Source organism: Mycobacterium sp. SMC-18, from assembly GCF_045310895.1.
Classification (GTDB): Bacteria; Actinomycetota; Actinomycetes; order Mycobacteriales; family Mycobacteriaceae; genus Mycobacterium.
In genome coordinates this window covers 1-46136 of record NZ_JBJIAL010000044.1, presented here as the reverse complement: position 1 = coordinate 46136, position 46136 = coordinate 1, and the positions used below count along the sequence as shown (strand labels likewise).

50 protein-coding genes, 1 pseudogene and 1 riboswitch are annotated in these 46136 nt (G+C 67.6%); of the genes and pseudogenes, 31 read left to right on the top strand and 20 right to left on the bottom strand.

Annotation, left to right across the window (positions count from 1 at the left end; genetic code table 11):
- Positions 1-110: 110 nt before the first annotated feature.
- On the bottom strand, positions 111-1430 hold the full coding sequence (locus ACJH6J_RS25840; protein WP_073698465.1) for an ISL3 family transposase: 1320 nt from the start codon (positions 1428-1430) through the stop codon (positions 111-113).
- A gap of 422 nt (positions 1431-1852) precedes the next feature.
- Between ACJH6J_RS25840 and ACJH6J_RS25835 the strand changes: the two genes are divergently transcribed.
- The 6 genes from ACJH6J_RS25835 to ACJH6J_RS25810 all read left to right on the top strand — a co-directional run bounded on the left by ACJH6J_RS25835 (position 1853) and on the right by ACJH6J_RS25810 (position 5973).
- On the top strand, positions 1853-2380 hold the full coding sequence (locus tag ACJH6J_RS25835) for a hypothetical protein (RefSeq protein WP_244872674.1): 528 nt from the start codon (positions 1853-1855) through the stop codon (positions 2378-2380).
- A gap of 23 nt (positions 2381-2403) precedes the next feature.
- Positions 2404-3102 (top strand): sensor domain-containing protein, encoded by a 699-nt coding sequence (locus ACJH6J_RS25830; protein WP_244872673.1) that lies wholly within the window; start codon positions 2404-2406, stop codon positions 3100-3102.
- A 63-nt stretch (positions 3103-3165) separates the two neighbouring features.
- On the top strand, positions 3166-3606 hold the full coding sequence (locus ACJH6J_RS25825) for an SRPBCC family protein (protein ID WP_406804746.1): 441 nt from the start codon (positions 3166-3168) through the stop codon (positions 3604-3606).
- 47 nt (positions 3607-3653) lie between these two features.
- A complete protein-coding gene (locus ACJH6J_RS25820; protein WP_226520599.1) occupies positions 3654-4733 on the top strand; it encodes a CaiB/BaiF CoA-transferase family protein in 1080 nt (359 codons plus the stop codon).
- 64 nt (positions 4734-4797) lie between these two features.
- Positions 4798-5235 (top strand): SRPBCC family protein, encoded by a 438-nt coding sequence (locus tag ACJH6J_RS25815; RefSeq protein ID WP_064857835.1) that lies wholly within the window; start codon positions 4798-4800, stop codon positions 5233-5235.
- Between the two features lie 27 nt (positions 5236-5262).
- Positions 5263-5973 carry a GntR family transcriptional regulator gene (locus tag ACJH6J_RS25810; RefSeq protein WP_406804745.1) on the top strand — a complete coding sequence of 237 codons (711 nt, stop codon included), beginning with the start codon at positions 5263-5265 and terminating at the stop codon, positions 5971-5973.
- A 48-nt stretch (positions 5974-6021) separates the two neighbouring features.
- On the opposite strand, the gene ACJH6J_RS25805 is transcribed toward ACJH6J_RS25810, so the two are convergent.
- Positions 6022-7182 (bottom strand): pyridoxal phosphate-dependent aminotransferase, encoded by a 1161-nt coding sequence (locus ACJH6J_RS25805; protein WP_406804748.1) that lies wholly within the window; start codon positions 7180-7182, stop codon positions 6022-6024.
- A gap of 11 nt (positions 7183-7193) precedes the next feature.
- A complete protein-coding gene (locus ACJH6J_RS25800) occupies positions 7194-7694 on the bottom strand; it encodes a DUF2834 domain-containing protein (RefSeq protein WP_071286737.1) in 501 nt (166 codons plus the stop codon).
- A 70-nt stretch (positions 7695-7764) separates the two neighbouring features.
- On the opposite strand from ACJH6J_RS25800, the gene ACJH6J_RS25795 reads away from it, so the two are divergent.
- The 5 genes from ACJH6J_RS25795 to ACJH6J_RS25775 all read left to right on the top strand — a co-directional run bounded on the left by ACJH6J_RS25795 (position 7765) and on the right by ACJH6J_RS25775 (position 13100).
- Entirely contained in the window at positions 7765-8349 is a 585-nt protein-coding gene (locus ACJH6J_RS25795) for a TetR/AcrR family transcriptional regulator (protein ID WP_073697788.1), read from the top strand.
- 60 nt (positions 8350-8409) lie between these two features.
- On the top strand, positions 8410-9960 hold the full coding sequence (locus tag ACJH6J_RS25790) for an NAD(P)/FAD-dependent oxidoreductase (protein WP_071286735.1): 1551 nt from the start codon (positions 8410-8412) through the stop codon (positions 9958-9960).
- A 65-nt stretch (positions 9961-10025) separates the two neighbouring features.
- Positions 10026-10727 carry a GntR family transcriptional regulator gene (locus tag ACJH6J_RS25785; protein WP_071286734.1) on the top strand — a complete coding sequence of 234 codons (702 nt, stop codon included), beginning with the start codon at positions 10026-10028 and terminating at the stop codon, positions 10725-10727.
- Positions 10728-10810: 83 nt separating this feature from the next.
- Positions 10811-12358, top strand: a complete 1548-nt coding sequence (locus tag ACJH6J_RS25780) for an NCS1 family nucleobase:cation symporter-1 (RefSeq protein WP_406776041.1) — start codon at positions 10811-10813, stop codon at positions 12356-12358.
- 19 nt (positions 12359-12377) lie between these two features.
- The gene (locus tag ACJH6J_RS25775) at positions 12378-13100 is read left to right on the top strand and encodes an aspartate/glutamate racemase family protein (RefSeq protein ID WP_064857828.1); all 723 of its coding nucleotides are present in this window, start codon (positions 12378-12380) and stop codon (positions 13098-13100) included.
- Here the strand turns inward: ACJH6J_RS25775 and puuE are convergent.
- From puuE to ACJH6J_RS25760, 3 genes are read right to left on the bottom strand one after another with little or no spacing between them, the layout of a single operon-like run.
- Positions 13097-13999, bottom strand: coding sequence for an allantoinase PuuE (gene puuE, locus ACJH6J_RS25770; protein WP_406804744.1), 903 nt, complete (start codon positions 13997-13999; stop codon positions 13097-13099). The two genes, ACJH6J_RS25775 and puuE, sit on opposite strands and share 4 nt — an antisense overlap.
- Positions 13996-14958, bottom strand: a complete 963-nt coding sequence (gene alc, locus ACJH6J_RS25765) for an allantoicase (RefSeq protein WP_406804743.1) — start codon at positions 14956-14958, stop codon at positions 13996-13998. The genes puuE and alc overlap by 4 nt, the downstream gene beginning before the upstream one ends.
- A complete protein-coding gene (locus ACJH6J_RS25760) occupies positions 14955-16169 on the bottom strand; it encodes a DUF6986 family protein (protein ID WP_406804742.1) in 1215 nt (404 codons plus the stop codon). The genes alc and ACJH6J_RS25760 overlap by 4 nt, the downstream gene beginning before the upstream one ends.
- Positions 16170-16272: 103 nt before the next feature.
- On the opposite strand from ACJH6J_RS25760, the gene ACJH6J_RS25755 reads away from it, so the two are divergent.
- The 5 genes from ACJH6J_RS25755 to ACJH6J_RS25735 all read left to right on the top strand — a co-directional run bounded on the left by ACJH6J_RS25755 (position 16273) and on the right by ACJH6J_RS25735 (position 22657).
- A complete protein-coding gene (locus tag ACJH6J_RS25755; protein WP_406804741.1) occupies positions 16273-17295 on the top strand; it encodes an alpha/beta hydrolase in 1023 nt (340 codons plus the stop codon).
- 699 nt (positions 17296-17994) lie between these two features.
- Positions 17995-19206 carry an acetyl-CoA C-acetyltransferase gene (locus ACJH6J_RS25750; protein WP_064859744.1) on the top strand — a complete coding sequence of 404 codons (1212 nt, stop codon included), beginning with the start codon at positions 17995-17997 and terminating at the stop codon, positions 19204-19206.
- Positions 19207-19222: 16 nt separating this feature from the next.
- Positions 19223-21370, top strand: coding sequence for a 3-hydroxyacyl-CoA dehydrogenase NAD-binding domain-containing protein (locus ACJH6J_RS25745; protein WP_267324678.1), 2148 nt, complete (start codon positions 19223-19225; stop codon positions 21368-21370).
- A gap of 158 nt (positions 21371-21528) precedes the next feature.
- Positions 21529-21957 carry a VOC family protein gene (locus tag ACJH6J_RS25740; RefSeq protein ID WP_226520609.1) on the top strand — a complete coding sequence of 143 codons (429 nt, stop codon included), beginning with the start codon at positions 21529-21531 and terminating at the stop codon, positions 21955-21957.
- Positions 21958-22006: 49 nt separating this feature from the next.
- Positions 22007-22657, top strand: coding sequence for a flavin reductase family protein (locus ACJH6J_RS25735; protein WP_406804740.1), 651 nt, complete (start codon positions 22007-22009; stop codon positions 22655-22657).
- Here ACJH6J_RS25735 and ACJH6J_RS25730 read toward each other — a convergent pair.
- Positions 22624-23217 carry a MarR family winged helix-turn-helix transcriptional regulator gene (locus ACJH6J_RS25730; RefSeq protein ID WP_406804739.1) on the bottom strand — a complete coding sequence of 198 codons (594 nt, stop codon included), beginning with the start codon at positions 23215-23217 and terminating at the stop codon, positions 22624-22626. The two genes, ACJH6J_RS25735 and ACJH6J_RS25730, sit on opposite strands and share 34 nt — an antisense overlap.
- 86 nt (positions 23218-23303) lie before the next feature.
- On the opposite strand from ACJH6J_RS25730, the gene hpaH reads away from it, so the two are divergent.
- Both hpaH and ACJH6J_RS25720 read left to right on the top strand, forming a co-directional pair.
- Positions 23304-24200, top strand: a complete 897-nt coding sequence (hpaH, locus tag ACJH6J_RS25725; protein ID WP_406804738.1) for a 2-oxo-hept-4-ene-1,7-dioate hydratase — start codon at positions 23304-23306, stop codon at positions 24198-24200.
- Positions 24190-24981, top strand: coding sequence for an aldolase/citrate lyase family protein (locus tag ACJH6J_RS25720; RefSeq protein WP_406804737.1), 792 nt, complete (start codon positions 24190-24192; stop codon positions 24979-24981). The genes hpaH and ACJH6J_RS25720 overlap by 11 nt, the downstream gene beginning before the upstream one ends.
- A gap of 1 nt (position 24982) precedes the next feature.
- Here the strand turns inward: ACJH6J_RS25720 and ACJH6J_RS25715 are convergent, their stop codons facing one another.
- From ACJH6J_RS25715 to ACJH6J_RS25695, 5 genes are all read right to left on the bottom strand, one after another.
- The gene (locus ACJH6J_RS25715) at positions 24983-25420 is read right to left on the bottom strand and encodes a TIGR03618 family F420-dependent PPOX class oxidoreductase (RefSeq protein WP_406804736.1); all 438 of its coding nucleotides are present in this window, start codon (positions 25418-25420) and stop codon (positions 24983-24985) included.
- Between the two features lie 7 nt (positions 25421-25427).
- Entirely contained in the window at positions 25428-25850 is a 423-nt protein-coding gene (locus tag ACJH6J_RS25710) for a PPOX class F420-dependent oxidoreductase (RefSeq protein WP_406804735.1), read from the bottom strand.
- 231 nt (positions 25851-26081) lie between these two features.
- Entirely contained in the window at positions 26082-26693 is a 612-nt protein-coding gene (locus tag ACJH6J_RS25705) for a class I SAM-dependent methyltransferase (RefSeq protein WP_406804734.1), read from the bottom strand.
- A gap of 4 nt (positions 26694-26697) precedes the next feature.
- Positions 26698-27123, bottom strand: coding sequence for a pyridoxamine 5'-phosphate oxidase family protein (locus ACJH6J_RS25700; RefSeq protein WP_064859740.1), 426 nt, complete (start codon positions 27121-27123; stop codon positions 26698-26700).
- A gap of 58 nt (positions 27124-27181) precedes the next feature.
- Complete coding sequence (locus ACJH6J_RS25695; RefSeq protein WP_135357251.1) at positions 27182-28369, bottom strand: FAD-dependent monooxygenase; 1188 nt, start codon at positions 28367-28369, stop codon at positions 27182-27184.
- 80 nt (positions 28370-28449) lie between these two features.
- Between ACJH6J_RS25695 and ACJH6J_RS25690 the strand changes: the two genes are divergently transcribed.
- Positions 28450-29001, top strand: a complete 552-nt coding sequence (locus ACJH6J_RS25690; RefSeq protein WP_406804733.1) for a TetR/AcrR family transcriptional regulator — start codon at positions 28450-28452, stop codon at positions 28999-29001.
- A 121-nt stretch (positions 29002-29122) separates the two neighbouring features.
- Positions 29123-30139, top strand: coding sequence for a VWA domain-containing protein (locus ACJH6J_RS25685; RefSeq protein WP_406804732.1), 1017 nt, complete (start codon positions 29123-29125; stop codon positions 30137-30139).
- On the opposite strand, the gene ACJH6J_RS25680 is transcribed toward ACJH6J_RS25685, so the two are convergent.
- Positions 30140-30445, bottom strand: a complete 306-nt coding sequence (locus ACJH6J_RS25680) for a type VII secretion target (protein ID WP_406776054.1) — start codon at positions 30443-30445, stop codon at positions 30140-30142.
- 83 nt (positions 30446-30528) lie between these two features.
- On the opposite strand from ACJH6J_RS25680, the gene ACJH6J_RS25675 reads away from it, so the two are divergent.
- The 4 genes from ACJH6J_RS25675 to ACJH6J_RS25660 all read left to right on the top strand — a co-directional run bounded on the left by ACJH6J_RS25675 (position 30529) and on the right by ACJH6J_RS25660 (position 33105).
- On the top strand, positions 30529-31521 hold the full coding sequence (locus tag ACJH6J_RS25675; protein ID WP_406776055.1) for an LLM class F420-dependent oxidoreductase: 993 nt from the start codon (positions 30529-30531) through the stop codon (positions 31519-31521).
- A gap of 5 nt (positions 31522-31526) precedes the next feature.
- Positions 31527-32249 (top strand): YqjF family protein, encoded by a 723-nt coding sequence (locus ACJH6J_RS25670; protein WP_406802197.1) that lies wholly within the window; start codon positions 31527-31529, stop codon positions 32247-32249.
- An 83-nt stretch (positions 32250-32332) separates the two neighbouring features.
- Positions 32333-32719: a hypothetical protein gene (locus ACJH6J_RS25665; protein WP_346416333.1), complete on the top strand. Its 387-nt coding sequence runs from the start codon at positions 32333-32335 to the stop codon at positions 32717-32719.
- Between the two features lie 47 nt (positions 32720-32766).
- Positions 32767-33105 (top strand): cupin domain-containing protein, encoded by a 339-nt coding sequence (locus ACJH6J_RS25660; RefSeq protein ID WP_346416334.1) that lies wholly within the window; start codon positions 32767-32769, stop codon positions 33103-33105.
- Here the strand turns inward: ACJH6J_RS25660 and ACJH6J_RS25655 are convergent.
- The 3 genes from ACJH6J_RS25655 to ACJH6J_RS25645 form a co-directional block, all read right to left on the bottom strand.
- Positions 33086-34681 carry a GMC family oxidoreductase gene (locus ACJH6J_RS25655; protein WP_346416335.1) on the bottom strand — a complete coding sequence of 532 codons (1596 nt, stop codon included), beginning with the start codon at positions 34679-34681 and terminating at the stop codon, positions 33086-33088. The two genes, ACJH6J_RS25660 and ACJH6J_RS25655, sit on opposite strands and share 20 nt — an antisense overlap.
- Before the next feature lie 79 nt (positions 34682-34760).
- On the bottom strand, positions 34761-36410 hold the full coding sequence (locus ACJH6J_RS25650) for a DNA repair helicase XPB (protein ID WP_020098878.1): 1650 nt from the start codon (positions 36408-36410) through the stop codon (positions 34761-34763).
- A 122-nt stretch (positions 36411-36532) separates the two neighbouring features.
- Complete coding sequence (locus tag ACJH6J_RS25645) at positions 36533-38767, bottom strand: helicase-associated domain-containing protein (RefSeq protein WP_406804731.1); 2235 nt, start codon at positions 38765-38767, stop codon at positions 36533-36535.
- A 92-nt stretch (positions 38768-38859) separates the two neighbouring features.
- On the opposite strand from ACJH6J_RS25645, the gene ACJH6J_RS25640 reads away from it, so the two are divergent.
- Genes ACJH6J_RS25640 through ACJH6J_RS25625 form a run of 4 tightly spaced genes read left to right on the top strand, consistent with a single transcriptional unit; the run spans position 38860 to position 40416 of the window.
- Complete coding sequence (locus ACJH6J_RS25640; protein ID WP_061006992.1) at positions 38860-39045, top strand: hypothetical protein; 186 nt, start codon at positions 38860-38862, stop codon at positions 39043-39045.
- 41 nt (positions 39046-39086) lie between these two features.
- Positions 39087-39521: a cyclic pyranopterin monophosphate synthase MoaC gene (gene moaC / locus ACJH6J_RS25635; RefSeq protein ID WP_406804747.1), complete on the top strand. Its 435-nt coding sequence runs from the start codon at positions 39087-39089 to the stop codon at positions 39519-39521.
- Positions 39518-39997, top strand: a complete 480-nt coding sequence (locus ACJH6J_RS25630) for a molybdenum cofactor biosynthesis protein B (RefSeq protein ID WP_406804730.1) — start codon at positions 39518-39520, stop codon at positions 39995-39997. Before moaC ends, ACJH6J_RS25630 begins: the two co-directional genes overlap by 4 nt.
- Positions 39994-40416, top strand: coding sequence for a molybdenum cofactor biosynthesis protein MoaE (locus tag ACJH6J_RS25625; protein ID WP_406804729.1), 423 nt, complete (start codon positions 39994-39996; stop codon positions 40414-40416). The genes ACJH6J_RS25630 and ACJH6J_RS25625 overlap by 4 nt, the downstream gene beginning before the upstream one ends.
- Positions 40417-40665: 249 nt before the next feature.
- Here the strand turns inward: ACJH6J_RS25625 and ACJH6J_RS25620 are convergent, their stop codons facing one another.
- From ACJH6J_RS25620 to ACJH6J_RS25605, 4 genes are all read right to left on the bottom strand, one after another.
- Positions 40666-41808 carry a transglycosylase family protein gene (locus tag ACJH6J_RS25620; protein WP_133426536.1) on the bottom strand — a complete coding sequence of 381 codons (1143 nt, stop codon included), beginning with the start codon at positions 41806-41808 and terminating at the stop codon, positions 40666-40668.
- An 8-nt stretch (positions 41809-41816) separates the two neighbouring features.
- A riboswitch (cyclic di-AMP (ydaO/yuaA leader) is annotated at positions 41817-42013 on the bottom strand.
- A gap of 210 nt (positions 42014-42223) precedes the next feature.
- A complete protein-coding gene (locus ACJH6J_RS25615) occupies positions 42224-42481 on the bottom strand; it encodes a MoaD/ThiS family protein (RefSeq protein ID WP_082934726.1) in 258 nt (85 codons plus the stop codon).
- A 2-nt stretch (positions 42482-42483) separates the two neighbouring features.
- A complete protein-coding gene (moaA, locus tag ACJH6J_RS25610; protein WP_406804728.1) occupies positions 42484-43545 on the bottom strand; it encodes a GTP 3',8-cyclase MoaA in 1062 nt (353 codons plus the stop codon).
- Positions 43542-43976, bottom strand: a complete 435-nt coding sequence (locus ACJH6J_RS25605) for a YccF domain-containing protein (RefSeq protein ID WP_406804727.1) — start codon at positions 43974-43976, stop codon at positions 43542-43544. Before ACJH6J_RS25605 ends, moaA begins: the two co-directional genes overlap by 4 nt.
- Positions 43977-44125: 149 nt before the next feature.
- Here ACJH6J_RS25605 and ACJH6J_RS25600 point away from each other — a divergent pair, with 149 nt between their 5' ends.
- The 3 genes and pseudogenes from ACJH6J_RS25600 to ACJH6J_RS25590 all read left to right on the top strand — a co-directional run bounded on the left by ACJH6J_RS25600 (position 44126) and on the right by ACJH6J_RS25590 (position 46068).
- On the top strand, positions 44126-44536 hold the full coding sequence (locus ACJH6J_RS25600; RefSeq protein WP_053854517.1) for a cold-shock protein: 411 nt from the start codon (positions 44126-44128) through the stop codon (positions 44534-44536).
- Between the two features lie 83 nt (positions 44537-44619).
- Positions 44620-45147, top strand: a pseudogene (locus ACJH6J_RS25595) (glutathione S-transferase family protein); the annotation flags it as partial.
- Between the two features lie 36 nt (positions 45148-45183).
- Positions 45184-46068, top strand: coding sequence for a hypothetical protein (locus ACJH6J_RS25590; RefSeq protein WP_406804726.1), 885 nt, complete (start codon positions 45184-45186; stop codon positions 46066-46068).
- The last annotated feature ends 68 nt before the right edge of the window (positions 46069-46136 follow it).

Here is a 46136-nt window from a genome sequence, read left to right as displayed (position 1 = left end):
ACGAGCACGCCCACTACAGCGCCCTCGACCGAGAGCGTCAACCCGTATAGCAGCGGCGGAAAACCTGGGGCGGTTCAACTGGCTGGGTTGCCAGACGGTTAACGGGCTCTTCATGATTGACGGTGTAGTTGGGGTCTGAATCCGCCGGTTTCGAGTAGGGATCGGGCGATGTAGTGGGTGAGGTTGCGAAAGCCCAGGGCGGAGCCACGGAGGTGTTCGAGACGGCCGTTGATCGCTTCGGTCGGTCCGTTGCTGGTGCCGGGCCGGTCGAAATAGGCCAGCACATCGACAGCCCGCTTGGTCAGTGTGCGTCCGAGGGTGATCAGCTCGGTCAGCGGTTTGGGAACGCCGGCGCTCAGCGTGTCGATCAGCGCCGCCATCATGGCTCGGCCTTTCGTGCGGTCGGGTTCGCGGTAGGCGGCCACGGCGCGTTGGTACATGTGCCAGGTCGCTTCGACCTCCACATGAATGTCGCCGGTGAACAAGGCTGCCAGCCGGGCTTTCTGGCGGTCGGTGAGCAGATCGACGCCGGTGTGCAGGGTGCGTCGGCAGGCATAGAGCGGGTCGGTCTTGCGGCCGCGGTGCCCACACGTGGCCACCTGGATACGGCGGCGGCAGTCGTCGAGAGCGTTGCCGGACAACCTCACCACGTGGAAGGGATCCATCACCGTGGCTGCCTCAGGAAGTTCTTCGGTGGTGGCGGTCTTGAACCCGGAGAAGCCGTCCATGGCAACAACTTCGACACCGTCGCGCCAGGGCTGGGGTCGCTCGGACAGCCAGTCGGCGAACGCCTTCTTGGAGCGGCCTTCGACCATGTCGAGCAGCCGGGCAGGGCCGGTCTGGTCGTGGACCGGGGTGAGGTCGATGATCACGGTGACGTACTTGTCGCCGCGACGGGTGTGCCGCCACACGTGCTCATCGACGCCGATCACCCGCACGCCGTTGAAGCGGGCCGGATCGGCGATCAGCACTCGCTGCCCTTCGGCCAGGACGGCGTTGTTGGCGGTGTTCCACGACACCGCCAGCGCTTCGGCGACGCGAGCCACGGTCAGGTGTTGGCAGACAATCGCTTTCAAGGCCCACTGCAACGCACGCCGGGACAGCTTGGCGCGTGGTTCGGCGGCGTTGCCGAGGTCTTGGCGCCACACATGGGCACAGCCGGCGCAGCGGTAGCGGCGGAGGGTGACCAGCAAGGTGGTGGGCCGCCACCCGAATGGTTCGTGGGCAAGCTCGCGTGTCACGCTGTCGCGGCTGACGCCTCGCTCGCCGCAGCGGCGGCACCACGAGTCGTCGTCGCTGACCCGGCATGCCAATACCGCACGATCGGGGTGCAGTTGCTGGCCGGTCACCTCCAACCCGAGGTCGTCGAGGCGGCAGAAAGTAGTCAGGTCAGCGCGGGCGAAGCCCGCCCGACCGGTAGCGTCAGGCACGTCGAGGTCTTTCGGATGAGGCGTGTAGGAACCTTCATCTTCGAGAGACCTCGACCCCTATCCCGGCAACGACGCGCCGATGACCTCTACACCCTCAACTGCGAAGAGCCGGTTAACGGACTGCAAAAACTTGCCCTTGCGTTATCAACCAGTGGGCAACACCGGAATATGCGTGTATTGCTGGAGTCATTTGTCGTGGTAGCCGGCTATTGAATGCCCAGTTCGGCGAGTGTGATCTGGGTCATTGGTCCAGTAGTGAAATACAACCGACGGAGATTGGAAATCGCCGGTTCGTCTTGTGTTAACCAACTGGCCATGTACACGTCTGACCGTGAGAGGGTCGAACGCCGAGCGTCCGTCATTGCCGGGTGACTCATGTCCGGTGGACGCGGCAATCGCACCGAATGACTTGGAGGAAAACGGTGAAGTCTTCACGCACCTGGGTACGTCTGGTTGTCGCATCTGCTGCCGTCTTCGGCGCAGGGGCGATGTACCTGCCCACCGCTGCGGCCGACGATGAAGCCGGGCCGGTCGGCCCGATCGATGCCGGCGCCGGGGTGCAGTCGACGGGCGTGACGTCGTCGAACGCCGACCCGGCCGCGGTCGCCGCGTGCTCGCAGTTCGCGACCGCGCTCGACAGTGCGGCCTCGGGCTACGAGGGCTTCGCCGACAGCCTCGACGCCAACGACCCCTACGTCCACCAGAGCAATGTGGCCGGCCGGACCACTCTGCGGCAGTCCTCGGCGGTCGCGATGGATGCCGCGAACACCCCGGGCCTGAACCCGGCAATCGCCGACCCCATGCGGTCCTGGTCGTACGGCGCCGCCAAGCTGCTCGTGAAGATGGGCATCGGCATGACGGGCGGCAGCCTCGACGACACGGCAACCCAGGTCAACACCAACGCCGAGGCCGTCCAGCGCGAGTGCGCCGCGGCCGGTACCCACGCCTGAGCGCGCCGGTATATAAGGAATACGTGAAGCGACACGCCTTCGGCGTCGCCGTGCTGTGCCTGGCGCTGGCCGCCTGCGGTGGCAAGACCGGTACGCCGACACCCGCGACCCCGTCCGTCGTTGCCGAGTCCAGCATGGACAGCCTGCTGCTGACGCCGGACGAGATGAACAAGACGATGGGCACGACCGGGATGGTGGGCCGTCCGCCGAAAGACGGGATGGACGACCACCGCAACCTGCTGCCGAACCTGAACTGCCTCGGCGTCTGGCAGATCGACGAGTCCGTCATCTACTCCAAGGACGGCAAGGATCTCAAGAGCGGCCAGGACTGGAAGGCCGTGCGGCAGCAGACGTTGCAGGTCCCTGACAGTGACCAATGGGACTACCTGGCAGCGCAGTCGGTCGTCTACTACCCGACATCCGACGCGGCCCGAAACTTCTTCAACCTGTCGGCCGCGCGGTGGGCCAAGTGCACCAACCACCATGTCAACATCCGGCTCAACGACAAGCCGTTGCCGAAGTGGCTGTCGGGCGACCTGGAGCGCACCGACACCAAACTGGCGATGCCCATCACGCGTGGCACCGGGCCCGAAACCCGTTGGTGCCAACACGTTCTCCAGCGCGTCGAGAACCTGATCATCGATGTCGAAGCATGCACGCCCAAGGCGCCGGTGACGGCGGCCGCCGACATCGCCACGAAGATCCAGTCGAACATCCACTGACGGTCGTCCCGCTGGTTGCACCATCTGGTCACGGCGCGTGGTCCCGTGGTCTATGGTCGCGCCATGGCAGTCAGCGCGTCGCACGAAGTGACCATCGAGGCAACCCCTGAAGAGATCATGGATGTCATCGCAGATCTTGCGCAGACACCCGTGTGGTCGCCGCAGTACACCAAGGCCGAGGTCCTGGACACCTACGAGAACGGCCGGCCGAAGCAGGCCAAGATGACCATCAAGGCCGCCGGCATGGCCGACGACCAGATCCTCGAATACACCTGGACCGACCTGACGGGCAGCTGGGTGCTGATCAGGTCGTCGTCGCTGAAGAAGCAGGAAGCCAAGTACACGCTGACCCCCGCCGGCAACAAGACCAAGGTGAAGTTCGAGATCACCGTCGACCCGGTGGTGCCGATCCCCGGCTTCCTGCTCAAGCGCAGCGTCAGCGGGGGCGCCGAGACCGCCACCGAGGGACTGAAAAAGTTCATGGCGAAGAACAAGAAGAGCTGACGCACACCGGGATTCAGCCTCGTCGACCCATGGGCTAACGTCGCGGGATGACGAATGCGGGGCCACTGGCCGGAGTCAAGGTGATCGAACTCGGCGGGATCGGCCCCGGGCCGCACACCGCCATGATGCTGGCCGACCTCGGCGCCGACGTGGTGCGGGTCCGTCGTCCCGGCGGGCTGACCATGCCTGCCGAGAACGTCGACCTGCTGCACCGCGGCAAGCGGATCGTCGACCTGGACGTCAAGTCCGACCCGGCCGCGCTGCTCGCGCTGGCCGCGAAAGCCGATGTGCTGCTTGACTGTTTCCGCCCCGGGACCTGCGAGCGGCTCGGTATCGGGCCGGCCGAGTGCGAGGCCGTCAACCCGCGCCTGATCTTCGCCCGCATCACCGGCTGGGGCCAGGACGGGCCGCTCGCGCAGACCGCGGGTCACGACATCAACTACCTGTCGCAGACCGGCGCGCTGTCGGCCATCGGTTACCGCGACCGGCCGCCGGTGGCACCCCTGAACCTGGTCGCCGACTTCGGCGGCGGCTCGATGCTGGTGCTGATCGGCATCGTGACGGCGCTGTACGAACGCGAACAGTCCGGCCGCGGCCAGGTGGTTGACGCCGCGATGGTCGACGGTGTCAGCATGCTCGCCCAGATGATGTGGACCATGAAGTCCACCGGCGTGATGAAGGACCAGCGTGAGTCGTTCCTGCTGGACGGCGGCGCCCCGTACTACCGCGTGTACGAGACTTCGGACGGCGGCTACATGGCGGTCGGTTCGATCGAGCCGCAGTTCTTCGCCCAGCTACTTGTGGGGCTCGGCCTCGACCCCGCCGAGGTGCCCAATCAGTTCGATCTCGCGCGCTACGACGAGATGCGCGACATCTTTGCTGCCCGGTTCGCGAGCCGGACCCGCGCGCAGTGGTCCGAGACGTTCGCCGGGACCGACGCGTGCGTCACGCCCGTGCTCAGTTGGACCGAGGCCGCGGCCGGCGACCACCTCCGAGCGAGGTCGACGATCGTCACCGTCGGCGGTGTCGATCAGGCCGCCCCGGCGCCCCGCTTCTCCCGGACCCCGTCGGGCCCGGTCGGCGCCCCGCCGCAGCAGACCACCCCGATCGACGAAGTCGGTTGGTAACAGTTGCGAAGTTAGCTGGCGCATTCTCTACCCGAGGCCGGTGGAGAGGACTAAATTTGCCCTTATGGCAGTTATGGCGTCCCGAGAGCTGGTGATCGACGCCTCGCCCGAAGCCATCATGGATGCGCTGGCCGACATGGACGAGGCGTCGCAATGGCGCAGCTTGCACCGGGAACTACAGGTAATGGATCGGTATCCCGACGGTCGTCCTCACCACGTCAAAGCGACCGTCAAGATCATGGGCATCACCGACAAGGAGCTCCTGGAGTACCACTGGGGTGATGACTGGATGGTGTGGGACGCGGCCGACACCTTCCAGCAGCGCGGGCAGCATGCCGAGTACAAATTGACTCGCGAGGGCGACCGGACGCGGGTGCGGTTCGACATCATCGTGGACGTCGTCGCCCCGATTCCCGAGTTCTTGTTGCGCCGTGCCCGCAAACTGGTGCTCGATGCTGCAGTCGACCGATTGCGGGCCCGCGTGACCCGTCTCTACGGCTAGTCCACACTCTGTCGATAGGGAGCTCGTATGGCAGACCGACCACCTTCTCCGCTGTTGGAGAAGCTGGTGGTGGTGCGGCATGGGGGGCCGCAGCAGACCGTGGTGACAGAGCTGCGCCGGGTGATCCTGCGTGGTGACGCGCCGCCCGGAACCCCGGTGCCGCTGACCGACGTCGCCGAGCTGTTCGGCGTGAGCCACATCCCCGTGCGCGAGGCGCTCAAGACGCTGATCAGCGAGGGTCTGGTGACGCACCGGCCCAACTCGGGGTACGCCGTCGCCCGGATGACGAAGCAGGAGCTGCACGAGATGTACCTCGTGCGTGCGGCGCTGGAGGGCGCGGCGCTGGCGATCGCCGCGGAGAAGGCCACCGACTACGAGCGGGCCGTCGCTATCGAAGTCAATGACCGGATGGCGCAGGCGATCACGGACGGCGACGGCGCGGCGTTCCAGCGGGAGAGCCGCAACTTCCACATGGCGCTGGTGCGCCCGTCCGGCATGCATCGGCTGCTGCACATTCTCGAGATGTCCTGGAACATGATCGAACCCGTGCAGGCGATGATGCATGTGACGCCGGACGACCGGGCCAAGCTCAACGGCGATCACGAGGAGATGCTCGAGGCCTTCCTGGCGCGGGATACCGAGCGGCTCAGTGCAATCGCGCAGCGCCACAACGACAGCGTCGACGTCGCGATCGGGACCCTGCCCACCGACACCGGGCTGCTCACGCAGGATTCCTAGCGATTTGTGCACGATTTTCCGCGGTGGGCGCGGATTTTCGTGCACAAATCACAGGGTGCGGAGGCGGCTGATGGCCTCGTCGAGGGTGTCGTCGCGCTTGCAGAAGGCGAACCGCACCAGGTGGTTCCAGCCGGCCGAGTCGGGGGAGTCCGGATCGAGGAACGCCGACATCGGGATGGCGGCGACGCCGACCCGCTCGGGCAGCCCGGCGCAGAACGCGGTGCTGTCGTCATATCCCAGCGGGCGGGGATCGGCGCACAGGAAGTAGGTGCCGAAGCTGTCGTGCACGTCGAAGCCGATGTCGGTCAGGGCGCCGGCCAACCGATCCCGCTTGCCGCGGTAGGACTTTCGTAGCGCCGCGACCCAGGCGTCCTCGTGGTCCAGCGCGTGCGCGACGGCCGGCTGGAACGGCGCGCCACCGACGTACGTCAGGTACTGCTTGGCGGCGCGCACCCCGGCGATCAGGTCAGCCGGCCCACATGCCCAACCGATCTTCCAGCCGGTGCAGTTGAACATCTTGGCGGCGCTGGAGATGGTGACGGTGCGCTCGGCCATGCCGGGGTACCCGGCGAGCGGCCGGTGCTGATGACCGTCGAACGTCAGCTGCTCGTAGACCTCGTCGGTGATGACCAGCAGGTCATGCTCGATGGCGAGGGCGGCGATGGCCGTCAGCTCGTCGTGGCTCGCGACCATGCCGGTCGGGTTCTGCGGCGAGTTGAGGATCAGCGCACGGGTCTGCGGCGTGATGGCGGCACGGAGCCGGTCGATGTCGATGGCGAAGCCGTGGTTGTCGGGTGCCAATGGAACGACGACGCGCCGGCAGCCGGCCATGGCGATCACCGGGGAGTAGGAGTCGTAGAACGGCGCGATGATCAGGACGTCGGATCCTGGCTCGACCAGGCCGATCACGGCCGCGGCGATGGCCTCGGTGCCGCCGACGGTGACGAGCACCTCGGTGTCCGGGTCGTAGTCGATGCCGTAGTGCCGTGTGCGCTGGGCCGCGATGGCCTGGCGCAGCGCGGGGATGCCCGGGCCGGGCGGGTACTGGTTCACGCCGTCCGCGATGGCCTGCTGCGCCACCGCCAGCATCGGTGCCGGGCCGTCCTCGTCGGGAAAGCCCTGGCCGAGGTTGACGGCGCCGACCCGTGCGGCCAGCGCCGACATCTCGGCGAAGATGGTGGAGGCGTAGGGCCGCAGGCGGGCGACCATCCCCGGTGGCGTCACCCCTGGATTGTCGCAGAACTCCTGACGTGGTCGACGGCGCGCTCGTGCCGCTGCTGCCGGGCGACGACGGCGAAGTAGAACGCCAGCGCGAAAGCACAACTGGTGAACAGGCTGCTGACGAAGAACAGCCAGGGGTGCCGGATGCCGCGTCGCAGCCCGTCGGCGATGCTGAACAGCGGTAGCAGGATGACGTTGATGATGGTGTAGTCCTGGCCCGCCGACGACGCCGCGGGGTTGACGAACATCAGGCGGATGTAGTCCGACCAGCTGCCCGGCCCGGTGATCGGATTGCCGCCCGGCGGTTGGTAATCCATGACGAATTTGGTGTTGAAGTAGTAGCCCAGCGCTATCGAGGCGATGCCGATCACGTAGTACGCCGACTCGAGTGCCGAGAACGCGGGTCCGTCGGCCGGCTTGCGGAAGACCGCGGGATTGAGCTTGACGATGAACGCAATGGTGATCAGTCCGAGGAGCGCGTGGACGATGAGCGAGACCATGTCAGCGGAGTCTGCTCGCCGCAGAATGTTTTGTCAATCATGACAAAACATTCTGCGGTACCGTACTGGGATGCCCCGGCCGCCGCAGACCGTACGTAGTGAGCGCACGCGCGAGGCGCTGCAACAGGCGGCGTTGGTCCGTTTCCTGGCGCAGGGTGTCGAGGGCACCACGGCCGAGGAGATCGCCGCCGACGCAGGTGTTTCGCTGCGCACGTTCTACCGGCACTTCACGTCCAAGCACGAGCTGCTGTTCGCCGACTACGACGCGGGTCTGCACTGGTTCCGCACCGCGCTGGCCGGACGGCCCGCCGACGAACCGGTGCTGGCGGCGGTGCAGGCCGCGATCTTCGCCTTCCCGTACGACTTTGGCGCCGTCACCAAGATCGCCGCGTTGCGCGAACAGGAACTCGACGCCGACCGGATCGTCAGCCACATCCGGCAGGTGGAGGCTGATTTCGCCGAAGCCATCGCCGAACACCTGGCGCGGTGTGGCAGGTCCGATGACCGGCTGCGCATCGCGGTGAGCTCGCGGACCATCGCTGCCGCGGTGTTCGGCGCGATGGAGGTGTGGATGTCGGGCGCGGAACGGTCACTGGCTGATCTGGCGCGCATGTGCCACCAGGCACTCGACCAGCTGGCGGCCGGGCCGGTCTGACCATCGCCGACAAGTTTTGTCATTGTTGCCAAAACTTTGTACGAGTGCGACTCTGCGGACATGGCGCAATTCGACGCGATCGTGGTGGGAGCGGGGCACAACGGGCTGGCTTCGGCGGTGATGCTGCAGAAGGCGGGCCTGCGCACGCTGTGTCTGGAAGCCAAGCTCTACTCCGGCGGCATGGCCTCCACCGTCGAACTGTTCGACGGGTTCAAGTTCGAGATCGCCGGGTCCGAGCAGTTCCCGACGGCGCTCAAGGTGAGTCAGGAGCTGGGCCTCGACGAGGTGCCGAGCGTCGAGCAGGAAGTCATGTCGGTCAACATGCGGGGGATCGGCGACGAGCCGTTGCTCTTCTACTCGGACCCCATGAAGCTGCTCACCCACATGAACGAGGTGCACGGCGCCGAAGCCGTCAACGGCATGGCCGGGCTGATGGCCTGGAGCATGGCGCCGGCGCGGGCCCTCGGCCGGTTCGATGCCGGGCTGCCGCCCAAGACCTACGACGAGATGTATGCCTGCGCCACAAACGAATTCGAGCGGTCGGCCATCACCGACATGCTCTTCGGCTCGGTGACCGACGTCCTCGACCGCTACCTGCCGGACAAGGACAAGCACGGCGCCATCCGCGGCATGCTGTCGGTGCTGGCGTGCAACTCCACCTACCGCGGCCCCGCCACCCCGGGCAGCGCCGCCGCGCTGGCCTTCGGCCTCGCCGTCCCGACCGATGGGGCGTCGTTGATGCGAAAGCTCAAGGGCGGCATCGGCGCACTGGGCAAGCACCTCGAGGACACTTTCGTCGCTCATGGCGGTGAGGTCCGGTTGCGCAGTGCGGTCGCGGCCATCACGGTCGCCGACGGCCGGGTCACCGGCGTACGCCTGGACGACGGCACCGAAATCGCTGCACCCGTGGTGGTTTCGTCACTCGCACCGTCATTGACCGTGGACCGGCTGCTCGGCGCCGCCGTGCCCGACGACGTCCGGTCCCGCTACACCCGCGTCGACCACCGCGGCAGCTACCTGCAGATGCACTTCGCGCTCGACGGCACCCCGGAGTTCGCCGAACCCTACGAAATCCTGAACAACCCCGAATTACAGGGAACCATCGGTCTTTTCAGTACGCCCGAGGAATTGCAGCAGCAGTGGGAGGACAGCCGCCGGGGCATCGTGCCGGCCGATCCGTCCATCGCCTGGCAGATTCCGTCGGTGCTGGATCCCGAGCTGGCACCGCCCGGCAAGCACGCGTCGTCGGCGTTCGCGCTGTGGTTCCCGGTCGAAGGCGGCGGTGACTATGGCTCGATGAAACGCGAGATGGGACAACGCGTCATCGACAAGATCACCCGCGTGGCACCCAACTTCGAGAAGCTCATCCTGCGGCACACGACGTTCACGCCGCGGCACATGGACCGGATGTTCGGTGCTCCCGGCGGCGACTACTGCCACGGCCTGATCCACCCCGAGCAGATGGGGCCCAACCGGCCCGGCCCGCGCGGGTATCTCGACCAGGAGCTGCCGGTCGAAGGCGTCTACCTGGGCGGCGCCGGCTGCCACGGCGGCCCGGCCGTCAACTTCATCCCGGGCTACAACGCCGCCCACGCCGTGCTTAACACGTGATTCGCTAACCAGGCCGAAACGTCACCGAAACCGGTTCGGCAACAACGCCGACCTACTGTGCGGATATGCGGCCCCACCGGCGTTCCGTCCTGCTCGGACAGCTGGTGGCGGATCGGGCCGCGCCGTCACAGCAAGGGGTGCTCAATGAACTGCGCCGTGCTGTCCTCGACGGCGGCGTGCCGCCCGGTACGCCGATCCCCTTGGCCGACGTGGCGGACGTGTTCGGCGTCAGCCAGATTCCGGTACGGGAGGCGCTGAAGACGCTCATCGGGGAGGGGCTGGTGGAGCACCGGCTCAACTTCGGTTACACCGTGGCCCTGCTGACGCCGCAGGAGCTCCGCGAAATGTACATCGTGCGTGAGGCTTTGGAGTCGGCGTCGCTGGGCGTCGCCGTGGCCAACGCCACCGATGCCGACCGCGCGGCCGCGGTCGCGGTCAATGTCAGGCTGCAGCAGGCGATTCGCGACGATGACGCGGGCGCTTACCACCGGCAGAGCCGGGAACTGCATGCCGCGCTCACCCGACCGTCGCGCATGTATCGGCTGCTGCACATGCTGGAGGCGGCGTGGAATGTCACCGAACCCGTGCAGTCGATGCTGCATGTCAGCCGTGACGACCGGGCGGACCTGCATGCGGATCATTGCGCGATGGTCGACGCGTTCGTCGCCGGTGACGCCGAGCGCCTGATCGCCGTCGCGGAAAACCATGCCGTCCGGCTCAACGCGGTGATCGCCAAACTGCCCACGGACACCGGGCTGCTGGCGTAGCGGCGAACATATATCTTTTCCGCAATTGCGGCATATCTCAGGGGAAACAGCAGGGAAACGTTGCTTTTTTAGCGTTTTCGAGCATGACTGACACCCTCGTTCCCAAGGACCTGACCCCACCGGGCGCGGTGATCGGCGCAGGTGACATCGTCGAGGCCGCCGGCCACCCCGTCGGCGGCGGCGTCATCAAACCGGATTACGACCCCAGACTGACCAATGAGGACCTGGCCCCGCTGGGCAAGCAGAGCTGGGGCTCGTACAACATCTTCGCGTTCTGGATGTCCGACGTGCACAGCGTCGGTGGCTATGTGACCGCGGGCAGCCTGTTCGCCCTCGGCCTGGCCAGTTGGCAGGTGCTTGTGGCACTGCTGATCGGCATCACCCTCGTCTACTTCCTGTGCAACCTGGTCGCCAAGCCCAGCCAGGTTGCCGGCGTGCCGTATCCGGTGATCTGTCGTACCGCATTCGGTGTGCTGGGGGCGAACATCCCGGCCGTCATCCGTGGACTGATCGCGGTGGCCTGGTACGGCATCCAGACCTACCTGGCGTCGGCCGCCCTGGATGTCGTGCTGCTCAAGCTGTTTCCGGGACTGGCCCCGTACGCCGACCTCGCCACCCACGGCTTCCTCGGTCTGCCGGTGCTGGGCTGGGCCAGCTTCCTGCTGCTGTGGGTGTTGCAGGCCTGCGTCTTCTGGCGCGGTATGGAGGCGATCCGCAGGTTCATCGACTTCTGCGGACCCGCCGTCTACGTCGTCATGTTCGTCCTGTGCGGTTACCTCATCTACAAAGCCGGCTGGGGCGCAATCGATCTCAACCTCGGCGAGGTCAAGTACACCGGCCTGGATTCGATTCCGGTGATGCTCGGCGCCATCGCGCTGGTGGTGTCCTACTTCTCCGGTCCGATGCTGAACTTCGGCGACTTCTCCCGCTACGGCAAGTCGTTCGCCGCGGTCAAGAAGGGCAACTTCCTCGGGCTGCCGGTCAACTTCCTGGTGTTCTCCGTGCTGGTGGTGGTCACCGCATCGCTGACGCTGCCGGTGTTCGGCGAACTGCTCACCGACCCCGTGCAGACCGTGGCCCGCATCGACAGCACCTTCGCAATAGTGCTGGGCGCGTTGACCTTCACCATCGCCACCATCGGCATCAACATCGTCGCCAACTTCATCAGCCCGGCGTTCGACTTCTCCAACGTCAGCCCGCAGCGCATCAGCTGGCGCGCCGGCGGCATGATCGCCGCGGTGGGCTCGGTTCTGATCACGCCGTGGAACCTCTACAACAACCCGGAGGTGATCCACTACACGCTGGAGACCCTGGGCGCCTTCATCGGACCGCTGTTCGGTGTGCTGCTCGCCGACTTCTACCTGGTGCGTAAGCAGAAGGTGGTCATCGACGACCTGTTCACCATGGCCGAGTCCGGAAAGTACTGGTACACCAAGGGCTACAACAAGGTCGCGGTCATCGCGACCGTGGCCGGCGCGGTGCTCGCGGCACTGCCGGTACTACTGGCGGGCAGTGTGTACGGCATGCACACCGCGGCCCAGTACAGCTGGTTCATCGGCTGTGGCGTCGCACTCGGTATCTACCGGTTACTGGCCGTCCGCGACCGGTTCGTCGCCGAGTCGGTGGCGTGACCGCACGGGAGTCCTTGGGATGAGCCAGATCTGGGTCATCAATCCCAACACCACAGAATCGATGACCGCTGGGATCGGCCGCTGCGCACAGGCAGTGGCCGGTCCCGGCGTCGATGTCGTCGCCGTGACGTCCGACTACGGCCCGCCCTCGATCGAAAGCCACTACGACGAGGCCATGAGCGTGCCGGGTCTGCTCGAGGCGATCCGGCGCGGCGAACAGGCCGGGGTCGACGGATATGTGATCGCGTGCTTCGGCGATCCGGGACTGGACGCGGCGCGGGAGGTCGCGGCCGGGCCCGTCATCGGCATCGCCGAGGCCGCCATGCAGACGGCCAGCCACCTCGGCCGGGGTTTCTCGGTGGTGACGACGTTGTCGCGCACCATGGGCCGCGCCGCCGATCTGGCGGAACGCTATGGGATGCAACGGTTCTGCCTGGGTATCCATGCCTGCGACATTCCGGTGCTCGACCTCGAGGCAGACCCGACGGCACGCAAGGTCATCACCGAGGCATGCCGCGATGCGTTGGAGTCCGACGGCTCCGACGCCATCGTCCTGGGGTGCGCGGGCATGGCCGAGATGTGCGCGGCCATCACGGCAGAACTCGGGGTGCCGGTGGTCGACGGGGTGAGCGCGGCGACGTTGACGGTGCAGGCATTGGTGCGGATGGGTCTGCGCACCGGCAAACGTGGCGAGTTCGCGACGCCGCCCGCCAAGCAGTACACCGCGCGGCGCGACGGCTAACCGGCCGGGTGCACGGCGCGCCAATGCTCGGCGATGTCGATGCGCCGGGCCAGCCACACCCGGTCATGACGCTGCACGTGGTCGAGGAATCGTTCCAGCGCCGCACTGCGGGCCGGGCGACCGACCAGGCGGCAGTGCAACCCGACCGAGAGCATCTTCGGGCTGCCGCCCAGACCCTCGGCATAGAGGACGTCGAACGCGTCACGCAGATGGGCGAAGAACTCCTCGCCGTTGGAAAAGCCTGCGGGAGAAGCGAAGCGCATGTCGTTGGTGTCGAGCGTGTACGGCACCACCAGATGGTCGGTCTCGGCCACCCGCACCCAGTACGGCAGATCGTCGGCGTAGGAGTCCGAGTCGTACACGAACCCGCCGTGCTGCACCACCAGCTCCCGCGTGTGCGGTGAGTCCCGGCCGGTGTACCAGCCCAGCGGCGCGGCGCCGGTGAGCTCGGTCAGGATGCGTACCGCCTCGGCCATGTGTGCACGTTCGGTGTCGCGGTCGGTCAGCTGGTAGGACTTCCACCGCAGGCCGTGGCAGGCGATCTCGTGCCCGAGTTCACCGAACGCGGCCAGCGCCTCCGGGTTGCGCTGCAAGGCCCGCGCCACCGCGAAGATGGTCAGCGGGACACCCCGTCGCTCGAAAATCCTGAGTATCCGCCACAATCCGGCGCGCGAGCCGTACTCGTAGAGCGACTCCATGCTCATGTGCCGGTTGGGGAACGCCTCGGCGGGCGTCATCTCGGACAGGAAGGTCTCCGACGCCGGATCCCCGTCGAGCACGTTGTTCTCGCCGCCCTCTTCGTAATTGAGGACGAACTGCACGGCGATGACGGCGCCGCCCGGCCACTGCGGGTCCGGCGGGGTGCGGCCATAGCCCACCAGGTCGCGTGGGTAACTCACGCGAGGTCCCCGAACAGCCGCAGCCGGGCCAGCCCGCCGTCCGGGTAGATGTCCAGTCGTGCCTCGGACACCACGTCAGCGGTGTCGATGAGGAAACGGTGCCGCGTGTCGGGCAGCAGGTCGGTGCGGGGCAGCAGATCGATCCACTGCCCGTCGGCGCGCAATCCGGTCAGCGCCGCGGCCCCGGGGCTGTTGCCGATGAAGTACGACGTGTCGATCTCGGCGAGCCGCACCCAGCCCGGTCCGGCCAGCCGGATGCGTACCCAGTCGTTGGCGTCGTCGCGACGGCGGGCGGTCTCCCAGCCGTCGCCCATCACCTGTGGTTGTCCGGGGAAGATGAGATTCTGCGGTGAGCTGTAGAAGCGATTCGAGGCGTCGAGCACCAGACCGCCGTTCTCCAGCGCCGCCAGGTCGACGGGGCCGACGCCGAGGAATCGCTTGTCCGGGCGGCCTTCCCCGTGCACGCGGAGTCGCGCCACCCCGCCGTCGGGAAAGATGTTGAGCCGCACATGCGTCCAGCGCTGTTCCGAGGACACCTCGAAATTGTTGCGGGTGTCGCCATACACGCGCGAGCGCTCGATGAGTGGAACCCAGCCGGGGTCCGCGGCCAGTTGTTCGGCTGTGGGGTAGCCGTCGACCTCGATGGCGTCGACCGAGACGGCCGGCGGGTAGTTGCCCTTGAACCATGCGGTGTCGACGACGACGCCGCGGATGACACCCGGCACCCCGAGCCGCACGATGGCCGTGTCGTGGCCGGCGTCGCGGCGTCGCCGGGTCTCCCACCCGTCGTAGATCTGGCCCTTGTGTCCGAACGATGCCGGCCGATATTGCGAGGGGCCGGGGGAGATGAGGTTCTCCTTCTCGGCGAACACTTCGTCGTTCGCCCAGATGACCGCGCCGCCGAGGCTCCGCAGCGCGAGGTCCGGCAACCAGGTGAAATCGGGCAGTGATTCAGTCATGACAGCTTTCGGTTCTTGAGGTTTCGTAGTACGTCGATGGTGGCACCAGGCGCGCCGTCAAGGACGTCGTCGGCGCCGAACGCGCCGCAGTCCAGCCCACGCAGCACCACGGCTGCCAACGCCTCTGCGGTCGCGGGTTCGTCGACGATCGGACCGCCGGTGCGGTCGAGGTAGGCCTGCAGCCGTGGCGCCGCGGCGGCCATGGCGGCACGGAAGAAGGTGAATGTGGCCAGCCAGCGCGTCACGAGATGGCCGGGGTGCATGTCCCAACCCTGGTAGAAACCGCGCTGGAGGGACCGGGTGACGAGCCGGTGATGGCGCCGGATCGCCTGCACCACTTGATCTTCGGTGCCGATCGGGGCCACCTGCGTCGAGCCGTCGGCGATCCAGACGCCGGTTTGCGCGGCGGCTGCCTGCATCACCGACTTGGCGTGGTCGGCCACCGGGTGATCGAGTGCCTGATGCTGCGGCGCGATACCGCAGGCGGCGCTGTAATCGTAGGTACCGTAATGCAATCCGCTGCATCGACCGTCGGCCAGGTGGATCGCGCGGGCGAGGGTCGCCGTGCCGTCGGGGCCCAGTACCGCCTGCGGGCTCTCGATCTGCAGCTCGAAGCGCAGTGCGTGATCGGCCAGGCCGTGTGCGGCCTCCAACGCCTCGCACAGCCAGACCGCCGCCGTGACCTGTTCTGCCGCACGCAGTTTGGGCACGGTGAAGACGAATCCGTCGATGGCGCCGGCGTCGAGTACCAATTCGAGGGTGCGCAGGGCGCGACGGCGCTCGGCGGTGGTCAGCCCCTTGATCCGAATCCCACTGTGGCTCAACCCGAGTGCGGGCAGTGTCACCGCGGCCCGCGCTGCGTCGTCGTCCTCCACGTCGTCACCGCGGTGGCCGTAGCCGTCCTCGAAATCCAGCCGCAGGTCGGCTATCGGAGCGGCGGTGAGCTGGTCGCGCACCAACGCCACCGTGGTCGGGTCGCCCAGTTCGGCGAAGACCTCCGGGTGCCGGTCCAGCAGTTCGAGCGCCGCCTGCCCCCACTGTGCAGGAGTATCGGGCGTCGCGTCGGCGGCGCTGACATAGACGGTGTGGATCGGCTGGGCGGCTGGGCCGACCCCAGGAAACCGTGCCGCGAGGTCGGCTTCGGCGCGGGACAACAGGGTGTCGATGCGCTCGAGGGCATCTGCCGGGATGCGATGGTGGGGGTCCGACACCTGCCTATCGTGCCGTGCTGACTCGATCTCAGCACGTCGAGCCTGAGCCGGTTTTGGTTAGCTGATCTAGTGTTGGCACTGCAACGTCGCAAAAGGAGTCCCGATGACCAGTGCCGAACGGATCGACGATCCCACCGAGAGCTCTGTGCCCGAGCCCGTCACCTACGCGGGTCCGGAATGGATGGGTAAGGCCAACTGGCACTCGGTCGCCGAGTCCTACCTGCTGCGGGCCGTGAAGCCTCTGCTGTACCTGCTGACCAAGCTCATGCTGGCCATCAACACGCGATTCCCGCAGGTCCTGCTGGGCCGCGCGTACGACGGTTCCGAGCGGGTGACGAACTGGATGCCCGCGGTGCGGGGATCGCGCACCGAGAAGATCGAGCTGCCCAATTGCCCGGCGGAATGGGTCTGGAACGAGACCACCCCGCCGGTCGACGGTCGCGTCATCATCTACTTCCACGGTTCGGCGTTCATCGCGCTCGGCATCAACAGCCACCGGCCGCTGGTGAGCCACATCGCCCGGGACAGCCGCGCGCGGGCCCTGAGCGTGGGCTACCGGCTCTGCCCGCGCAACCTCGTCGAGGACGCGGTCGAGGACGGCGTCGACGCCTACCGCCACGTGCTGGCGCAGGGCGTGAAGCCCGAGAACATCGTCCTGGCCGGTGACTCGGCCGGCGGCTTCATCGCGGCGATGACGGCCGTGACGGTGCGCGACCTCGGCATGGCGCCGCCCGCCGGGTGCGTGCTCCTCTCGGCTGCCACCGACAGCGACATGACGCCGAAATACGAAGCCGCGGCCCGTGTTCCGGACGCGATGTTCCCGGTCGACTTCCTCCGGATGATCAATGAGGTCTTCCTGCTGCGCAACGGCGGGCGCGAAGCGACCCCGTCCCCGGTCGATGCCGACCTGCGCGGCCTCGGCCCGTTCCTGCTGCAGGTGGGTTCGGAAGAGGCGCTGCGCCCCGACTCGGAGCTGCTGGCCGAGCGCCTCGCGGCGGCGGGAGTGCCGGTGCGGCTGCAGATCTTCGACCGCGCCGTCCACGTCTTTCAGGCTTTCGCGTTCTCCAACCCCGACGCCCGTCGTGCGGTCGGTGAGGTCGCGGAGTTCGTGAAGGCCGTCGCCTGACTCAGGCGTTGACTCCGGTGTTGATCAGTCGCCGGCGTTGACGTGTCGGCGCCTTTGACTCTGTGGCGAGGGCGCTCTCTACTCGCGAAAGTTCGCCGTGGGTTCAGGATGAACGGGATTCGGGTCGCGGGTGGCGTTGAGCCTGTGGTGAGGGCGCTGTCCTCTCGCACAAATGCGCCCTGGTTTCAGGGTGAACGAGTTCCCGGTTGGCGGTGGCGTTGACTCTGCAATCTGGGCGGTACCTAGTCGCGAAAGTTCGCCCTGGTTTCAGGATGAACGGGCCAAGGGTGTTGAGCCTGTGGTGAGGGCGCTGTCCTCTCGCACAAATGCGCCCTGGTTTCAGGGTCAACGGGTTCCCGGTCGGCGCCGGCGTTGACTCTGCCCTGAGGGCGCTGTTCGGACGCTGGTTTGCGTCGACACTCGGCGACAGACCTGGCGCTGAACTGGCGCGGGCGTACCGGTCGACGCCGGCCGAAACGGAAGAAATAGCAGCTCAACGCACCTTCGCGGCCGGCGAGAGTGCGCGTTCTGCACGCCTCAGACGGCGTGTTGCCGTACAGACACGCACGCTCGCGAGTGATGGGCCGCACCCTCCCAACCACCTGGTTGGGAGGGCCTGTTACGCTTCCGGGCAGGGGACCGTCTACCTGCCGGTGGATGCACCCACAACCCCATCTCAATAGGACCTGGAGCAAACACATGTCCGAAGAAGCCTTCATCTATGAGGCCATTCGCACGCCCCGTGGCAAGCAGCGCAACGGTGCACTGAACGAGGTCAAGCCGGTCAACCTGATCGTCGGCCTGATCGACGAAATGCGTCGTCGCAATCCCGATCTGGACGAGAACCTGATCAGCGACGTCATCATGGGCGTCGTCTCGCCCGTCGGTGACCAGGGCGGCGACATCGCCCGCACCGCCGCGCTCGTGGCCAAGCTGCCCGAGACCACCGGTGGTTTCCAGCTCAACCGTTTCTGCGCTTCCGGCCTGGAGGCCGTGAACCTGGCCGCCCAGAAGGTCCGTTCCGGCTGGGACGACCTGGTGTACGCCGGTGGTGTCGAGTCCATGAGCCGCGTCCCGATGGGTTCGGACGGCGGCGCGTGGGCCGGTGACCCCGAGACCAACTACCGCATCGGCTTCGTCCCGCAGGGCATCGGCGCCGACCTGATCGCCACCATCGAGGGCTTCTCGCGCGAGGACGTCGACGCCTACGCCGTGCGCTCGCAGGAGAAGGCCGCCGCAGCGTGGTCGGGCGGCTACTTCGCCAAGTCGGTCATCCCGGTCAAGGACCAGAACGGCCTGACCATCCTGGACCACGACGAGCACATGCGTCCGGGCACCACCCTGGAGAGCCTGGGCAAGCTGAACTCCGCGTTCGCGGGCCTGGGCGCCATGGGCGGCTTCGACGACGTGGCGCTGCAGAAGTACCACTACGTCGAGAAGATCGACCACGTCCACCACGGTGGCAACAGCTCGGGCATCGTCGACGGCGCCGCCCTGGTGCTGATCGGTTCCGAGGCTGCCGGCAAGTCGCAGGGCCTGACCCCGCGCGCCCGCATCGTGGCCACCGCCACCAGCGGTGCCGACCCGGTCATCATGCTGACCGGCCCGACCCCGGCCACCAAGAAGGTGCTGGACCGTGCCGGCCTGACGGTCGATGACATCGACCTGTTCGAGATCAACGAGGCCTTCGCCTCGGTCGTCCTGAAGTTCCAGAAGGACCTGAACATCCCGGACGAGAAGCTGAACGTCAACGGTGGCGCCATCGCGATGGGCCACCCGCTGGGCGCCACCGGCGCCATGATCACCGGAACCATGGTCGACGAGCTCGAGCGCCGCGGTGCCAAGCGTGCGCTGGTCACGCTGTGTATCGGCGGCGGCATGGGCGTGGCCACCATCATCGAGCGCGTCTAGGGAGAATCGAAAAACAATGGCTGAGAAGACAATTCAGTGGGACAAGGATGCCGACGGCATCGTCACCCTGACCATGGACGACCCGACCGGTTCGGCCAACGTCATGAACGAGCACTACAAGGAGTCGATGCACTACGCGGTGCAGAGCCTGCTTGCCGAGAAGGACTCCATCACCGGTGTCGTAATCACCAGCGCGAAGAAGACCTTCTTCGCCGGCGGTGACCTCAAGGGCATGATGCAGATCGGCCCGGACGACGCCGGCGAGGCGTTCTCCATGGTCGAGGACATCAAGGCCGACCTGCGCGCCCTGGAGACCCTGGGCAAGCCCGTCGTCGCCGCCATCAACGGCGCCGCTCTCGGTGGTGGCCTGGAGATCGCCCTCGCGTGCCACCACCGCATCGCGGCCGACGTCCGCGGCAGCCAGATCGGCCTGCCCGAGGTCACCCTGGGCCTGCTGCCCGGCGGTGGCGGCGTCGCCCGCACCGTGCGCATGTTTGGCATCCAGAAGGCCTTCATGGAGGTCCTGAGCCAGGGCACCCGCTTCACCCCGGCCAAGGCGCAGGCCACCGGCCTGGTCGACGAGCTCGTCGACACCGTCGAGGAACTGATCCCGGCCGCCAAGGCTTGGATCAAGGCCAACCCCGAGGGTGGCGTGCAGCCGTGGGACGTCAAGGGCTACAAGATGCCCGGTGGCACCCCGTCGAGCCCGGGCCTGGCCGGCATCCTGCCGTCGTTCCCGGCGCTGCTGAAGAAGCAGCTCAAGGGCGCCCCGATGCCCGCGCCGCGCGCCATCCTGGATGCCGCTGTCGAGGGTGCGCAGGTCGACTTCGACACCGCGTCGCGCATCGAGAGCCGCTACTTCACCAGCCTGGTCACCGGCCAGACCGCGAAGAACATGATCCAGGCGTTCTTCCTGGACCTGCAGGCCATCAACGGTGGCGCCTCGCGTCCCGAGGGCATCGCCAAGCAGGACATCAAGAAGATCGGTGTGCTGGGCGCGGGCATGATGGGCGCCGGTATCGCCTACGTCTCGGCCAAGGCCGGCTACGAGGTCGTCCTCAAGGACGTCACGCAGGAAGCCGCCGACAAGGGCAAGAACTACTCCGAGAAGATCGAGGCCAAGGCCCTCGAGCGTGGCAAGACCACGCAGGAGAAGTCCGACGCGCTGCTGGCCCGGATCACCCCGACGGCCGATCCGCAGGACCTCAAGGGCGTCGACTTCGTCATCGAGGCCGTGTTCGAGAACCAGGAACTCAAGCACAAGGTGTTCCAGGAGATCGAGGACATCGTCGAACCCAACGCGCTGCTCGGCTCGAACACCTCCACACTGCCGATCACCGGTCTGGCGACCGGCGTGAAGCGCCAGGAGGACTTCATCGGTATCCACTTCTTCTCGCCTGTCGACAAGATGCCGCTGGTGGAGATCATCAAGGGCGAGAAGACCTCTGACGAGGCGCTGGCCCGGGTGTTCGACTACACCCTGGCCATCAAGAAGACCCCGATCGTTGTCAACGACAGCCGTGGCTTCTTCACCTCGCGCGTGATCGGCACCTTCGTCAACGAGGCGCTGGCCATGCTGGGCGAGGGCGTTGCGCCCGCGTCCATCGAGCAGGCCGGTTCGCAGGCCGGTTACCCGGCTGCGCCGCTGCAGCTTTCGGATGAGCTCAACCTCGAGCTCATGCACAAGATCGCTGTCGCCACCAAGGAAGGCGTCGAGGCTGCCGGTGGCACCCACGTCGCGCACCCGGCCGAGGCTGTCGTCGAGAAGATGATCGAGCTCGGTCGCCCGTCGCGTCTGAAGGGCGCGGGCTTCTACGAGTACGTCGACGGCAAGCGCACCCAGCTGTGGCCGGGGCTGAAGGAAGCCTTCAACTCGGGTACGACCGAACTGCCGCTGCAGGACATGATCGACCGCATGCTGTTCGCTGAGGCGCTCGAGACGCAGAAGTGCCTCGACGAGGGCGTGCTGACCTCGACCGCGGACGCGAACATCGGCTCGATCATGGGTATCGGCTTCCCGCCGTACACCGGTGGTTCGGCGCAGTTCATCGTCGGTTACCAGGGCGAGCTCGGCGTCGGCAAGGAGGCCTTCGTGGCCCGTGCCAAGGAACTGGCCGCCAAGTACGGCGACCGCTTCCTGCCGCCGGCCTCGCTGGAGAGCTGACCTTCTAGCGTCAACAAAAACCCCCAAATCCCAAGGGATTTGGGGGTTTTTGCGTTGGTGGGTGACGTCCGACCTTGACACCGTGCCTTCAGTCGGGGCATAGTTACGCCTGCCTGATAGTATGGTAGGCATACTAAAACTGATTGAGGAGTGACCCGATGGCTGTCCAGATCCGCGAACTGCACCACATCGGCCTCGGCATGGGTAGTGCCAAGGCCGACGAGGCCAAGGACTACTACCGCGATGTGCTCAACCTGACCCAGGACGGCGGCCGGTGGCACATCCCGGGCATCCACGGCTACTTCCTGGATATCCCGAGCGACGTCCAGATTCACCTGCTGGGGAGCGACGGGCCGTCGCCCTACAGCCAGGGGCCCGGAAAGGATCCCGTCGAGAACCACATCGCCCTCGCGGTGGACGACGTCGCCGAAGCCGAGGCGGAGCTGAACCGTTTGGGCGTGGACTATTTCGTGCTCGACAACGTCGCGGCCCCTGAGCTCAAGCAGCTCTTCCTGCGCGACCCGGCGAACAACCTGGTGGAGATCCATCAGATCGGCCACTGCCGGTGCCGTAAGAGTCAGCGGTAGCAAGTCCGGTTGGGCGCCAAGGGATTACGACACAGATCAGGAGACCGACATGTTGTTCGACATCGACGCCATGGACGTGAAGCCGCGGTACAATCTACTGTCGTCGCTGATCGTCCCGCGTCCGATCGCCTGGGTCACCACTGTCGACGCCGCCGGCCGCGTCAACGCCGCGCCGTTCTCGTTCTTCAATCTCATGGCCGGAACGCCGCCGGTGGTGGTACTCGGCATCGGCAATAGGGACGGCGCACCGAAGGACACCGCCCGGAACATCGTCGACGCAGGTGAATTCGTGATCAATCTCGTGACCGCGGGACTGCTCGATGCCATGAACGTCACCGCCGTCGACTTCGACGCCGACGTCGACGAAATCGGCGAGGCCGGTCTGGAAACGGTGGCGTCGCATGCTGTGGTGCCACCCCGGATCGCGGCGAGCCCGGTTGCGTTGGAGTGCACCTTCACTCAGACGGTGGCCCTGGGGCGGGGTCGAAATATGGTGGTCGGCGCCGTTTCCCACGCGCACGTCCGCGACGACATCGTCATCGACGAACGCCGCGGGCATGTCGACGCGAGCCGGCTGGACGTCGTCGCACGCATGCACGGCGGTGGCTGGTACACCACGGTCTCCCCGTTCCGTCTCGACCGGATCACCTTGGCGGACAGCAAGTCTCAGTCTTCGGATGCCTCGGGCGCCTTCACGTGAATCCAGAGTTTGTCGAGGATGCGCTGAAGGTCCCGGCGGTCACGCTCGCTGAGCACGTCGACCAGCTCGCCGCACGCCTGCTCGAAAACCGGGACCGCCTCGGCCACCAGCTTTTCGCCCTCGGGGGTGATCCGCACCGGCGTGCTGCGGCGGTCTGTGGCATGGCGGGTCCGGGTGGCGAGCTTCCGGTTCTCCAGCCAGTCGATGAGACCGGTGGCGCTGGCCTTCGTGATGCCGAAGTACTCGGAAAGTCCGCTGGGAGTTTGACGGACACTCCATTCCTCTTCGGGCCGGCCGAGCTGCGCCGCGAAGATCATCAGGACATCGAGTTTGGCTTCCGAGATGTTGACACGCTCGAGCTTGCGATTCACCGCGGCGATGACGTCGTCGGCCAACCACAGCAGCGACAGTCCCAGGCGTGCCGCACTGACGTCCTTCGACGGATCGCCACCCTTCATGAGTCCGAGCACGGGCCGCATGGCCTCGGGCGCAGTGAGTTTGACGCGGGCCGCAGAGAGGGTGCGACGAACGTTGGACGTGCTGATCTGCGGCCGGCTCATGACGACAGTCTAGGAGCCTGACAGTAAGGCAGACGAACCGAATCGCCGGACCGTCACCCCGACTACCGACCAGAGGAATTCCACACATGACGTACATCGCACAACGGCAACATGTTTGGCCGTCCGTGCTCAGCGGGGACCGGAGCCGGGCCGTGCTGAGCGCGGACACAGTGGCGGCCGTGGCCGCGCAGCTCGAGGCCGCGCAGCGGAACCGCCGGCAGATGCCGCAGGTGTCGCGCGCCTATCCGCAGATGACCATCGACGACGCCTATGCGGTGCAACAAGAATGGGTGCGGCACCTGATCGCCGACGGGCGCCGGGTGCGCGGGCACAAGATCGGTCTGACCTCGCGGGCCATGCAACGCGCGTCGAATATCGACGAGCCCGACTATGGTGTGCTGCTCGACGACATGTTCTTCGGCGACGGCTCCGAGCTGCCGGCCGACCGCTTCATCGTCCTCCGCGTCGAGGTGGAGCTCGCCTTCATCCTCGACCGCGCGCTCTCCGGGCCGGACTGCACCGTCGTCGACGTGCTGGACGCCACCCGCTACGTCGTGCCGGCGCTGGAGATCATCGACGCCCGCATCGAACAGGTCGACCGGACAACCGGCGGCACCCGGACCGTCCTCGACACCATCTCAGACAACGCCGCCAATGCGGCCGTCGTCCTCGGCGGAAAGCCGGTGCGCCCCAACGCCATCGACCTGCGCTGGGTCAGCGCCCTGTGCTACCGCAACGCGGTCATCGAAGAGAGCGGTGTCGCGGCGGCCGTCCTGAACCACCCGGCCGTGGGGGTGGCGTGGCTGGCCAACCGACTGGGTGCCCGCGGTGTCACGCTCCAGCCCGGCGATGTCATCCTGTCGGGCTCATTCACCCGTCCGGTGCAGGCCCGTCCCGGCGACACCTTCCACGTCGACTATGGGCCGCTCGGATCGATCTCTTGCCGCTTCAGCGATGGCGAAAGTGCAAGCCATGCCTGCTGATTGGTTCACTGGAGGCGCTGACGGGAGCCCGGCCGTCGGGTTGTGGCTGGGGCTGGCCGACGCGTACAGCGCCGAGCTGTGCGCAACCCTCGGTTTCGACTGGCTGCTCATCGACGCGGAGCACGCGCCCAACACCGTGCGGACCGTCCTGCACCAGTTGCAGGCGATCTCCGGTACCGCAAGCACCGCCGTGGTGCGTCCACCGACCACCGACGCCGACACCATCAAGCGCTACCTCGACATCGGCGCGCGGCACCTGCTGCTGCCGATGATCGACAGCGCCCAGCAGGCGCGGGACGCCGTCGCCGCCTCGCGGTACCCGCCGCACGGAATACGTGGTGTCGGAAGCGCTCTCGCCCGTGCATCTGAATGGGGCGGGCAGACCGACTATCTCGCGACGGCGAACACTCGCATGCGCCTCATCGCGCAGATCGAGACGCCCGCCGCGGTCGCGGCCGTCGATGACATCGCCGGGACCGACGGCATCGACGCGGTCTTCGTCGGCCTGTCGGACCTCGCGGCCACCATGGGGCATCTCGGTCAGCCCGCGCATCCCGAGGTGGAGAGTGCGTTCGCCCACGTGGTGACGCGCGCTCGCCGTGCGGGCAAACCCATTGGGACACTTGCCGCGAATCCGGCGCTCGCCCGGTCCGCCGAGGACTACGGTTGCCGTTTCATCGCCGTCGGTACCGATGTCGGACTGCTTGCCGGGGGCGGTCGGCGGCTGCTGGCGCAGGCGCGGGGCATGGCCGACGGGCCGGTTCCGGCGAGCGGGTATTGATTCAGCGCGCGGGGTTCGAGTACACGCGCTTCGGTGAGATGAGCACCGCCGCACGACCTTCTTCGCGCATGACGCGGTCGTAGGTGTCCCAGTCGTCGTGGGTCCCGCCGGCGGCGGTGAAGACGTTGCGCAGCAACACCCGCAGCGTCTCGGGATCGGTGTCGTCCGGGCCGATGATCTCGGCTGCGCCCTCGACCGTCAGCCACTGCCAGCCCGCATGTGCGACGACTGAGGTGCGCGGGTCGGCTCGCAGATTGCGCAGCTTGCGGGCGGAGCCGATGGCGACGAGCGCGACGACCGGGTCCCCGGTTGTCGGGTGCGGCATCACGCCGGCGTTGACCACCGAGGACTGGATGCTGCCGTCACCGCGCAGGGTGTTCAGCACGACCAGCCCGTGATCGCGGGCGGACAACTCGGCGAATGCGGAAAGGTCGGTCATGCTGTCCTCACTCCGCCACATCAAATGCGGCAATGACTTTCGTCGGTTTCACCCGGACCACGAGTTCGCCGGGAACGCCGTTGCGGCGACCGTATTCCTCGGCGCGGTCGGCGCCCATGTAGCGGCCGCCGGTGCGGGTGGCGATGTCGAGAACCTCGTCGGGATCCTCGCTGATGGCCGCGAGCCCCTGAACCTGGACGAAGGCATAGGGCGGGGACGTGTCGTCGACGCACAACACCACCCGCGGGTCGCGGGCCAGCGCGCGTCCCTTGGCCGTGTCCTTGCCGGTGTTGAACACCAGCGCGCCGTCATCAACCACGAACCAGATGGGGGCGGCCAGCGGTCGCCCATCGGTGGCGACCCAGCCCAGCACCGCGGTACGCGTGCCCTCGGACAGAAACGCGATCACATCGTCGGAAAGTTCGGCCATGTGGCCACGCTACGCCCGGCGGCGTGGACCTTGCCCGCCATTGACCCTGCGCCTACACACACGTGTACTCGGGTTTTGTGTGCGTAGCCGCACGATCGATGTGCGGCCCTCGTTGACTGTGCAACCACGCACTTGTCTACTCGCACTTTGTGTGGGCAGATGCAATGTCAACGCGCGCAAGGTGATTGCTTGTCAAGTGCCCAGCAGATGACGGTCAGTGACCGCGACGCCTCAGGTACGCCGCCGCGCGAACAGGTAGTACCGCGCCGGGTTCTTGCCATTGTGGTCGAGGCCCGGTTCGTCGCCGCTGTCGAGCAGCGTCCACCCGAGTGCGAAGCGACGTTCCACCTCGGCCGGGTCGATCCCGGGCACCCCGAACGACGCACCCGGCACGAACGCGACGATCAGCAGGCGCGCGTCCGCGGCCGCGACCGCCGTCACCTCGCCCACGTAGGCGTCGCGGTCGTCGGCGCTCATGCCGTGCAGGCACCCGTTGTCGACGATCAGCGCGAAATCCGCGCCGATGCCCTGGCCGGTGAGCCGGGTGGCGTCGGCCTGGTCGAACCGCACCGAGCCCGGCGCCGCGGCATCCCGCTTGGCGGCTTTGGCCCGCGCCTTCTCGACCGCCTTCGCGACGTAGTCGATGCCGGTGACGTCCCAGCCGAGCCCGGCCAGGTACAACGCGTTGTCGCCGGTGCCGCAACCGATGTCGAGCGCGGTGCCCGGGGTCAGGGCACCGTCACCCTCGACCAGTCCGCGCAGGCTGGTCGCTAGTGGATGCCCGTCCCACGGGGTGAAGCCGAGCCGGTAGAAGACCCGGAACAGGCGTTGTCGGGACGACATGGCATCACAGCGCCCCGAGGTCGGCCGACAGCCAGTGCTTCGGGTCGACGGTGACGGTCACGCTGGGGCCGTGCTCGCGCCGGGCCATCTCGAGATAGGCCGGGGCCTTCTCTTTACCGAGGTACCGTTCGGCCATCTCGACCAGCTGCTCGTCGGTGCCCGTCTCGATGCTGAGCACCGGACCGTCGACCGCGACGTAGCGGACCGACGGCTCCAGCCGCTCGGCCATCAACGACAGGTGTCCGGCCGCCTCGATCAGCTTGTGTTTACGGGAGCCGAGACCGGTCAGCAGCCACAGTTTGCCGCCGGGGGTGTACTGGTACCAGATCGGCACCGTCAGGGGACCGCGGTCCGCGCCGGCGTTGACGGACAGTGCCCCGATGTGTGGTTCGGCCAGAAATTGTTCGCGTTCATCCTTGGAAAGGGCCATGAACCCAACGTAGCGAAAAAGGGTGACACCGCAGCGGCTTCGGCCACACGCGCAGACGTCAGTCGGGCAGCGGCATGGTGTCGTACAGCCGGATGCCCTTCGCGTTGAGCCGGGCCAGCCGCCCGGTCAGGGTATGCGGCAACACCGATATGGCCCGTCCGACACCGAGGAGTGTTCTTGCGCCCCAAGCAGACTCGGGCACGATGGTCTTGGCGTTGACCCGTGCCATGGTGCGGCTGCCGGCCACCGGCGCGGCCATGGTCCGCTCGTAGGCGGCGAACGCGGCGGTGTGATCGCCGCGGGCCGCCGCCAGGGAATGCGCCAGGACGTACGCCCCGTACACCGCCAAACTGGTGCTGCCGCCGACCCCCGGCCCCGGGCAGTACCCGGCATCGCCGACCAGCGTCACCCGGCCCCGGGACCAGGTGCTCATCTCCAACTGGGTGATGGCGTCGAAGTAGAACGCCGGGGTGGTGTCGAGCTCGCCCAGCCAGTGGTCGACCTCGTGGCTCACGCCCTCGAACGCCGCGCGCAGGTGCCGCTTTTGCGCGGCGATATCGCGGTAGTGGTAGTCCAGCGGCTCATCGGTCCGGAACATGAACACCGCCCGGGCATCGTCGAGGTGGTCGGCGCTGTACACCATGGCGATCTTTCGCGGCGCCAGGTATCCGCTCATCTCACCTTTGGGCGCAAGCATTTTCGGCACCGACACCACTGCCAGATAGCCACCGAGAAACACCTCCCGGGCCTGGTCGCCGAAGGTCAGCTGCCGGACGCCGGAGTGCAGACCGTCGGCGCCGATCACCAGGTCATAGCGCTCTGGCGCGCCGTTCTCGAACGTCACCTCCCCGGCGTCGGTGATCGACGTGAGCTGGTCCCCGAAGCGGAACTCGGCGTCGTCGCGGACGGCGTCGTAGTACGCCTGGCTGAGGTCGTCACGCATGATCTCGACGTGCCGGTCGGACATGGCCCCGATGAGCTTGACGTAGTCGATGTGGGTCCACCGGGTGCGGGGTGGACGGTTGAGCGTGAGGGCGGTCGTGCCGGTGGCCCGCGCCTCGATGCGGTCCAACACGCCCATGCGTTCGGCGATTTCCATGGCCGGGCGGAACAGGTCGACGGCATGGCCGCCGGTCTTGCGCAGGGCCGGCGCGCGTTCGACCACCGTCACGTCGAATCCGTTCCGGGACAGCCAGTAGGCCAGGACCGGGCCGGCGATGCTGGCGCCGGAGATGAGCACCTTCATGGAGTCCTCCGCATTTACTTAACGGTCGGTAAGTGATGTGCGGACAGCTTACCGCCCGTTAAGTAAGTTAGGGTGGCTACGTGGCGAGAACCCCGTCCGAGACTCGGTCGCGCATCCAGAATGTGGCGCGCGAGCTGTTCAGTCAGAAGGGCGTGCAGCGCACCAGCCTGCAGGACATCGCCGACCGGCTGGGCATCAGTAAACCTGCGCTGTACTACCACTTCACCTCGCGTGAGGACCTCGTGCGCAGCATCCTGCAGCCGTTGATCGATGAGGGCGAGGAATTCGTGGCCGCCCAGGAACGGTTGCGCGGCGCGGCCCGGGCGACGCCGCGCCAGCTGCTGCAGGGCTACTTCGACTTCCACTACCGGCACCGGGCCGACCTGCTGATGATCGTCACCGACCTGACCACGCTCGCCGATCTGGGGCTGATCGACAGCATGCTGGCCTGGCGTGAGCGGCTGGGGAAGCTGGTCTTCGGGCGCCGGCCCACCCTGGAACAGTCGACCCGCGCCGTCATCGCGTTCGGCGGCCTCCAGGACTGCTGCCTGCAGTTCCCGGACGTTCCGGCCGACGAGCTGAGGCGGGCGGCGGTCGAGGGCGCCATGGCCGCGCTCGGGCTGCCGGACTGAGGGCATTCGCGCCGACCACACCTGGTCGGGATGTCGCGTTCAGTGCCCCACAAGGCGGCGTCGGTACGATTGCCGCATATCGGTCTGAGCGATCGACGCCGAACGCAACGGAGAGTGCCTGTTGGAGATCCCCTTTATCGGGCCACTGACGCTGTCCGGGTTCTCGAGCGGTTGGTTCTTCCTGTACCTGATCGCCGTCGTCGGCGCCGTCGCGATCTATCTGCTGCTGCGCAAGGCCCGTCGCAAGCGGGTGCTGCGGTTCGCCAACACCGAGCTCCTGGAGCAGGTCGTCGCGGCACGGCCGAAGACCCGGTCGCGGTGGCGGCACCTGCCGGCGGTGCTGCTGGTGGTCTCGCTGGTCTTTCTCACCACCGCCATGGCCGGACCGACCCACGACATCCGGATTCCGCGTAACCGCGCCGTCGTCATGCTCGTCATCGACGTCTCCGAATCGATGATCGCCACCGACGTCAAACCCAGCCGCATCGAGGCGGCGAAGAGCGCCGGCAAGACGTTCGTCAAAGGCCTGACCAACGGGATCAGCGTCGGCCTCGTCCAATTCTCTTCCAGCGCAACGATGCTGGTGGCACCTACCAGCGACCACGACGTCGTCGCGCGGACCATCGACACGCTGGAGCCGTCCCCGCGCACCGCGACCGGCGAAGGCATCTTCACGGCGTTGCAGGCCATCGCCACCCTCGACGCCGTCATGGGCGGCGGCGACGGTCCGCCGCCCGCGCACATCGTGCTGATGTCGGACGGCAAGGAAACCGTGCCGGCGGACCCGAACGACCCGCGCGGCGCACTGACGGCGGCCCGCGCGGCCAAGGACCAGGACGTCGTGATCTCGACCATCTCGTTCGGTACACCGTCGGGTGTCATCACCTACGAGGGGCAGGAAGTGCCGGTCCCGACCGATGACCTGTCGCTGCAGAAGATCGCGAAGGTCACCGGCGGCGAGTCGTTCCGCGCCGAGACCCTCGATCAGTTGACCCGTGTGTATGCCAATCTGCAGGAGCAGATCGGCTACCAGACCATCCGCGGCGACGCCAGCGGCAGTTGGACGCGCGTCGGGTTCTTCGTGCTGGTGCTCGCGCTGTTCGCGGGCCTGCGGATCAACAACCGCCTGCCGGGCTGATCAGCGTCCCGGCATCGTCGTGCCGATGGCGTTGCCCGCCGCGGCGTCGGTGCTCTGGTAGTTGGCGGCCGCGGTGCGCAGCGAGTCGGCGAAGCCGGTGACGGCCTTGCCGAGGTTCTCGCAATCGGTGTTCAGCACCGGGCCGACACGCTGACAGGCGGCGCCGGAGGCGAGCCCGGACATGCCGGCCGCGGCCGAATTCAGCGATTCTCCCGGCTTGGCTCCGCCGACCGCGGAGCCGCACGACGCCATGGTGCTCGCCGCGGCCGTCAGAACCTGCGGATCGACGCGCAATTCGGGTGCCATGGTCTTCAGCCTAAGCCCGGGCCGTGAGGGTTCCCGACGCCGTTTCGTGGAGCGGCCCGCACGTATTGCATAAAGTCGGGACCATGCGCTTCGGATTGTTCATCCCGCAAGGTTGGCGACTCGATCTGGTGGGGATCGCGCCACAGGACCAATGGCAGGTGATGCGTGACCTCGCCACCTACGCCGACGCCGGACCCTGGGATTCGCTGTGGGTCTACGACCATTTCCACACCGTGCCGATGCCGACGGCAGAGGCCACGCACGAGGCGTGGACGCTGATGGCGGCATACGCCGCCACGACCTCGCGGATCAAGCTGGGCCAGATGTGTACGGCGATCAGCTACCGCAACCCGGCGTATCTGGCGAAGGTGGCGGCGACCACCGACATCATCTCCGGCGGCCGGGTGCAGATGGGCATCGGTGGCGGCTGGTACGAACACGAATGGCGCGCTTACGGTTACGGCTTCCCGTCGGCCGGTGTGCGACTCGCCCGGCTCGGCGAAGGCGTGCAGATCATGCGCACCGCCTGGCGTGACGGCGTCGTGAGCTTCGACGGCAGGCATTACCAGGTCGACGGCGCCATCGTGCAGCCCAAGCCGTTGCAGGACAAGGGCATTCCGCTGTGGATTGCGGGCGGCGGTGAGAAGGTGACACTCAAGATCGCCGCGAAGTACGCGCAGTACACCAACTTCACCTCCGAGCCCGATGGCTTCGCGCACAAATCCGAAGTCCTGCAACAGCATTGCCGTGAGGTCGGCACCGACTACGACGGCATCGTCCGCTCGGCCAACTTCAACGTGGTGATCGGGGAGTCCGAGGCCGACGTCGCCGCGCGCATCGCCCGGATCCGGGACCGCCAGGTCACCGTCGCGCACGAAGCAGCCGTCGACGCGATGGTCAAGAACCTGACCTCGCCCGACTCCGCTTGCGGCACAACCGAACAGGTCATCGAGACGCTGCGGAAGATCAAGGATCTCGGCAGCGAGTACGCCATCGTGTACTTCCCGGAGGCCGCCTACGACAGGTCGAGCATCGAGGCGTTCGAACGCGACGTCATCCCCGCACTCAGTGACTAGCGAGCATGGACCGGTTTCTGGTCGACGCACCGCCGCTGCGGCCGCCGGTGTGGGTCGAACAGTTCTGGGGTGACCTCACGTTCCTGCACTGGCCCGTCGATCCGGCGAGCGTCGCGCACCTGTACCCGCCCGGCACCGCGCCGGACATCTTCTCCGACGGGCTGACGTACGTCGGCCTGGTGCCGTTCGTCATGCACCGGTCGGCGGTGGCCGGCGGTGTGCCGCTGCCGTACTTCGGGACCTTCGCCGAAACCAACGTGCGGCTCTATTCGGTGGACGCTGCAGGCCGGCACGGGGTGCTGTTCCGGTCGCTGGAGACGACGCGGCTCGCGGTCGTCGGGGCGACGCGGCTCGGTATGGGCGTGCCGTACACCTGGGCCAAATTGCGCGTCACCCGCACCGCTGACCGGATCACCTACGCGGGCACGCGCCGGTGGCCGGAGCGCGGCCTGCGGACCCTGGCGGAGCTGGCCATCGGCGCACCCGTCGACCCCACGCCGTTGGAGGTGTGGCTGACCGCGCGGTGGGGCGCGCACACCCGCAAGGCCGGCCGGACCTGGTGGGTGCCCAACGAACATCCCACCTGGCCGCTGCGCCAGGCCGAGGTGGTCGAGCTGACCGACGATCTGGTGCCCGCCAGCGGTGTGGTGCCGGTGGGACCGCCGTTGCGCGCGTTGTTCTCACCGGGCGTGCCGGCCCGCTTCGGGCGGCCCACCGCGCTCCGCTGAGCCTTTCCTCGAAGGTGTCCGATTGCGGTCCGGAAGATGAACGGCTGGTAGCGCAAAGGTGCAGTCTCGGTGATCATTGCGCCATGTTGCCGACGATGCGCGAAACCGGACGCCGAGCCGCCCCGGTGCCGATCCCTTCCAATGCCACGGCCACCCGGCGCACGGTGCGCCCCGGCGCCGTGGGTGGGCGGTCGCGGTTCGATGCCGAGGCCCGGCCCGCCCACCGCGCGGACCTGGCTCAATCGCGCCTGTTCGCGGCACTGCTGCTCGACGAGATCGCTGATCTGGAAGACCAGATGACGGTGTTGGAGCGGCGATCGCGGCGCGCGCAAGCCACCGCGCAGGCGGCAGTGGAGTCCCCGACGGACGCTCTGCTGGCCCTGCGCCGGAGGGTGCTGGAGGTGCAGCGGATGCTCGACGCACTGCGTCGTCGCTTCCCGGGCGAGGGGGATTCGCTGCGCGTGATTTAAACCGTCAAACGGTTCCGGCGGGCATTGCTGAAGCGGATATTTGAGGCATGGAGAAAATCTCGCTGACCGCGCTGGCCCGCCGGCATCTGGACATCGCGCGCGATGGAAATGGCGGGCGCAGCGCTCACACGGTCTTCGGCGGCCACGAGCATGCATTGCGGCAGACGCTGATCGCTCTCGCCGACGGCAACGAGTTGGGCGAGCACGAGAGCCCCGGCGAGGCCACGCTTCAGGTGCTGCAGGGCCGGGTGCGCCTCGTCGCCGAACAGGCCAGTTGGGACGGCATGGCCGGCGACCATCTCATCATCCCGTCCACCCGGCACAGCCTGAAGGCGCTCGCCGACTCGGTGGTGCTGCTGACCGTCGTCAAACAGCCGGCGCGTTAGCCGGGATGAACGTCATCGCGCGCTCGGCGAGCGCGGTGATCGTCAGGCTCGGATTGGCGCCCACATTCGCCGGGACGGCCGCACCGTCGGTGACCAGCAGGTTCTCGTAGCCGAAGACGTGGTTGCGGCTGTCGACGACACCGGTCTCGGGGGACTCGCCGATCACCGCGCCGCCGAGGATGTGCGCTGTCGACGGGATCGCGAAAATGCCTTCTGTCACACCGGAATACGCGACGCCGCCCATGCGGCGGGCAAACCATTTTGCCGCGTCGTAGGCGGCCGGCACGAAGTCGGGATTGGGGTTGTCGGGGTCCTGCTCGGTCGTCAGGGCGACGTTGCCGTTGGGGAGGCGCATCTTCACCTTGAGGCGCATCGCGTTGTCGATGGACTGCATGACCAGCAGGATGATCACGCGCCGCGACGTGTCCTTGATCTTCCAGGCCGCCAGCGCCGCTTTCGGGTTCTTCGCGGCGGCGGCCAGGAAGTGCAGCGGCCGGGTGCCCCGCTTGCCCGCCTCGATCATCAGATTGAACAGCAGCGACTGGGTGTCGCCGCCCTTGCCGTAGGTGACGACCTCGATGTGCGTGGACGGGTCGGTGTAGATGCTCGAGGTGATCGCGATCGAGTGCGTGAAGTCGTCGGGGTAGTCCTTGGGCGCCATCACCGCCATGATCGATTCACTGTTGGTACGCACCACATAGCCGAGCCGATCGGAGATGTTGGGCAGTGAACCGCTGAGCTTGCAGCGCTGCAGGAGGCGGTTGGTGCCCAGCGCGCCGGCTGCGACGACGACGCCACGGGCGCGCAGCTTCTCGGCAGTGCGCTTGCCCCACGCGCCGCTCTTCTGGTGTGTCACTTCGTATCCCGCCGAACCGTCGGCGTCGAGCGGCTTGATGTCGGTCACCGCGCGCTCGCTGAAAATCTGCACGCCGAGTTTCTCGGCGAACCACAGATAGTTCTTCCGCAAGGTGTTCTTGGCGCCGTGGCGGCAGCCGACCATGCACGAACCACACTTGATGCACCCCGTGCGGTCGGGGCCGTCGCCACCGAAGTACGGGTCCGGCACCGTCTTTCCCGGCTGCCCCAGGAACACCCCGACATGTGCCCGCCGGTACGTGTCGCCGACGCCGATCGCCTCGCCGTACTCCTTCAACAGCAGGTCCGCCGGTCCGTCGTCGTCGTACTCGACGACACCGAGCATGCGCTCCGCCTCGTCGTAGTGCGGCGCGAGTTCGGACTCCCAGTCGGCCAGCCCTTTCCACTGCGGGCTCTCGTAGAAATTCGGGAACGCCCGGTAGAGCGTGTTCGCGTACCCCAGGCTGCCGCCGCCGACGCCGCAGCCGGAGCCGATGAAGATGTCCTTGAACAGTGTCAGCCGGAGGATGCCGCGCATCCCGACCTGCGGTGCCCAGTAGTAGTTCTTGGCGTCCTTGGTCTCGTTCGCGAAGTCGGCGTCCTCGAAGCGGCGGCCGCATTCGAGAATCGCTACGCGATAACCCTTTTCGGCCAGCCGCAGCGCCGAGACGCTGCCGCCGAAACCGGATCCGATGACCAGCCAGTCGTAGTCGTACGTCATCCGTGACCTCCGCGGGTGGGGCGAACTGCGACGAGCGTAGTCCCCGGCGGTCACGGCCGCACCTGATTGCTGGGACTGGCTAGATAGCCGGTCCCAGCAGGTCGTCGGCGTCCTTGATGACGTAGCCGTAGCCCTGTTCGGCGAGGAAGCGCTGACGGTGTGCGGCGTACTCGGCGTCGAGGCTGTCGCGCGAGACCACCGAGTAGAAAACCGCGCCGCCGCCGTCAGCCTTGGGGCGCAGCAGCCGGCCCAGGCGCTGGGCCTCCTCCTGCCGTGACCCGAACGTGCCCGAAACCTGAACGGCCACAGACGCTTCCGGCAGGTCGATGGAGAAGTTGGCCACCTTCGACACCACCAGCGTGCGGATCTCGCCCGACCGGAACTGGTCGAACAGGGCCTCACGCTCGGCGTTCTTGGTCGAGCCCTGGATCACCGGGGCGTCCAACTCCTGCCCGAGTTCCTCCAGCTGGTCCAGATACGCGCCGATCACCAGGGTCGGCTCGTCGGGATGCCGGGCCAGGATCGACTTCACCACCGCGATCTTGGTGTGCGCCGTCGAGCACAGCTTGTAGCGCTCCTCGGGCTCGGCCGTCGCGTACGTCATCCGCTCGTTCTCGGTCATGGTGACCCGGACCTCGACGCACTCGGCCGGCGCGATCCAGCCCTGCGCCTCGATGTCCTTCCACGGGGCGTCGTACCGCTTCGGGCCGATCAGCGAGAACACGTCGCCCTCACGGCCGTCTTCGCGAATCAAGGTGGCGGTCAGGCCGAGTCGGCGCCGGGACTGCAGATCTGCCGTCATCCGGAACACCGGCGCGGGCAGCAGGTGCACCTCGTCGTAGATGATCAGACCCCAGTCGCGGCTGTCGAACAGCTCGAGGTGCTTGTACTCGCCCTTCGTGCGGCGCGTGATCACCTGATACGTCGCGATGGTGACGGGCCGAATCTCCTTGCGCTCGCCGGAGTACTCGCCGATCTCCTCCTCGGTCAGCGACGTGCGCGCGATCAGCTCGCGCTTCCACTGCCGGCCCGCGACGGTGTTGGTGACCAGGATCAGCGTCGTCGCGCCGGCCTTCGCCATGGCGGCCGCACCGACCATCGTCTTGCCCGCGCCACACGGCAGGACCACGACCCCCGAGCCGCCCGACCAGAACGAATCCGCGGCCAACTCTTGGTAGTCACGCAGTTTCCAGCCGTCCTGCTCCAGCGCGATCGGGTGCGCCTCGCCGTTGACGTAGCCTGCCAAATCCTCTGCGGGCCAGCCGATCTTGAGCAGCATCTGCTTGACCCGGCCGCGCTCGGACGGGTGGACGATGACAGTGTCGTCGTCGATCTGGGCCCCGAGCATCGGGGTGATCTTCTTGTTGCGCAGCACCTCGGCGAGCACGGCCCGGTCCAGGCTTACCAGCGTCAGCCCGTGCGCCGGGTGCTTCACCAGCTGCAGGCGCCCGTAGCGGCCCATGGTGTCGACGATGTCGACCAGTAGCGGCTGCGGCACCGCATACCGGGAGAAGCTGACCAGCGCATCGACGACCTGCTCGGCATCGTGGCCCGCGGCGCGCGCGTTCCACAGCGCCAGCGGCGTGATCCGGTAGGTGTGCACGTGCTCGGGCGCACGCTCCAGCTCGGCGAACGGCGCGATCGCCGCCCGCGCCGCCCCGGCCTGCTCGTGGTCGACCTCGAGCAGCACGGTCTTGTCCGACTGGACGATCAGGGGTCCGTCAGTCATGCGCCATCCACTCCATCAATTGCTCGCAAGCCATCCGATCCATTATCCAGACGCGCGCGAGTTGTCCATTTCCCCGCGAGCCGGGCCGCCCACCCGCGAGAGCAACGGGACCACGGCGCGCGTTATTCCGGCGCAACCACCGAGGTCACCCGGTGGATCGCGAATTCGCGGACCCGCCCGGCGGCCGGGTCGTAGGCCGTCAGCTGGCCGCCGCGGACGTTGACCGGCGCCACCACCCGCTGCGTGGCCACTCCCGCGGCGTCGACGTACCCGATGACCACCGACGACTGCGTCAGCGCGGCGTCGGTCAGCAGTGAGATGGCGGCCGCCGGGTCTAGTCGCTCGCCGTTGCCGCGGCCGGTCTGCCGCAGGACGGCGACGATGGCGCCGAGCGTCTTCTCGTTGGGCGCCTGCGGGTGCCGGAACGTGCGCCGGTGAATGGGCGTGGAGACGCGGGCACCGAGTGGGCGCAGGTCGACGATGGTGCCCGACCAATCCTCGGCGGCCGGGGCGAAGCCCGCAGTGCGCAGGCCGGCCAGCACATCGGCGATCGGGGCGGGGGACACCGCGACAGTGGGGGCCAGGGCCCGCAGGCTCAGCTGCTCGAGCGTGGGCGAGGCCAGCGCCTGTGCCAGCAGCGCCGGGTCCTCACACCGGATGAACGACGACGCCATGCCGACCCGCAGCTGCCCGTGCCGGCGGGCCACGTCGTCGATCAGGTAGGTGAGGCCCTGCGGCACCGGCGTTTTGGAGTGCCGGGCGAACAGGGTGTGGATCTCGCTGGCGGTCTGGCCGGTGTCGAGGGCGCGGCGGATCGACTGCTCACTGATGCGGTAAACCGTTGCCGCGCCGGCAGATTCGATGTCGGCGACGGTCGCCAGCTGGTCGGCGAGGTCACGTTCCAGCGGCCCCGGGACGACGACCGTCAGATCGGCCTGCAGCAGGAAGTGGTCGATCGGGTCGGGCAGTGCCGCCGCCATCGCGGCGACGACCTCTTCCTCGGGTGCGCCGGCCAGGAGCAGCCGGATGGGCCCGGCGATGGCGCCCCGGCCGACCATGCCCAAAGCGTGTGCCTCGGTGAGCAGTTCGTCGGTGGGCTCGGGTTGCAGCCGGGCGGTCCAGCGCGGCCGGCGCCACAGCATCGCCGCCGAGGCGGTGGCGGTGTCCATGGTGCCGCCCGGCGGCAGCTCGGCGAGCACCGTCAGCAGCAGCCGGCGGTCCAGCGGCGCGGCCGACGAATACAGCGCATTGGTCAGGGCGGCATAGGGTTTGCCGTCGGGGCCGCGCTTGCCCACCAGGCCGGGACGGCACGGCAGGTCCAGCCAGGTGGTGGCCAGCAGGTGCCAACGCGTCGCGGCGCTCGATTCGATGAACCGGTCCGCGGCCACGGTCGGCGCCCAGTAGGGACCGTCGTCGTGGTCGTCGGAGTCCGGGATGCCCGACGCGATCAGCGTCGCTGCCGCGCACAGCTCCAGGATCAGGGACAGCCGGCCTTCGTCGATGCCGGTGACCTTCGTCAGCCGCTTGGCGTCGCGGACCCCGAGGCCCCCGCTGCGCAGCTCGGGAACCGGTGTCGCCGAAAGGGTTTCGAGGACCAGCTCCACCTCACGGAGCAGGTCGATGGCCGAACCGGCCGCAGCCGCGTCGACGTCCTGCTCCGCGAGCACGGGTGTCGACGGTGCCGGTGGTGTCAGCGTCGTCGGCCCCGGTGCCTGGCCCCGCAGCACCTGCCCGACGAGCCGCGGCAGGATCACCGTCTCGTCGTCGATGCGGCGCAGCAGCCCGGCCGCGATCAGTTGCGGCACCGGACGGTCGGGTGCGGTCCCCGGCGCCGCATCCTTCGTCCGGCCGATCGGGGATCCGTCGGCCAGCCGCTCCAGCAGTTCCCGCTGTGGCGTGTCGATCGCGGCCAGCTTCGCGGCGATGCCGTCGGCGTCGGGGTCCTCGACGGTGACCTGTCCGGGATACCAGGGCAGCACCGACGCCGCCTCCGAGACCACCCGCACCCTGTCGCCGCCCCACACCAGCCCGCGAGTGCGCAGCTCGTCGAGCGCCGAGGTGACGACCTTCTTGTTCGCGCGCCCGGCCAGCAGCTTGAACAGCGCCCCGGTCGGCACGGCGATGGTGGTGGCCTGCAACGTCAGCAGCGCATCCAGTACGGCCAGCTGAAGAAAATCGAGATCGTCGGTCGCGGCCTTGACCGATTGCCGCGACTGGGCGCGGGCCGCCAGCGCCGACAGGGTTGCCGGCGGCGGTTGGGTGAGGTCGGGCCGGACGCTGAGCAGCTGCACCAGCTGCGCGTCCGACATGTCGGCCAGCCAGGAGCCCAGCGGCACACCCGGGGATTCGTCGATCATTGCTGACCAGCGTAAAGCAGGTGACTTTGTCCTCCGCGCGTCCTCCGGCGCCCGGCCTCGCCAGCGGGCGCAGCGCCTGCCACAATGTCTTCGTGGCTGAGAAGAAGAAGAACCAGTACGTCGACAATGGCTGGCCCGAGGTGTCCGGCGACGACCACGCCGTGAGCGAGCTGGCAACCGACCGTACCGGCGCGCTCTCGCCGTTCGGCGACCTGGAGTTCCCGCTGCCGGCCGAGAAGCTGCCGTACATGCACCCGGTCACCGTCGTCAACAAGTAGCCGTGGAGCTCTCGCACCTGGACGAATCGGGTGCGGCCCACATGGTGGACGTGTCCGCCAAGGACGCCACCCGGCGCACCGCCGTCGCGGCGGGCGTCCTGCACACCCGCGCTGACGTCGTCGACCTCATCACCAGCGGTGGACTGCCCAAAGGTGACGCACTCGCGACCGCCCGCGTCGCCGGCATCATGGCGGCCAAGCGCACCAGCGACCTGATCCCGCTGTGCCACCAGCTGGCACTGACGAAGGTCGACGTGTCGTTCGAGGCCGGGTCGGCTGACATTGCCATCACCGCGACCGTGCGCACCACCGACCGCACCGGCGTCGAGATGGAAGCGCTCACGGCGGTCAGCGTCGCGGCGCTGACGCTGTACGACATGATCAAGGCCGTCGACCCGGCCGCGCGCATCGACGACATCCGGGTGCTGCGCAAGGAGGGCGGCAAGACCGGCCTCTGGGAGCGGGAACAGGCGTGAGCCGCACCGCCCGCGTCGTCATCGCCTCCACCCGCGCCGCTGCCGGCGTCTACGAGGACCGCACCGGCCCGCTCATGGTCGCCTGGCTCGCGGAACGCGGGTTCGACGTGCCCGCACCGGTCGTCGTCACCGACGGCGAGCCGGTCGGCGCCGAACTGCGCCGCGCCATCGCCGACGATGTGGACGTCGTCCTCACCTCGGGCGGTACGGGAATCTCCCCGACCGACGCCACGCCGCAGGCCACGCTCGAGGTCCTCGACTACCAGATCCCCGGGCTGGCCGACGCGATCCGGCAGTCCGGGCTGCCGCACGTCCCGACCTCGGTGCTGTCCCGTGGGGTGTGCGGCGTCGCCGGCCGGACGCTGATCGTCAACCTGCCGGGTTCGTCCGGGGGAGTGAAGGACGGGCTGGGGGTGCTGGCCGGGGTACTGGACCACGCGCTCGACCAGCTCGGCGGAAAGGACCATGCCGGATGAGCGTGCTGCGCGCCGAGCTCAGTGAATCGCCGATCGACGTCGCGTCCCACGAGGCCCTGGTCGACCACAGCGCCGCGGGAGCCGTCGTCAGCTTCGCCGGCGTCGTGCGCAACCACGACGGCGGCCGCGGGGTGACGCGGCTGGAGTACTCGGCGCACCCGTCGGCCGCGGCGGTACTGGCCGAGGTCGCCGCCGACGTCGCCGCCGCCTCCGAAGGCGTGCGCGCCATCGCGGTCAGCCACCGGATCGGGGTGCTCAACATCGGCGACGCCGCCCTTGTCGCCGCGGTATCGGCCGATCACCGCGCCGCGGCATTCCGTACCTGCGCGCTGCTGGTCGACACCGTCAAGGAGCGGCTGCCCGTCTGGAAGCACCAGTTCTTCACCGACGGCACCGACGAATGGGTCGGCTCGGCCTGAGTTCCGAGACCTACTCTTCGCTCGCCGAGGAAAGGCTGGGGCGGAAGTACCTGGCTTCAATCTCCAGGCGTGCGCAGCTGCCGTGACTTAAGCCAGGTACGCATTTCGGGCCGCAGAGGTCCCTGAGTGCAATAACCGCCGCCTGGCCGCTCCCCGATTGCACTCACGTACTTTCTCCGACGTCCTGCGCTGAACGCCACAAAAGAAATCGCCCCGGTCGATGACCGGGGCGATTTCTCTGTGTACGTCTTACGGAGCCGGAGGGGCGTCGACGATCGGGGCCGGGCCGGGCGCCGGAGCGTTCGGCGGGGCCGAGATGCTGCCGCCCGGTGCGCCGGTCCGCGTCGAGGCGACGGCGAGCAGGGCGTCACGACCGGAGATGTCGTTGTTCTGGACCGCGTGCCACAGCTGCTTGAGGTAGCTCATGTTGGCGCTGTCACCCGTCTCGGGCGCATCCATGGTCGAACCCGGGGGCAGGTTGGTCGGGCTGGCGAGGTGCGGCGTGCCGTCCGGCGGGGTCTGCAGCGCGACCGGGGCGGCCGGGGCGGGAGCCGCGGCATCGGCAACCGGAGCGGGGGCCGGCGCCGGGGCGTCGACGACGGGGGCCGGGTCGGCCGGCAGGTCCTGCTTCGCGTGCAGGGCCCACGCGCCGTTGTCGGCGGGGGCGTCGCTGGTGTCCCAGTTGGCGGCCTGGATCACGGGCGCCGGGGCCTCGACCGGAGCTTCCGGGGCGGGCGCTTCGACGACGGGTGCCTCGGGAGCCGGGGCAGGAGCCTCAGGGGCCGGGGCGGGGGCCTCAGGGGCGGGCGCGGGAGCCTCGGGCGCGTCCAGGGCGGGTGCCTCGGGGGCGGGGATCTCGTTGGAGACGTTGACGATCGCGGGGCCCTCGGGGGCCTCGGGCAGCGGCGCGTCGAGCGGAGCGGCGGCCTCTTGCACCGGAGCCGGATCGGCCGGGGCGTTGAGTTCGGGGTTGTCCAGCGTGGCGGCCGGGGCCGGCGCCGGGTTGTTCTTCACGGCGTTGCGCGGGGTGGAACCCGACAGGCCGGTGCCGCAGACCGGCCAGGCGCCGCGGCCCTGGCTGGCCAGGACGCGCTCGGCGACGGCGATCTGCTGGTCCTTGCTGGCCATGTTGGCGGCGGGCGCGTACTCGCCACCGCCGTGGGCGCTCCAGGTGCTGGGCGAGAACTGCAGCCCGCCCTGGTAGCCGTTGCCGGTGTTGATGGCCCAGTTACCGCCGGATTCGCAGCGGGCTACCTTGTCCCATTCGCCGTCGGTCGCGGCGGTGGCCTGTGCGGCGAGGGCGATGCTGCCGCCACCAAGGACCGCGCCGGTGAAGGCGATCTTGGCGACAGAGACGCTGGACGTGGTCGGTTTGCGGTGGCGTCCACTCATGAAAAAAGCAGTCCTCTCGTCAACGCCTGCGAGGTCAGCTGTCGGGTTCGGGCTGGAGAGGTTGCCCGGCCTGCAGAGCAGGCTTCACCCCAAGGAGCCGAGGCTCCTGGTCCTGATTTCCTCGGTGGACCGGTTGGGTCCCCCGCCTCCATCCACGGGTTGTCGTCGGCCGCACCTGATGGATGGAGCTAGGCGTTTCAAGTGCGGGTGCCAAAGGGTCGCTCTGGCTTGAGAGACGACGGTATCGGGTCAGGTGGGTTCCGTCACCTCGACCGATTTCGGGCGTTTCGGGCCCGAGCAAATTATGAGAGGACTTTAAAGCCGCTGGCTGATTCGGCGTTTTCGCAGGTATCGATGCCGGTCAGAGGCGCCACAGCCAGGTCGTTACCGTTTCGTTATGTGAGGCATTTCACAATTAGCCGCCGGCGAAGGGGGGTAGGACATCGAGCGTCCCGCCCGTGGCGAGCGCGGTGTCCAGATCACGCACGGCGACGCCGTCGCGCAGAAATGAGCAGCGTGAGAGCACTTTTGCCACATCTGCCCCACGTGTACCAATGGAGTTCACCAGATCGCGGACGGTTACACCCTCATTGAGCTGCAACGTTTCGGTCTCGATTCCGGTTGCGGCCTTCGCTGCGGCGAAATAGCGCACCGTCACCACCAAATCCGCCACCGTCAGCCGCCGATCGCGCTCATCGGGCGGTCCGGCTGGACGAAACCCGGATCGTTTATTCCATGGCCCGCCGGCTTGGCCCACATCGCGGCCCGCCAGGCGGCCTCCACCGCATCGTCGTCGGCGCCGCCGCGCAGCAACGCCCGCAGATCCGTCTCCTGCTGTGAGAACAGACAGCTGCGCACCTGACCGTCGGCCGTGAGCCGGGTGCGGTCGCACGTGCCGCAGAACGCGGCCGAGACGGACGCGATGACGCCGACGGTGCCCAGCACCGCGCCGTCGTCGTGCACCTGCCACAGCTCGGCCGGGGCGGAACCCCGCGGCGCCGGGTCCGGGCGCAGGCTGAATTCGCGGCGCAGCGCCGCCAGAATCTGGTCGGCCTGCAGGACCGAACCCCGCTGCCAGTGGTGCCCGGCGTCGAGTGGCATCTGCTCGATGATCCGCAGCTGGTATCCGTGCTCGAGGCAGAAGCGCAACAGCGCCGGGGCGTCGTCCAAGCCGGTTTCCGGGTCGAGCACCGCGTTGACCTTGACGGGGCTCAGCCCCGCCGCCTTTGCGGCGGCCAGGCCGTCGAGAACCTCGGGCAGTCGCCGACGCCGCGTGATGGCCGCGAAGCGGTCCGGGTCCAGGGTGTCGAGCGAGACGTTGACGCGATTCAGGCCGGCCTTCTTGAGCGCTGCCGCGCGCTTGGCGAGTCCGATGCCGTTGGTCGTCACGGCCATGGCCGGCCGCGGCTGCAACGCGGCGGTCGCCGCGACGACTTCCTCCAGATGTGGAACCAGCAGCGGCTCACCGCCGGTGAACCGCACACCCGTGATGCCCAACCGCGTCACGGCCACCCGGATCAGCCGGGTGAGCTCTTCGGGAGTGAGCAGGTCTGCGCCGGGCAACCAGTCCAGGCCCTCGGCCGGCATGCAATAGGTACAACGCAGATTGCAGCGGTCGGTGAGCGACACCCGCAGATCGGCGGCGACACGGCCGTACGTGTCGATCAGCGGCCCGGTTGCGGGGGCCGGACCGACAGGCCGCGCGACGGTGGGGAGGCCGAGGGGTGTGAGTGTCATCGTTCGGGGCGAGCGAAGCGACGGGATGATGTGGGCCAGGTGGGTTCGGCATGAATCTGGTCGACCGGGACGATCTGCTTGCCCAGCGGCAGCAGCGACACCGGGATCAGCTTGAGGTTGGCCAGCGCCAGCGGGATACCGACGATGGTGATGGCCTGGGCGATGGCGGTGGCGATATGGCCGAGCACCAGCCACCAGCCGCACAGCACCAGCCAGATCACGTTGCCGACCAGCGCCCCCGGGCGCGGTCCGGGCTTGTCGACGACCGTCTGTCCGAACGGCCAGAGCGCGTACACGCCGATGCGGGCCGCCGCGACGCCGAACGGGATGGTGACGATGAGAATGAAGCAGATCAGGGCTGCGAGGAAGTAGCCGAGCGCCAGCCAGAAGCCGCCGAAAACCAGCCAGATGATGTTCAGGATCAGGCGCATGTCACCTCCTCTACATAGAACCTTCAGCCTACCGAGTAATGGGGATGCTGCGATCTGAGGTGGCCGAGTAGAATCAACGGCAACGCGTCCTGCGGAGGTGGGGCGCTTTCGTTATGTAACCGTATGTTGAGAACGAGCAGGTGAGACCAGTGCCAAGCGGCCGGGTTAAGTGGTACGACACGGAGAAGGGCTTCGGCTTCCTCTCCCAGGAAGAGGGCGAGGACGTCTACGTCCGGTCTTCGGCGCTGCCCGCCGGGGTTGAAGGTCTCAAGGCCGGTCAGCGCGTCGAGTTCGGTGTCGCGGCCGGACGTCGCGGTCCGCAGGCGCTGAGCCTCAAGCTGATCGACCCGCCGCCGAGCCTGTCGCGCACCCGTCGCGAGGCCGCGGCGCCCGAGCACAAGCACACGCCCGACGAGCTGCACGGCATGGTGTCGGACATGATCACCCTCCTCGAGGACGTCGTGCAGTCCGAGCTGCGCCGGGGTCGTTACCCCGACCGCAAGACCGCCCGCAAGGTGTCCGAGGTGGTCAAGGCCGTCGCCCGCGAACTCGACGCCTGATCCACACGCCGAAGGTTGGCTTGTGTTCGAGAGTCGGCTGATTTCTCACACACAAGCCAACTTTGGGCGGGCAGACTGGGGATGTGACATACGTCAACCCCGGTTCTGAGTTTACCCGCGACACCAACTACATCAGCACCCGGATCACGGCCGACGGTCGTGACGGGTACCCCGTGGAACCCGGGCGGTACCGGCTGATCGTCGCCAGGGCCTGTCCCTGGGCCAACCGCGCCATCATCGTCCGTCGGCTGCTGGGCCTGGAAGATGTTCTCTCCATTGGCTTTTGCGGTCCGACGCACGATCAGCGCAGCTGGACATTCGACCTGGATCCCGGCGGCGTCGACCCGGTGCTGAAAATCCCGCGGCTGCAGGACGCGTACTTCAAGCGCGACCCGAACTATCCCAAGGGCATCACGGTGCCGGCGATCGTCGACGTACCCACCGGCGCGGTCGCGACCAACGACTTCCCGCAACTGACGCTGGACCTGTCCACCGAATGGACGGCGTATCACCGCGAAGGTGCGCCGCAGCTGTACCCGGAGCACCTGCGCGACGAAATCGACACCGTCCCCAAGCGCGTCTACACCGAGGTCAACAACGGTGTCTACCGCCACAAAAGGCACACCCAACTTTTGGCGGCGTGACCGGTGGCCGCGTTTGCCGACTTTGCGACCGAATTCCAAAGGCGTCGTGCGCATCTCGAACAGTTGCCCGGCAAGGTCTACCACGAATGGGCTGAGTCGCTGAACCGCGCGGCGAAGCTATTCAGCCGAAACACTGAGGAGCTTTGTGCGCACCTCGGCCAGTTCGTTGGTCAGCCAACGGTTGCGACCGAACTGCCGGAAGAGTTTGACGAGGAGGCGGCCCGCCTTCTGCTCAACTATCTGGCTGCGCTGGCTGGACTGCGTGATGCACAGCGCGTGGTGCATCGCAGGCTGTGGCCAGACCCGGTCGAAGAGGCCGGCTCATGTGAAAAGTGCGGCCGGAGTGATCCGAAGCGGACCAAATGGGAGACCACGGTTTGGGATCCGAAGCGTCTGGAGCTGCTTGGCGATGCGCGGATTGTCTTTCTTACCAAGCTGCGTGATTACTCGCTGCACTACGCCACACCCGTCATGACGGTGGCTACTCAATTCAGATCACTCGGCGGCAGCGGGGGTCCGATGCAGATGGCGAACTCCGTGGGAATAGCGCGAGACAAGCTGCTCGAATGGAGTGGCTGGAATGCGACCTCGCGTGCCTTCATCACCGAACATGACGGCGACATCATTGACTTGCTGCCACTAGTTGCGTTCTTCTCGCAAAGGGTGCGCGAGTTCATTACGTGGTTCGGTGCTCAGATTGACGGTGCGGTCGGACAAGAAGCACGTGAGTATGTCGAGAAGCACAACGATCTCCGAGCCTGGTACAAGGTCCACGAAGCCTCTGCCCAGTATCGCGCGGTCCGGAATTCAGAGCATCACCGACGCCGCGTCAATGCCCGACTCGAACGAGCCGCGTACACGCCGGTCAGTTGGCGCGTCGAGCAATGATCAATACCTGTGGATGAGGCCCGAGGAGGCGGCCTGAAAGTGGGCGCACCTTCCCGAGGATGATCATC

Coding starts and splice junctions, on each gene's coding strand:
- ACJH6J_RS25825 (WP_406804746.1), top strand. CDS start 3,166: ATGGCAGTCAGCGCGTCGCACGAAGTGACCATCGAGGCAACCCCTGAA.
- ACJH6J_RS25820 (WP_226520599.1), top strand. CDS start 3,654: ATGACGAATGCGGGGCCACTGGCCGGAGTCAAGGTGATCGAACTCGGC.
- ACJH6J_RS25815 (WP_064857835.1), top strand. CDS start 4,798: ATGGCAGTTATGGCGTCCCGAGAGCTGGTGATCGACGCCTCGCCCGAA.
- ACJH6J_RS25810 (WP_406804745.1), top strand. CDS start 5,263: ATGGCAGACCGACCACCTTCTCCGCTGTTGGAGAAGCTGGTGGTGGTG.
- ACJH6J_RS25805 (WP_406804748.1), bottom strand. CDS start 7,182: ATGGTCGCCCGCCTGCGGCCCTACGCCTCCACCATCTTCGCCGAGATG.
- ACJH6J_RS25800 (WP_071286737.1), bottom strand. CDS start 7,694: ATGGTCTCGCTCATCGTCCACGCGCTCCTCGGACTGATCACCATTGCG.
- ACJH6J_RS25795 (WP_073697788.1), top strand. CDS start 7,765: ATGCCCCGGCCGCCGCAGACCGTACGTAGTGAGCGCACGCGCGAGGCG.
- ACJH6J_RS25790 (WP_071286735.1), top strand. CDS start 8,410: ATGGCGCAATTCGACGCGATCGTGGTGGGAGCGGGGCACAACGGGCTG.
- ACJH6J_RS25785 (WP_071286734.1), top strand. CDS start 10,026: ATGCGGCCCCACCGGCGTTCCGTCCTGCTCGGACAGCTGGTGGCGGAT.
- ACJH6J_RS25780 (WP_406776041.1), top strand. CDS start 10,811: ATGACTGACACCCTCGTTCCCAAGGACCTGACCCCACCGGGCGCGGTG.
- ACJH6J_RS25775 (WP_064857828.1), top strand. CDS start 12,378: ATGAGCCAGATCTGGGTCATCAATCCCAACACCACAGAATCGATGACC.
- alc (WP_406804743.1), bottom strand. CDS start 14,958: ATGACTGAATCACTGCCCGATTTCACCTGGTTGCCGGACCTCGCGCTG.
- ACJH6J_RS25755 (WP_406804741.1), top strand. CDS start 16,273: ATGACCAGTGCCGAACGGATCGACGATCCCACCGAGAGCTCTGTGCCC.
- ACJH6J_RS25750 (WP_064859744.1), top strand. CDS start 17,995: ATGTCCGAAGAAGCCTTCATCTATGAGGCCATTCGCACGCCCCGTGGC.
- ACJH6J_RS25745 (WP_267324678.1), top strand. CDS start 19,223: ATGGCTGAGAAGACAATTCAGTGGGACAAGGATGCCGACGGCATCGTC.
- ACJH6J_RS25740 (WP_226520609.1), top strand. CDS start 21,529: ATGGCTGTCCAGATCCGCGAACTGCACCACATCGGCCTCGGCATGGGT.
- ACJH6J_RS25735 (WP_406804740.1), top strand. CDS start 22,007: ATGTTGTTCGACATCGACGCCATGGACGTGAAGCCGCGGTACAATCTA.
- ACJH6J_RS25730 (WP_406804739.1), bottom strand. CDS start 23,217: ATGAGCCGGCCGCAGATCAGCACGTCCAACGTTCGTCGCACCCTCTCT.
- hpaH (WP_406804738.1), top strand. CDS start 23,304: ATGACGTACATCGCACAACGGCAACATGTTTGGCCGTCCGTGCTCAGC.
- ACJH6J_RS25720 (WP_406804737.1), top strand. CDS start 24,190: ATGCCTGCTGATTGGTTCACTGGAGGCGCTGACGGGAGCCCGGCCGTC.
- ACJH6J_RS25715 (WP_406804736.1), bottom strand. CDS start 25,420: ATGACCGACCTTTCCGCATTCGCCGAGTTGTCCGCCCGCGATCACGGG.
- ACJH6J_RS25710 (WP_406804735.1), bottom strand. CDS start 25,850: ATGGCCGAACTTTCCGACGATGTGATCGCGTTTCTGTCCGAGGGCACG.
- ACJH6J_RS25705 (WP_406804734.1), bottom strand. CDS start 26,693: ATGTCGTCCCGACAACGCCTGTTCCGGGTCTTCTACCGGCTCGGCTTC.
- ACJH6J_RS25700 (WP_064859740.1), bottom strand. CDS start 27,123: ATGGCCCTTTCCAAGGATGAACGCGAACAATTTCTGGCCGAACCACAC.
- ACJH6J_RS25695 (WP_135357251.1), bottom strand. CDS start 28,369: ATGAAGGTGCTCATCTCCGGCGCCAGCATCGCCGGCCCGGTCCTGGCC.
- ACJH6J_RS25680 (WP_406776054.1), bottom strand. CDS start 30,445: ATGGCACCCGAATTGCGCGTCGATCCGCAGGTTCTGACGGCCGCGGCG.
- ACJH6J_RS25675 (WP_406776055.1), top strand. CDS start 30,529: ATGCGCTTCGGATTGTTCATCCCGCAAGGTTGGCGACTCGATCTGGTG.
- ACJH6J_RS25670 (WP_406802197.1), top strand. CDS start 31,527: ATGGACCGGTTTCTGGTCGACGCACCGCCGCTGCGGCCGCCGGTGTGG.
- ACJH6J_RS25665 (WP_346416333.1), top strand. CDS start 32,333: ATGTTGCCGACGATGCGCGAAACCGGACGCCGAGCCGCCCCGGTGCCG.
- ACJH6J_RS25660 (WP_346416334.1), top strand. CDS start 32,767: ATGGAGAAAATCTCGCTGACCGCGCTGGCCCGCCGGCATCTGGACATC.
- ACJH6J_RS25655 (WP_346416335.1), bottom strand. CDS start 34,681: ATGACGTACGACTACGACTGGCTGGTCATCGGATCCGGTTTCGGCGGC.
- ACJH6J_RS25650 (WP_020098878.1), bottom strand. CDS start 36,410: ATGACTGACGGACCCCTGATCGTCCAGTCGGACAAGACCGTGCTGCTC.
- ACJH6J_RS25645 (WP_406804731.1), bottom strand. CDS start 38,767: ATGATCGACGAATCCCCGGGTGTGCCGCTGGGCTCCTGGCTGGCCGAC.
- moaC (WP_406804747.1), top strand. CDS start 39,087: ATGGTGGACGTGTCCGCCAAGGACGCCACCCGGCGCACCGCCGTCGCG.
- ACJH6J_RS25625 (WP_406804729.1), top strand. CDS start 39,994: ATGAGCGTGCTGCGCGCCGAGCTCAGTGAATCGCCGATCGACGTCGCG.
- ACJH6J_RS25620 (WP_133426536.1), bottom strand. CDS start 41,808: ATGAGTGGACGCCACCGCAAACCGACCACGTCCAGCGTCTCTGTCGCC.
- moaA (WP_406804728.1), bottom strand. CDS start 43,545: ATGACACTCACACCCCTCGGCCTCCCCACCGTCGCGCGGCCTGTCGGT.
- ACJH6J_RS25605 (WP_406804727.1), bottom strand. CDS start 43,976: ATGCGCCTGATCCTGAACATCATCTGGCTGGTTTTCGGCGGCTTCTGG.